This window comes from Cobetia sp. L2A1 (assembly GCF_009796845.1).
Taxonomy (GTDB): Bacteria; Pseudomonadota; Gammaproteobacteria; order Pseudomonadales; family Halomonadaceae; genus Cobetia.
Genome location: NZ_CP047025.1, coordinates 921,478 through 979,148 on the forward strand (window position 1 = coordinate 921,478; position 57,671 = coordinate 979,148).

The following is a 57,671-nucleotide window of genomic DNA, read 5'->3' on the forward strand; positions in this document are numbered from 1 at the left end:
GATCCAGAGCCGCTGACCCATGCGCAGTGGCTCGAAGCCGTCCATCCACTCGCGAGTCCAGTCACGGTCTTCCAGGATCTCGACCTCGATCTCGGGGCAGGGCTCCTGGGGCATCAACATCGCCCAGCCGGCGCGTACACGTTCACGCATGGCCTCGATACCTTCGGTGCCATCCCATAGACCAGTGAGGACAGTTTCGCTCCACAGCGGCGTGCTGCCGAGGTCTGGCTCGAACAACGGCTGATCTTTGGCGTCCTGTAGAGTGATGGCGCAGGCGCCTTCCTCAAGCAGCAGGTGCTCGAGAATTTCAGCATGATCAGGGACGATACGGGACTTGAGTTGCAGCCAGGACATGGTGGCTCCTGTGAAAAGCGGTGGGAGAAGAGTGGGGTACAGACGACAGAAGGGCGGCCGAGGCCACCCTTCTGTCGTCTACCCGCAAGCGTACTGCACTACGCGGCGCTTACGGGTATCAAGCAGGGCATGCTAGAGGCCCAGCTTCTTCTCCAGATAATGGATATTGATGCCACCTTTCTGGAAGGCAGTGTCACGTACCAGGTCTTTGTGTAGATCAATGTTGGTCTTGATACCTTCCACCAGTAGCTCATCGAGGGCAACACGCATACGCGTCAGTGCGATCTCGCGGCTTTCGCCCCAGGTGATCAGCTTGCCGATCAGGGAGTCGTAATGCGGCGGAACGGTATAGCCAGAGTACAGGTGCGAGTCCATGCGTACGCCCAGACCGCCCGGCGCATGATAGAGCTCGACCTTGCCCGGAGACGGCATGAAGGTGCGCGAGTCCTCGGCATTGATGCGGCACTCGAAGGAGTGGCCACGCAGCTTGATATCTTCCTGACGCACGGAAAGCGGCAGGCCGGAGGCAATACGTAGCTGTTCCTTGACGATATCGATACCGGTGACCATCTCGGTGACCGGATGCTCCACCTGAACACGGGTGTTCATCTCGATGAAGTAGAAGCCACCATCTTCGTACAGGAACTCAAATGTCCCTGCACCACGATAGTTGATTTCGATACAGGCATCGGTGCACGACTTGAGCACCTTGGCACGGGCGTCGTCGTCGAGCAGCGGAGCCGGTGCTTCTTCCAGTACCTTCTGATGACGGCGCTGCAGAGAGCAGTCACGGTCATACAGATGGACAGCATTACCCTGACCATCGGCCAGTACCTGAACTTCGACGTGGCGCGGGTTCTGGAGGAACTTCTCCATGTACACCGTGCCATCGCCAAAGGCAGCTGCTGCTTCGCCGATGGTGATGCTGACCGAGGACAGCAGGCTGGCCTTGGAATGCACGACGCGCATGCCGCGACCGCCGCCGCCAGCGGCAGCCTTGATGATCACCGGATAGCCGATACGCTCAGCGATGGCATAAAGCTCATCTTCGTCTTCTGACAGCGGGCCGTCAGAGCCGGGCACGGTCGGGACACCAGCCAGCTTCATGGCCTCGATGGCGGCGACCTTGTCACCCATCATGCGGATGGTTTCAGGGCGCGGGCCAATGAAGGCGAAGCCGGAGCGTTCAACCTGCTCAGCGAAGTTGGCGTTTTCTGACAGGAAGCCGTAGCCCGGGTGAATGGCGTCGGCATCCGTTACCTCGGCCGCTGCGATCAGCGCCGGGATATGCAGATAGGATTTTGCAGAGGAGGCTGGGCCGATACATACGGCTTCATCCGCCAGGCGGACGTGCATCAGGTCGCGGTCGGCCTTGGAGTGCACCGCTACCGTCTTGATGCCCAATTCCTTGCAGGCGCGAAGGATGCGAAGGGCGATCTCACCGCGGTTGGCAATCAGTACCTTGTCGAGCATGGTGACGTGTCCGTTGGTATCAGGAAATGACGATCATGGGCTGGTCGAATTCGACAGGTTCACCGTCCTCGATGAGGATCGCTTCTACAACGCCATCCTTGTCGGATTCGATCTGGTTCATCATCTTCATGGCTTCGACGATGCAGACGGTATCGCCTTTCTTGACGCTCTGGCCGACTTCAATGAAGGACTTGGAGCCCGGCGCCGGAGAGCGATAGAAGGAGCCGACCATTGGAGAGTTGACGGTATGGCCCTGCGGTGCAGCCGGAGCAGCCGGCATCTCAACGCCCGCGGCAGCCGGAGCGGCCTGCTGCTGCATCGGCTGCTGCATCATCATCGGGGCCTGCATCATTGGCTGCTGAGCAAAGCCTTGCGGATGACGGCTGATACGGACGGATTCTTCGCCTTCCTGGATCTCGATTTCGCTGATGTTCGACTCTTCGAGCAGTTCAATCAGCTTCTTGACCTTGCGGATATCCATGACATTAGTCCCGATGTAAAAGTGGCTGGAAAAGGGTGAGTACAGTCGTGCTGCATTCGGTTTTGAAAAAGCTGCGGGCGACAGTCCCGATGGCTGTCCCGATCGTCAATCTGACCGGTGAGTCTATGTGTCAGGTCAAAAGAAGACCTGATGGCAATGCGTTAGCCGCTGGCAAGATCGTTCAGGGCTGCTTCAAGCGCCATGTCATAACCATGAGCGCCAAATCCCATGATGACGCCGCGTGCCACATCGGAAAAATACGAATGATGGCGGAATGCTTCGCGAGCATGGGTATTGGATAGATGCAGCTCAATAAAGGGGATGGCAACACCAAGCAGGGCATCGCGCAGCGCTACGCTGGTATGGGTAAAAGCCGCCGGATTGATCAGAATGATGGCGGTACCGTCCTCGCGAGCAGCATGGACTCGCTCGATCAGCACATGCTCGGCATTGGACTGTAGCCAGTCCAATTGATGCCCGGCCTCGCTGGCACGAAGGCTGAGACGCACCCGGATCTCGTCCAGAGTGGTCGTGCCATACACATCAGGCTCACGGGTGCCCAGCAGATTCAGGTTGGGGCCGTTGAGTACCAGGATGTGTGCCATGAAAGTCCCTTCTGTCAGCAGATGCCGAGTCGTAAGCTCGCTGAGCTGTTAACCCTTGAGGAAAGTGCAAAGATACCGTCACTATCCGCGACGTTTACCTATTGAGCGTAGGCTGTTACCGCAGTGACGCGGATTCTGCCGAAATTCTCGAACGCTGTCCAGTTTGGCACCGAACCTGTTTTCTGCCGCTTCCCTGTTCATCTATTGAGGAACGGATGAAGCGCATGCGCACGCCACATGGGGTTGGCCTGCTTCGTGCGCACGGTAACGGGCGGCAATCACGCGTGATCTGTTGAACGTATCATTCACCACGCTGCTGGCGGAGGACCTTATCCAGATGTGGGCCTAGCTGCTCTGCATTCACTTCACCTTGGATGCGTGCGTCACGTAGCTCCTGATCATCGGCAAAGAACAGCAGGCTCGGCGGACCGAAAAGACCGAAGGACTTGAGCAGCGATTGAGTTTCATCGCCAGTACCGGTGACATCGGCGCGGATCAAGTGAAACTGGCGCAGTTGGCTGGCAACCTCAGGAAATACTTCTCGTTCCATGACCTTGCAGGAGATGCACCAGTCAGCATAGTAGTCGACAAAGACCGGCTGGCCGCGGCTGGCGGCTAGTGACAGCTCGCGATTGAGTGCATCCATATCAGTCACGGTAGTGAAATCAAGTGCCTCGCGTTTCGCGTTATCGCCAGATGATGCACCACCGGTGAAAGGTAGTAGCGGACGTAGTGGGTCTGTCGCACCACCGGCCACGCCGAGCAGGCTGATCATGCCCCAGCCAAGCGTGACAAGCCCCAGTGCCTGACGAGCACGCGCCCAACCTTGCGGCGCCGCCGAGAGTGCACCAAGCGCCACGCCGGTGCCGATGGCAAGGGCTGCCCAGCCGAGCAGCGCCAGCGGGGCAGGCAATAGACGCTCTATCAGCCATAGCGCGACGCCTAGCATCAGTAGCCCGAAGGCCTGCTTGATGCCCTCCATCCAGCGACCGGCCTTCGGTAACAGGCTAGCGCCAAAGGTTCCAACCATTATCAGTGGCACGCCCATGCCCAGCCCTAATGCAAAGAGCGCCAGCCCTCCCTTGAGTGCATCACCGCTGGCCGAGAGATAGACCAGTGCACCCGCCAAGGGAGCCGAGACACACGGCGAAACCACCAGGACTGACAATGCCCCCGCAAGAGCCAGTCCGCCGGGACCTGCCCCCATCAAGCGCGACTGCAAGCCATCGAGGCGTGAGTGCAGCCCCCCCGGTAACCGCAGGTTGAACGCGCCGAACATGGCGAGTGCGAATACGGCAAAGAGCCCGGCGAAGGGAATCAGCACTGTCGGTGACTGCAGGTGCGCTTGCAGGTTGAGGCCAGCGCCGAACAGACCCATCAAGGTGCCTGCGGCAGCATAGGTCAGTGCCATGCCCAGAGCGTAGCTTGAAGACAGCAGCAGGGCGCGCGGGCGACTCGGGCGCTGACCGACGATGATCGAGCTCAGAATGGGGATCATCGGCAGCACACAGGGAGTGAAAGTCAGCCCAAGGCCTGCGAGGAAGAACAATCCAAGCGCCGTGATGAGGCTTGCATCGATAAACAATGCGCTGAAACCTGCATCCGTGCCGGATACCGTCGTTGTTGATGCGGTTTCGCTCCTGGCCTTATCGCTGCCTATGTCGCTATCGTTGACCGCGACGGACTTGTCATCAGGCGCGTTGGCAGAGGGCGTCGGCATCAGATCAGAAAACTGGGCAGGTGCACTTTGCTCGCCTGCGTCGAGCGTTACGGTTTCCGGTGGATAGCAGAGCCCTGCATCGGCGCAGCCCTGAAAGGTCAGCGTCAGAGGGACTGGCCCATTATAGGTACCCTTGAGAGGGATGCGTATGACCATCGGGCCATGGAAGACCTGCACTTCACCCATATACGGGTCTTGCTTGAATTCACCAGGCGGCAGGTCTGCCTTACCCAGTTCAGCCTCGCTGTTGTCAGAGGAAAAGGCGAACTGATGACGATAGAGGTAATAACCATCTGCGCTAGTAAAACCGACGTAGAGCGTATTGCCTTCACGCCAGGCGCGCGGAGTAAAGGCTTCGCTGACGGGCAGGAAGTCGCTGCTGCTATCGCCACCAAAAAGCCCCGACGATGAAGACGCGCCGGAAGACGAGGAGCCATTGCCGAACAGGCCCGCATGGGCGGGTGTCGATGCACTCAGCACGGCGAAGGCCAGTAGCAGGGCGACAACAGTTGCCGCGAGTCGGCGCAGCAATGATGAGCTGAGTGGAGCGTAGCTTTCTAGAAACGGACGAAGCACAAAAGCATCCTTTTACAGTGCCGGAGGCCGCTGTGGTGGCCTGTCGCAAGATATGGAGCCAGTAGCGGGAGAGTGCCAGCGGCGAATGGCGCCTAGTGAAAGATAGCGTCGACGCCGTGTGATGTCGGTCATGATCACAGAGGATGACTTGCACCCAGATGAATATGCCTCTATGTAAACATCATCATCCTCGTGTATCTGGTTTACCTCGCAGAGTGCGACTGGCACACGCAGAGGCGCATGATAGGATAGGAAGTACGTCATGAGTACCGGCGATAGATGCATCACGGATACCCACATCTGCTTCAGGTCTTATCGCACGTCTTTTTTACTCGTATTTACACAAGGCCTTGCTACAAGGCCTTCTACAAGGAAAAACGCATGGCCCTATTCGGTAAAGGCAGCAAGAGCGGCGCAGGTCGCGACGTGCTGGAAACGCCTCAGTATGGCTGGATCTGGAAACCCCTGGTCGGCCTGTTCATCATTTACCTGCTGGTCTGCGTCGGCCTTGGCATGTATTGGAGCTCTGAGCCGGACGAGTTCAATGTTGATCAAGCCACCCGTACCGAACTGGCGCGTGTGCATGGTCTCGCCGTACCGCAAGCCAGTGTTGACGGTGAATCCGTTGCACCTGCCTTCGAAACTCTGCCGACGGGTACCGCGACGGTCGCTACGTTGATGACGCTCAATGACACTCTGCTGCACAAGCCGGGTGGTTATCTGAAGAATGACATCGCGCCGCCCGGGCTGTGGCTCGATAATATGCCCAACTGGGAATATGGCGTGCTAGTGCAGATACGCGACATGACACGTGAGCTACGCAAGGAATTCAGCCGCTCTCAGTCCCAGTCCAGTGATGACAAGGCGCTGGGCAAGGCTGAATCACTGCTGTTCATCGACGCCAATGCCTGGATGTTGCCGAAAGCCGAAAATGAGTACGCCGATGCCAATCGCCAACTGGGTGACTATCTCAAGCGTCTGAGTGATGACACGCAGAACAATGGTCAGTTCTATTCGCGTGCCGATAACCTGGCTGCGTGGCTATCTGATGTCGAGAATCGTCTTGGCTCGCTGTCACAGCGCCTCTCTGCCAGCGTTGGCAAATCTCAGCTCAATCTGAGTCTGGCCGGTGACAAGAATGCTACGTCGGCCAAGAACACGGAAACGGAAGAAGAGATCAAGACCCCGTGGCTCGAAATTGATGATGTCTTCTATCAGGCACGTGGTACCTCATGGGCGCTGATTCATCTGCTCAAGGCAGTGCGTCATGACTTCCACGGCGTACTGGAAGACAAGAACGCCGTGACCTCCATCGATCAGATCATTCGTGAGCTGGAATCTACCCAGACGGATATCGGCAGCCCGGTGATACTCAATGGTTCCGGTTTTGGCTTCTTCGCCAACCACTCTCTGGTCATGGCCAACTATATCGCCCGTGCCAACTCTGCCATCAGCGACCTGCGTAGCCTGCTGGAAAATGGCTGATCGTCAGCGGTGTTGCCCTGCGAGTTAGTCTGAATTTCCTGAGTGTCCTGCGCAGAATCAAAAAAGCCCCCGTCAATGACGGGGGCTTTTTTTACGACTGCTCGGCAACCTGCAGGCAGGTAACGACAGTCACCAGAAGGAGTTAGTCTTTCTGGTAGGCAGCAGCGGCCTTCACGATTGCAGCGCGGGCAGCATCAGCGCCGTCCCAGGAATCGATCTTGACCCACTTGCCTTTCTCGAGATCCTTGTAGTTCTCGAAGAAGTGCGCAATCTGCTGACGCAGCAGTTCCGGCAGATCAGTGACCTCATGCACGTCGTCATACAGCGAGGTCAGCTTCTGGTGCGGCACGCAGACCAGCTTGGCGTCTTCACCAGCTTCGTCGCTCATGTTCAGAATGCCGACCGGACGAGCGCGAATGACGCTGCCAGGCGCGACTGGGTAAGGAGTCACAACGAGGGCATCGAGGGCATCGCCATCGTCAGCCAGGGTGTTCGGGATATAACCGTAGTTGGCCGGATAGAACATCGGAGTGGCCATGAAACGATCCACCATGAGCGCATCGATATCCTTGTCGATCTCGTACTTGATCGGCGCGTGATTGGCCGGAATTTCGATCGCTACGTAGACGTCGTTCGGCAATTCCTTGCCAGCGGGGATCTTGTCGAAACTCATTGTCGAGTCCTTGGGTTTGCGGGTTGAAGGCCTGCGGAGCAAAATTCCGCTGAATTATACGAACTGGCAGACCATTTTGCCATTATGCCATGCCCTGCTGGCGGCTGTTGCACCATCGAGTGATGGCGTTACATGAGTAAGCAGGTAACACTTGGCCACATCTAGCGCCGTCAGGTGCGCTCAGACCGCCCTGGAAGTGATGTTGGCGTGTTACGTTCAAGAATAAAGAGTACCGAGCCAGCGAAATCGTGACAGCAGAATCGAGACAGCGGCACCTGGTTTTTAGAGACAGTTAAGGAGACCGCCTTGGCGGATGCAGAGCTTTCCCTCAGTTATGGCCAGGCCTTTGTGGCACCGGATCGCAAGCGACATCGCAGTTCGATGTCGCTTGAGATTCCCACCGAACGTGGCCCGTTGGCGGCCAAGGGCGGGTGTGCGCTGATCGCGGACACCACCAGCAAGAATGCGATTGCCAAGCAGGCGGGTGATCTTGCCGTGCGTGGCTTCCTGGCTGACTACTTTGCGACACCTGATAACTGGAGCGTCAAGTATTCTGCCACGCGGGTGCTGCGTGCCTTGAATAGTTGGTGCTATAGCCAAAGTCGCTTTGTGCGTGGCGGTAGCTACGTCACCTCGATATCGGCGGTTATCTTTCGCGGCCAGTCGGCGCATCTGTTTCATGCCGGCGATACCGTGGTATTTCGTCTGCGCGGTGGCGAGTTTGAACAGATCTCCCGGGATCATGTCACGGACCTTGGCGGCTATCGCTATCCGTCGCGTGCGCTGGGAATGGATGTCAATCTCGATATTGATTACATCGAGCTGCCTCTCAAACAGGGCGATATTTTCCTGCTGACCACTCAGGCCGTCCGTGGCACATTGCTGCCGTCGGATTTCGTTTCATTGATTCGTGCTGATGTGTCTGATCTCGATGCTGCCAGTGAGCGCCTGGCGCATGCTGCCGCCGAACGTGCCGATGAGCGTGGCTATACCGCTGATCAGTTCTGTTTCCAGTTGGTGCGTATTGACCGGTTGGCGAGTGCTGCCAATGATACGCCCGGCCGTGTCTACGGCGACTTACCGGTGCCACGCGAGCTGGAACCGGGGGATCGCCTCGATGGACTGGAAGTGCTTGAGGTGATGTCGCGTAGTGCACGAGTGCGTGTTTACAAGGTGCGTGACCTCAAGAGTCGACGCGTCATGGTGATGAAAGCGCCAAGTCCGGAGTTGTCGCTCAAGAATGCTTATCTGGAGCACTTCCTGCTGCAGCAGTGGGTGGTAGATCGAGTCAACTCGCCCTTTGTGGTCAAGGTGATGGAGCCCTCACGCCCACGGGATCATCTCTACTATCTGTTGGAACACCTGGAAGCCCGTACCTTGACCGACTGGGCGCGTCAGCATCCTCAAGCCAATCTTGGACAGCGTCTCGATATCGCGCGTCAGTTGGGAAAGGCCGTGCATGCACTCAATCGACGCGAGGTATTGCATCAGCTGATTCATCCCGACAACGTGATGATCGATCGTCACGGGAAGGTGGTACTGGTGGACTTCGGGGCGTGCCACCTGCGCGAAGGCGATGGACACGAGAGTGCCGGACCGCTGGCACGCCAGGTCGGGTTGACTGAGCACAGCGCGCCGGAATATGCGCTGGGCGCTGAGATCAGTCGACGCAGTGATCAGTACGGGCTGGCGTCGGTGATCTACTGGCTGTTGACGGGCATGCAGCCCTATTCCCAGTCGCTAGAGCAATTACGTACCCAGACTGATCTCGAATTGTTGGAATATCAGTCGGCGCGTATGCGCAATGCCGAGGTGCCACAGATGCTGGACGAGGCTTTGAAGCGTGCGTTGGATCCTCAGCGTACGTTGCGTTTCCGGCGTCTGTCGGAACTGTTGTATGCCCTGCGTCTGCCACAGCAGGACCCCGGCAAGGCGTTGACGCCTTCAGAGGCGATACGCGAGCCGGCCAATTTCTGGCAGGGCGTGGCCGGTATCCTGTTGTTGTTGCTAGTGCTGTCGTGGCTGCTCAAATAGTCGTCTAGTGCTGATGACTCATGTCTTTTTAGGCTAAGCCAGCGCAAAAAAAGCCCCGCACAGTGTCCTGTGAGGGGCTTTTGCCTGACGATGAATCGATCGATCAGATCGAGAATGGCGTCAGCTTCTTCTCGACCTTGGCCAGCGTCAGCTTGGCGACAGCCGGCAGGCCATTGACGAAGGGCGGGAAATCTTCGCCCTGAATCAACGGAGACAGATACTGACGGCAAGCTTCAGTGATGTAGAAGCCATCTTCACTGATGTAATTCAGCGGCATGAACTTCTCATGGTTGGCGATCTGCTCAAGCGGCGCCTCGATGATATCCCATGCGTAGTTGTCACCCTCGCCGAGGCGACGAATCGCCGGCATTACGGCGTTCTTGCCGGCCAGTGCCATTTCTACCGCGGCACGACCCGTGGCATACGCCTGCTCGACATCGGTCCTGGAGGCGATGTGGCGCGCCGCGCGTTGCAGGTAATCTGCGACGGCCCAGTGGTACTTGTAGCCCAGATCCTGCTTGACCATGCCGGCGAGTGTCGGCGCAACGCCGCCCAGCTGGCGGTGACCGAAGGCATCGGTGTTACCCGCATCCGCGAGGAAGGTACCGTCTTCGTAGCGCGCACCTTCCGACACCACGACCACGCAGTAACCGTACAGGTTGACGCACTCATCAACGCGTGCCATGAACCGCTTACGATGGAAGGCGACTTCCGGGAAGATGACGATATGCGGCGGCTGGGTGGCATCTTCGCCTGCCAGTGCACCGGCAGCAGCGATCCAGCCTGCGTGACGGCCCATGACTTCCAGGATGAACACCTTGGTAGAGGTGGCACACATGGAAGCGATATCGAGACCCGCTTCACGGGTGGAGGTGGCGATGTACTTGGCCACGCTGCCAAAGCCCGGCGAGTTGTCGGTGATCGGCAGATCGTTATCCACGGTCTTGGGCACGTGGATGGCCTGGATCGGGTAGCCCATCGTTTCTGACAGCTGTGACACCTTCAGGCAGGTGTCAGCACTGTCGCCGCCACCGTTGTAGAAGAAGTAACGGATGTCGTGGGCCTTGAATACCTCGATCAGACGCTCGTACTGGGTACGATGGTCTTCGATGCTCTTGAGCTTGTAGCGGCAGGAGCCGAAGGCCCCACCTGGCGTGTGGCGCAGCGCCGCGATGTTGTCGTCGCTTTCCTGGCTGACGTCAATCAGGTCTTCGGTCAGGGCGCCGATGATGCCGTTATGACCGGCGTAGAGCTTGCCGATCTTGTCACTGTTTTCACGGACGGCTTCGATCACGCCACAGGCGCTGGCGTTGATGACGGCGGTAACGCCACCGGACTGGGCGTAGAAGGCATTGTGCTTGGTCATGGGCTTCTCGTCTCTGCTTCCTTGTCATGGTCTTGATCGGGTTGGCGCCTACCGCGGCATCATATCCGAAACCCATTGTGGCTGCACGACGCTGGTGCGCTACTCACGTGTCGTTTTTCCTCGACAGTCCGTGTGCTACTCGCAGCCTGACGGGCATGCTAGGCTGCTCGGGCTTCCGGATTGGAGAAACAGATGCACCTTCACGTCATCGGTATTTGCGGTACCTTCATGGGCTCGCTGGCACTCCTTGCCCGCGCCCGTGGCCATCGTGTCACCGGCAGCGATGCCAACGTCTACCCGCCCATGAGTACTCAGCTGATCGAGGCCGGTATCACCTTGATGGAGGGCTATGCGGCGGACAATCTTTCTCCCGCGCCTGATCTCGTGGTGGTGGGCAATGCCGTGTCTCGTGGAAATCCCGAGGTCGAGGCGTTGCTCGAGTCTGGCCTTGCCTATACCTCCGGCCCGCAATGGTTGTGTGATGAGGTGCTGACGGGGCGTCCGGTGATCGCGATCGCAGGTACGCACGGCAAGACGACCACCGCGACCATGACGGCCTGGATTCTCGAGTGCGCAGGCCTTGCACCCGGCTATCTGATCGGCGGTGTCCCGCCTCAGCTGGGGGACTCGGCGCGCATCGGTGATCCGCAAGCGCCCTTCGTGGTCGAGGCGGATGAGTACGACACGGCTTTCTTCGACAAGCGCTCCAAGTTCGTCCATTACCGTCCGCGCATTGCCGTACTCAACAATCTCGAGTTCGATCACGCGGATATCTTCCCGGATCTCGCTGCCATTGAGCGCCAGTTCCATCATCTGGTACGCACCGTACCGGCGGGTGGCAAGCTGGTGGTCGCGGCGGACGCCGTTGCAGGCGCTGATGCCCTGGAGCGCGTACTGGATCAAGGTTGCTGGACCCCGGTGACGCGCTTCGGTGATGAGAACGGCATCGAGAACGCCGGTAGCGATTGGCGCTATCGCATGATCAGTGGCGACGGTAGCCATTTTGCACTGGCAGCTCCGGCGGAAGAGTCGGAACACTTCGTCGAATGTCACTGGGCAATGCGCGGACGTCACAACGTGGCCAACGCCTGCGCTGCTGTCGCGGCGGCAGTCGAGTGCGGCGTGAGTGGCGAGGTGGCGCTTGAGGCCTTGTCACGCTTTGCGCCGCCCAAGCGTCGGCAGGAGCTGCGTGGTGAGGTGGCCGGCGTCAAGGTCATCGATGATTTCGCGCATCACCCGACCGCCATCGCGACCACGCTGGAAGGCCTCGCCCCGGGTGTGGCGGCTGAAGGGCAGGGCGGCCGCCTGTGGGCAGTGATCGAGCCGCGTTCCAACACCATGAAGCTCGGCACCATGAAGGCGCGTCTGCCGGCCTCGGTGACGGCGGCGGACCGCGTCAGCTGGTTTGCACCACCGACGTTGGGCTGGTCACTGGATGAGACGGTGCGTGAATGCCGCGCGCTGGGAGTAGAGGCTGAGGTCGAGCTGGATCTGGACGTGCTGATCATGAAGCTCGCCAACGAGTCGCGTGCCGGTGACTGGATCGTGGTGATGTCCAATGGCGGTTTCGGCGGGATTCATGAGCGGCTGCTGAATGCATTGGCGGCACGGGAAGGTGAGGCATGACGGATAACGTTCAACCGACGGCTGAAACAGGGCAGGCATTTAAATCAGCCGTGACCGTGGCACTGACAGGGGCTTCTGGTGCGCAATATGGCCTGCGGCTGATCGAGTGCCTGGTCGCGGCGGGCCATGAGGTCATGGTGATGATCTCCAAGGCGGCGCATATGGTGATCGCCACCGAGACGGACGAGGAACTGCCGGCACGGCCAGCGCGGCTTGCTGAGGTACTGAGTGAGCGCTATGGCGCCAAACCCGGTCAGATTCGTTGCTTCGGACGCGAAGACTGGATGGCACCGGTCGCATCCGGCTCCGGCGCACCGAGTGCCATGGTGGTATGTCCATGCTCCACCGGCTCACTGTCCTCGATTGCCTGTGGTGCCAGCAACAACCTGATCGAGCGCGCAGCGGATGTTGCACTCAAGGAACGGCGCACCTTGATTCTGGTGCCGCGCGAAACGCCTTTCTCGGCCATTCACCTTGAGCACATGTTGACACTGACGCGCATGGGTGCAGTGATTTTGCCGGCCGCGCCGGGCTTCTACCATCGTCCACAATCCATTGACGACATGATCGACTTCATCGTCGCGCGCATTCTCAACCAGCTGGGTGTCCCACACGCACTGATGCCGCGCTGGGGCGAAGGTCATGTCGGCAGCGATTGAGCCGTGGGTCGCAGGTGTTGCCACTCAATAACAATGATGTCATCGATTCATTGGACATTAGCAGTGTGGTTAGTGAAAACAGATTAACGTGCAGGGAGTGCAGGGAATGTTGAACTGGTCATTGCTGTCGGTGTTCGTGCCGACCTTCTTTCTGGTCTCGCTGACGCCTGGCATGTGCATGACGCTGGCGATGACGCTAGGCATGACTCAGGGCGTCAAGCGTACCTTGTGGATGATGGTAGGTGAGTTGCTCGGGGTTGGGCTGGTAGCCGTGTCAGCAGTGATTGGCGTGGCCACCATCATGCTGCGCTACCCGATGGTGTTCTCGGCCTTCAAGCTGGCAGGCGGCGCGTATCTGGTGTGGCTGGGTATCCAGATGTGGCGTTCGCGCGGGCGCTTGGCGCTGGGGGTAGCAGGAGAGGCCAGTGCAGCGCCGCGTGCTTCGCGGCGTGAACTGGCCACGCAGGGCTTCGTGACAGCGATTGCCAACCCCAAGGGCTGGGCGTTCTTCATTGCGTTGTTACCGCCGTTTCTGGATGCCAGTCTGCCGCTGGCACCGCAGCTGGTCGCGTTGGTCGGCATTATCCTGACGCTGGAGTTCACGTGTCTGCTGCTCTACGCCGGGGGTGGCAGCGGACTGGCACGCTGGCTGGGGCGTGGGTCGCGCGTGCGTCTGATGAATCGTGTGGCAGGGACATTGATGATCGGTGTGGGTATCTGGCTCGCGACTGGCTGAGCAAGCGATGGCGAGGTGATGATTGGCCCATCCCGGACACAGAAAGGCCCGCCAATGGCGGGCCTTTCTGTGTCTATCAGTCTGGTCAATTGCGACGCAATGTTTCCAGCGCCGCCGCCGCCACGATGAAGCTGCCACCTACCAGTGTCATCCAGGTGGGCACTTCGCCGAGGATTAGCCAGGCCAATAGCACGCCGTAGACCGGCTGCATGCAGCCAATCATGCCGACGGTCTTGGCCTTGAGCCCGCCGAGGGCAAAGGTCATCAAGGCATGGGGCGTCGCCGTGAAGACGATGGCCAGTACCAGCATGGCGATACCGGTGCCGGGGCTTGCATCCATCATCTCGCCAGAGGCAAACGGCAAGGTGAGTACGACGACGCCGAGTGCCTGCAGGCTCATCGATAGTACCGGATTGATATGACTCAAGCGGTAGCGTACCAACAGGTTGCGTATCGCGAACAACAGTCCCGAGAATACACCCCACAGCACGCCTGCCAGATTGTCGCCTCCGCTTCCATCATTGCCGCCCGGCACCAGCAGCCAGACGCCGAGACAGACCAGTGCTGCGGCCGCAAGATCGCGTGCTTTCAGGCGCGTTCCCTCGACCCACGGCTCCAGCAGCACGATGAATATCGGATAAGTAAACAAGGCCAACATGCCGGTCGCCACCGATGACACCTGCATGGCATGGAAGTAGCTGACCCAGTGGACCGCCATCAGCAAGCCAGCCAGTCCTATCAGTGCCCAGTCCCGCCCACTCAGGCGCAGCGAAACGTTCCACTTCAGGCGTGCAATCCACAACAGGAAAAGTCCTGCGAGCAGGCTGCGCCAGGTGGTGATGTCGAGAGCCGACAAGGGCAAGCTTTTCGAGAACAGTGCCGTACCGCCTAGCAGTGCGATACCGAGATGGATTGCCATCAGGGCCTGTGGCTGGTTGGCGGGAGGAGCTGCGTGGCCGGACATGAGTATCCTCGAGAGAAAGGTCTTGTTGTCGAAAGCTGGAGTGGATGAGTCCGGACTGGCTAGAGCGGCAGCCACAGGAGGCGTGCCGCGAGCAGCAACAGGCTGCAAGCGCTCAGCAAGAGTAGCGGTGTTGGGTTACCCGACAACGCCGACGACTGGCGAGCAAAGGCTGGATAACTGATGCGCACCAAGGCACAGCCCAGCAAGCCCAGACAGGCGCCACCGAGAATATCACTGAGATAATGTACACCCAGCGTGATGCGTGACAGCCCTATCAGCGTGCAGAGCGCGATCGCTCCCCAGTAGATCCAGCGGCGGTGCGAGGAGGGTTGACGCTCGGCGATGAACGCGGCTGCCAGGCCGAAAACCGCAACGGCCCCCGCCGTGTGTGCGCTGGGAAATGACATCGAGCCTTCAAGGAAGGCGGGAGTGTCAGGTCTTGGGCGCTGGATCAGATACTTGAGCAACGTGTTGGCGCAGGCGATGCCGACCCAGCCGGCCATCAGGTGTAGCCAGATGGCATGGCGGCGTGTGATCAGTAGCCATGCGAGCCATGGGATGACCAGCATCGTCAGGCCAGTGCCATCTGCCACTCGAGACAGTACGAGGCTTGCTTGTGTCAGCAGGCCCTCCGGGAACAGGGCTGCAACGCTCTTGGCTAGCGACGCGGCGACACGGTCGATCCACCAGGGCGCTGGATGCGCCAAGGCACCGAGGCTCATGGCCGGTACGCTGATGACGGCAAACACCAGCAGGGCCATCGAAGCGAGTGGAAATTCGCCTTCGGGGTCCGGGTGACGCAACTGCCACCACAGCCGACGCCCGGAGGATGTCTTGCGGAGCCGATGGGCCAACCAGTGATATAAGCGACCTTCACGGCCGAGTTGGCGGCGCAGGAATGAGAAGGCAAAGGCGCAGAAGATCAACCCGGACGCGACTCCCACGAGCAGGCCATCAGCCCCCTCGGGAAGCGTAAATAACGACTGCCAAGTCTGGCCGAGTAGATAGCCCGGTAGCAGGTAGGCGGGTGACCATGCCAGCGCCGATAGGCCATTGACCAGAAAGAATTTCGCGGGTGGCATGTCCAGCATGCCGGCCACCAGCGGAATGATGGGACGCACTGGGCCGACGAAGCGCCCGAAGGCGATTGACCAGCTGCCATGACGATGGAAAAACTGTTGGCCGTGCTCCAGCCACTCTGGATGGCGTGAGAAAGGCCAGCGTCCGTGGAGTTGGTCACGATAGCGAATGCCCAGCCAGAAACTGATGCCGTCGCCGATAATGGCGCCCATTGCCCCCGAGATCAGCAGCAACGGTAATGGCAACGCAAGATGACCGGCCAGGGACGCCCCTGCGGTGAGTATGACTACACCAGGTACCAGTAGCCCGATGATGGCAAGGGATTCAAGCAGGGAAACAATGCCGATGATGCAGATGAGTGCGATGGGGTGATCGCTAAGGACGGCCATCAGGGTCGTGGGATCTAGCCAGTGGGTCAGTGTGGCAAGGGTGTTGCTCATTCATTGAGATCCATCAGGGCAAGCTGGGCAGCCAGCAGGCGTTGCTCGAGTTTTTGCGACGTGTCATCCGCCTTGTAAATCACCAGGCGGGCGCGGGCAATGATTGATCCGGTTTCCGGCTGAGTGGCCACGGCAAGTGCTGCGGTCAGACGCTCACGCATGATCAGTGCGCCGGCCTCACCGGTGTTGGGCAGCATCAGCCAGAAGGTGGCTTTATCGCTGCGGCATAACAAGTCCCCCAGGCGAGAGATGTTCTGCATCACTTCGCTTGCCGTGGACAGGCATTCGACGCACCTGTCCTCGCCGAATTGTTCACTGAGCATTTCCAGCTGGGGAAGATAGATCACCAGAATACTCAATGGCTGGTCCAACGCTCTGGCGCGTGCCGCTTCACTGGTCAGGCGCTCTCGTCCGGTACGGGCATTGAAGGCGTTGCACTCGGTTTCTTCACTGGCGGTCAATGTCATGAAAGCAGCTTGCAAGTTATTGATGACAAAGGGTTGGCTGGCGACCAGCAGCAAGCACAGATATCGTAGTTCTTCCCCAAAATTGTCTTCCTGCTGCCCTAGCAGCCATAACCATAACGGGGCCAGTACCAGGTTGAGCAGCATGGCGGGGGCCAGTGGGAGCAGTAACAAGGTCAGAATGCAGGGCAGTCCAAGCCATAGCGACAGCCCCGGATAAGCGCCTGGTGCTTCCAGTGCCAGCATCAGATAGCTGGCAATCAGCGTGAGGTAGGACGGCAGTGGCTTCTCGTCATCGAGGATATTGAGCCCGGCAGCCATGCCCATCAATAACGCCGCGAGCACTGGCGTCAGAATATGGTCGAAATCCCCGACCAGATAGCGCCACAGGGCGTAGGTGGCCATCACCAGCGTTGCCAGCATCATGATCAGTGTCTTGCGGTTGGCTAGCTGGCGGCGATCGCGTGCGCGAGTGAGGGCAGTGCGAAATGGCATCAGTTGTCAGCCTCCAGATTCGAGGCGACATCTTGCGGCTCAGCGCGATAGGGCAGAGGAGGCAAGTGCGTGATCACCTCACGTTCTTGAGCTAGATTCGCGCTGATGCGGGTCAGATCGAGAGCATTGATATCAGCGTTGTTCAAGGGCTGAATACGTGCGCGTACCTGCATGGCAAGGTGCTCAATCAACTGGCGCCGTCTTAGGCTGGCCATACGTTCAGCGCGCGTTACCAACAGCACTGCCGAGCAGTTGCAGTCGAGTATGTAGCGGGTCTCATGCGCCATCGCTGCACTGTCCAGCGTATTCATCAGTCGTCGCCGGGCGAGACGACCGGGCGTGACGGGTGACAGTAATATCAGCTCGATATGGACACCCTCGCGATCGGCACGGGTAATTTCTCGCGGCAGATCACGCATCAACTGGTATTGTGACCAGATAGCCCTGTTTGGGTCTCGGCGACCGCGGCGCTCAAGTTGATGCCAGACATGGCGCTGACGCCGGCCGCCGATGGCCCCCAGTGCCATCAGGGTCGCAGCGATGCCGATGCCGAGGCTCAGCCAATCATTGCCCAGCGGCTTCAGGGCTAGCCATGTCGTGACAAGACCGATAGCAGCGCAGGTCGGGGCTAGCCAGCGTGGCCGTGGGTACAACAGTAGTACGGGAAAGCCCCATAGCCACATCAGGTGCTGTTCTGGTGCTAGTAGTACCAGCGTGGACATGATGAGCGCGATGCTGAGCATCACCAGTACTCTGAACCAGCTGATCGCGAATAGCTCGTGGGCAAGAGAGACGATCAGTAACAGCGTTCCTCCCACGGCAAGCAGCAGTGCGGTGACCGTCAGGCCGAGGCTGATCTGTCGGGCTGCTTCCAGCAGCAGCAACACAGAGCCGAGCAGGCAGACGAGCTGACTGATACGGACTTTGAACTTGATCTCCATGGTGTCTTATATTGGCACCTTTCCCGTGGATGGTATGTGGGCGGCCGTTTTCCTTGGCCGGAGGGTATTTCACTAGCTAGAGTACCCATCAGCGAGTATCCATCAGGTATCTCATGCGTTGCTGGTCATACCGCACGGCGTAAACGTATAGGCCATTGTGTGCAGACCAGTGGGCAGCATACCCCAAACGGTGAGTTTCCAAAGCGCCTGCGATCATCAGGGCACTTTCGACTCATTCTCACGCCGGATGATGAGACCCCAGCGGCCAATGGTCGTGGACAACCCATACAAGCGAGACAAGGCACATGAGCGAGCAGGGCAAGCACGACACCACGGATGTCGTGGCTTACATGAACCGTCTAGGGCTCGAGGCACGCACGGCAAGCGTCGTGATGCGCCGTGTCGATAGTGGCATCAAGAATCGCGCCCTGCAGGCCATGGCGCGGTTGATTGATGAGCGTCGTGACGCACTGATCGAGGCCAATGGCGAAGATTTGGCCCGAGCACGAGCCAATGGCCTGTCAGAGGCAATGGTCGATCGCCTTGCGCTGACGCCACCCCGGATCGATGCCATGATCGAAGGGCTGGAGCAGGTCACTGCGCTGCCAGACCCGGTGGGTGAAATTGATGGGCTGCGCTATCGTCCCAGTGGTATTCAGGTCGGCCATATGCGCGTGCCGTTGGGCGTGATTGGTATCATCTATGAGTCGCGCCCTAATGTGACCATCGAAGCGGCCAGTCTGTGTCTCAAGTCCGGTAATGCGTGCATCCTGCGGGGTGGCTCAGAGGCCGCGGCCAGTAACCGTGCGCTGGCTGACATCATCAGCGACGCGCTGGTAATGGCCGGTCTGCCGCCCACGGCAGTCCAGATTGTCGCGACCACGGACCGCGCTGCTGTCGGCCAGCTGATCACGATGTCCGAATTTGTTGACGTCATCATTCCGCGGGGGGGCAAGAGCCTGATTGCGCGTATTTCACGTGATGCGCGTGTCCCGGTCATCAAGCACCTCGACGGTATCTGTCACGTCTATGTCGATGCCACGGCTGATCTCGACATGGCCGTCAACATCGCCGAGAACGCCAAGACGCATCGCTATGGCACCTGCAATACCATGGAAACGCTACTGATCGATGCTCCCGTGGCGGCTGAGGTCTTGCCGCGCATCGCTGAGCGACTGGCCGCGCACGACGTCGAAATGCGCGGCTGTGAGCGCACCTGTGCGCTGTTGCCGCAGGCGGTGGCAGCCAGTGCCGAGGATTGGGATACCGAATACCTCGCGCCGATTCTGGCCATTCGCATCGTCGATGGGATTGACGATGCGATGGCGCATATCGAGCGGCACAGTTCCGCACATACTGAAGCGATCATTACCCAGAATTACTCGCTGGCGCGTCGTTTCATGGCGGAAGTCGACTCAAGTTCAGTGATCGTCAATGCCTCTACTCGCTTCGCCGATGGCTTTGAATATGGGTTGGGTGCCGAGATCGGCATCTCCACCGACAAGCTGCACGCGCGTGGGCCGGTAGGGCTGGAAGGGCTGACGACACGCAAGTATGTGGTGTTTGGCGACGGGCAGATTCGTCAGTGAATCATGACGACAGCTCACCTGCTGACCAGCAGACTCCTCGGGCGCTGGATGATAGCCAGCGCCCGCTGAACGTTGATGGCGGTGCTCACGAGCGTGAATCAGCGCATGACACCAGCATCTCGGCACGCGATGACACGCAGATGGAGGCCGTGTGCGAGACAGATCGCAGCTTTGAAGGTTGTCTGGGGCCGGTGCCGCGGGTGGCTATGCTGGGCGGGACCTTTGATCCTATCCATCATGGCCATCTGCGTAGCGCCATCGAGCTGCGTGAGGCGCTCGGGCTGGACCATGTGCGGCTAATCCCGTGCCATCAACCCCCTCATCGAGAGGCCCCTGGCGTCAGTAGCGAAGAGCGGCTGGCAATGCTGGAGGTCGCGATTGCGGGTGAACCGGGACTCAAGGCGGATGATCGTGAGCTATTTCGCGATGGCCCGTCCTATAGTGCCGATACTCTCGCGAGCCTGCGTGCCGAATATGGTCCACAGGCCCGCCTGGTGATGGCGATTGGCCATGATGCCTTTTTGAAGTTGGGCGAATGGCACGCCGCAGAACGCCTTTTTGATGATGCTCATGTGGTGGTGATCGAACGGCCAGATCACGATGCGCCCTTGCCGCCGGCACTGGAAGCCTTGATCGCCGGACGTGAGGTGGAATCTGTACAGGCGTTGATGGCCACTCCGGGCGGGCAGTTGCTACGGTTATCACTGCCGACACGCATGGCCATCAGTGCGACCTTCGTGCGTGAACGGCTGGCATTGGGGGATAGCGTGCGTTATTTACTGCCGGAATCAGTGATCAATCACATTGAAGCACATGATCTATATCGACCTCAGTCGGAATGAATCTACCGTTTATCTGCATGAAATAGCGTTATCACACGCCTTCAGAGCCAGGCTTTGACGAGTAGATTGACGATGCCCATAGGCGCGCGCAGTCCCAGCGGGTAGAATGCGCCCCCTGCCGAACAAACTCCCGAGGAATCATGCAGACCGAAGCTCTTAAAAACCTGGTTATCGACGCCCTTGAAGACCTCAAGGCTCAGGAAATCAGCGAGATCAATGTCTCAAAGCTGACCAGCGTCACTGACATCATGGTCATTGCGACCGGTACGTCCAGCCGTCACATCGCTGCACTGGCCAATAATGTGCAAGTCAAGGTCAAGGAAGCAGGCGTCAAGCCGCTTGGCTGCGAAGGCGACAATGGTTCCGACTGGGTTCTACTGGATCTGGGCGATGTCGTCCTTCACGTCATGCTGCCGGAAACCCGCGCACTGTATGACCTTGAACGCCTGTGGAGCGATCTGCCCCGCGAGACGCGTGAAGAGTATGAACAGCGCAGCTAATGCCTGTGTTTGGCTGTCTTGCCGAGAGCGAAGGCTTCGGGCAAGACAGAAAAGTGCCAAAGGCGGACGCATGCCTGTCAACGGCATTGCCGGATGATATGACAACGCATGGGGCGGGACATGAAGATCCGAGTATTGGCAGTTGGGCAGAAGATGCCCGATTGGGTGGAGAAGGGTAGCCGGGAATATCTCAAGCGCATGCCACGAGATTTTTCGCTTGAGTTCATCGAGCTGGCACCTGGTAATCGCGGCAAGAACGCGGACATCGCCCGTGCCATGGCCAGTGAAGGCGACCGGATGCTGGAAAAACTCAAGGGAAATGAACATGTTGTTGCCCTTGATGTCCTAGGTAAGGCCTGGAGCACACAGCAACTTGCCCGTCATGCAGATGACTGGCGGCTGGGTGGGCGCGATGTGGCCATTTTGATAGGTGGCCCTGATGGGCTCGATCCACGTTTGTTGGCACGTGCCGATCAGCGCTGGTCACTCTCGGCATTGACCCTGCCGCATCCGCTAGTGCGTATTGTGCTGGCGGAACAGCTCTACCGTGCCTGGACGTTATTGGTCGGGCATCCTTATCACCGGTAAGCGCCAGCCGCTTGCGACAAGACACGAGTTGCGAGACCCGCCATGCGCCAACGCCGGGCGACGATCAAGAATCCCCAACAGGAAGTGCGGATCTTTCGCCTTCGCAGCGTCGTGGCTGCCAGTCTGATTTTAGTGCTGGCCTGCTGCTTGCTGGCGCGGCTGTTCTTTCTGCAGGTCGTTGAACACGATATCTACACCACGCGTTCGGACAAGAACCGCGTGCGTGTTGAGCCCTTGCCGCCCACTCGCGGCTTGATATACGACCGCAATGGTCGTTTGCTCGCTGAAAACCGTCCCAATTACAACCTGACCATCGTGCGTGAGCGCGCCGGCGATCTAGAGTCGTCGCTTGAGCGATTGGTGGAGATTCTCGATCTTCCACCCGATGAGGTTGAAGATTTCAAGGAGCGCTCGCGCCAGCGTCAGCGCCCCTACCAACCTGCCTTGTTGATGAGCGAATTGAGCCAGGAGCAGATTGCTCGTCTTGCGGTCAATCGCTACCGGCTGCCCGGCGTCGAAGTCGAGGCTCAATTACTGCGTTATTACCCCGATGCCATTCCGATGTCGCATACCCTTGGATACGTTGGACGTATCAACCAGTCCGAGCTCAAGGCACTCGACAAGGGTAACTATTCAGGCACTCACTTCATCGGCAAGACAGGCATCGAACGCTTCTATGAAGAGGCGCTTCACGGCCAGGCGGGGCTACGCAAGGTGGAAACCAATGCGCGTGGTCGCGTGTTGCGTGAGCTATCGCGTGTCGATCCGGAGCCCGGCAAGGACCTGACCCTTACTATTGATCGTGGCTTGCAGGATCTCGCCTATCGTCTTCTCAAGGGCCGCCGCGGTGCCATCGTGGCGATTGAGCCCGAGACTGGCGAAATTCTCGCCATGGCCTCGGTGCCGGGTTTCAATTCCAATGAGTTCGTGACCGGTATCAGCGTCAAGAGCTATCGCGCGCTGCAAAATGATCTCGATCTGCCGCTGTTCAATCGCGCCATTCGTGGTCAGTACCCACCTGCATCCACTGTAAAGCCCTTCATGTCACTGGCTGCGCTCGACAATGGAGCCATTACGACCAACACCACCTTCTTCGACCCTGGCTATTTCCAGCTGCCCAATGACAGTCACAAGTACCGCAACTGGCTGCGCTGGGGGCATGGTCGCGTCAATATGCAGCGTGGTATCGCCGTGTCCAACGACACCTTTTTCTACAACGTTGCCTATCGACTGGGTATCGATCGCATCAGCGAGTACATGCACAAGTTCGGCTTTGGCGAGCAGACCGCTCTGGATGTACAGGGTGCATTACCGGGCCTGATGCCTTCCAAGGAATGGAAGCGCAATCGCTACAACAAGCCGTGGTATCCCGGTGAGACCATCTCCATCGGTATTGGTCAGGGCTATTGGCTGACGACACCGCTGCAACTGGCATCGGCGGAAGCGACGCTGGCCAATCGTGGCAAACAGGTGCAGCCACATCTGGCCAAGCGGATTGGCGATGATGCCGTGCTGTTGCCCAAGAGTGATCAGAAGCCGCCAATCGTGCTGGATAACTCCGATTGGTGGGACGACGTCATTTCTGCCCTCGAGGATGTGGTCAGTGGTCGTGAAGGGACTGCGCGCAAATATGTCGGTCCGGGACTCAAGTACCGTATGGCGGGCAAGTCGGGAACGGCGCAGGTCTTTACTCTCGGTCAGGACCAGAAGTACAACGGCAAGGAACTGGCGGAGCGCCTGCGTGATCACGCGTTATTTGCCGCATTCGCCCCCGTGGAGAACCCTCGGATAGCAGTGTCGGTGGTGATCGAGAATGGTCAGGGGGGGAGCTCCGTGGCGGGGCCGATGGCGCGTGCGATGACCGATTACTGGCTGCTACCCAGGATTGATCCTGCAGCACGCGAGGCGGCACAGACGTTGTCGGCTGCCATACTCGCAGAGACTGCAGCACTTGCCGCGGCACTGGCGTCGCCAGAACAGGATGGAAAATCCGGCACGGGCCCAACAGGAGTCAATGATGCCGACTGATTATCAGCGCTCAATGCGCAGCGTAGGGGGCAATCTCAACACTCGCCGCCGGACCAACTTTTGGGAGCGCATCCACCTGGACCCTTGGCTGCTGCTGCTGCTGTTGGCCGTGCTCGGCTGTGGGTTGATCGTGCTTTACAGTGCCAGTGGTCAGGATCTCGACTTCACGCTACGTCAGGCGTCGCGTCAGGCACTGGCGCTGACCATCATGATCGGGCTTGCACAGCTGGCTCCCGGGACGTTATATCGCTGGGCGCCGGTCGCCTATGGCGCAGGCTTCCTGATGCTGGTGGCGGTAGAGGTGCTGGGGGATGTCGGCATGGGTGCGCAGCGTTGGCTGGTCATCCCTGGTCTCGTGCGTTTTCAGCCTTCCGAACTGATGAAATTGGCCATGCCGATGATGGTGGCATGTTGGCTGGGCCAGCGGCCGTTGCCGCCGCGCTGGCGAGATCTTGCTGTCTGTGCCGTGATCATCGTGGCCCCGGTGCTGTTGATCGCGCGTCAGCCTGACCTGGGTACCTCGCTACTGGTCGCCGCGGCCGGTGTGTTCGTCATCCTGCTGGCAGGACTGTCATGGAAGCTGATTGCCTTCTTTGGTGCCCTGGTGGCCTCCGCCATGCCACTATTGTGGATGGTGATGCATGATTATCAGCGTCGCCGAGTGCTGACCTTTCTGAATCCCGAGTCTGATCCGCTGGGCTCTGGCTGGAACATCATTCAGTCCAAGACAGCGATCGGCTCCGGTGGCATCTTTGGCAAGGGCTATACACTGGGCACCCAGTCACAGCTCGAATTTCTGCCGGAGCGACACACCGACTTTATTGTGGCGGTCATCGGAGAAGAGCTGGGGCTGCTGGGCATGAGCTTCTTCCTCGCGCTGTACGTGTTGATCGTGCTGCGGGGGCTGGTGATGGCGAACAATGGTCAGGACAGTTTTGCGCGTTTGACGGGGGGGGCGATCATCCTGACCTTCTTCGTATACGTTTTTGTTAATATCGGCATGGTGTCAGGCATTCTGCCGGTAGTGGGCGTTCCGCTGCCCTTGGTCAGTTATGGTGGGACCTCCAGCGTGACCTTGCTGGCTGGCTTCGGTATTCTCATGAGCATTCATACTCACCGGCGCCTGCTGTCGCGTTGATGCGACGTAATGCAGTGGCTGTGTGGCAAGGACATTCGCGGGCACGGGCTCGCAGACAGGCAAGGAGAGAGTCGATGACGGTGAATAATGCGCGTGGGCGACGTCTGAAGAGCTGGGGCGCAGCCCTGGTAATTGCAGCGCCGCTGCTCGGTATGGCCGGGACAGCCACTGCTGCACCGGACGGTTTCGCGCCGGCGACTCATCCGGAGACTGCCAAGCTGGTGGATGAGCTGGTTGCCAAGGGGTTGGATCGCAGCCGTGTGACAGAGCTGATGAATCAGGCTGATTACAGTCAGAAAGTGCTGGATGCGATGTCCAAGCCTGCCGAAGGCCATCTGCGTTGGGACCAGTATCGTGCCATCTTCATGAAAGAGTCGCGCATTGAAGCCGGTGAACGCTTCATCGCCGAACACCGTGAGACCTTCGACCGTGCCCAGGCCGAGTATGGCGTGCCGCCGGAAGTCATCGCCGCCATCATTGGTGTCGAGACCTTCTTCGGCAAGCATACCGGCACGCATCGCGTCATCGATTCGCTGTCTACTCTGGCCTTCGATCACCCGCGTCGCGGCACCTTTTTCCGTGGCGAGCTATCAGCCTTCCTGCAGTTGACGCTGGAGCAGGGCATTGATCCGCTCTCCATCAAGGGCTCCTATGCGGGCGCGATGGGCTATCCGCAGTTCATCCCGACCAGCTATCAGGCCTATGCCGTTGATTTCGATGGTGATGGCGTGCGTGATCTGTGGCACAACCCGGTGGATGCCATCGGCAGTGTCGGCAACTACTTCGCGCGACACGGCTGGAAAGCCGGTGCGCCACTGGTCAGCGCAGCAGACGGTCCGGGCACTCCGCCCTCGTCGGTCACGTTCAACAAGACCAACAAGCCTTACATGAGCGTTTCCGCGCTTGAGGCTGCCGGTGTTCAGGTGACAGGCAACGTGGCGGGTAACACGCAGGTCATTCCGCTCGCGCTGGACCTCAAGCAGGGTTATCGCTACGCAGTGGGCTATGACAACTTCTACGTCATTACCCGCTACAACCACAGCCATCTGTATGCCATGGCCGTGACTGAGCTGTCTCAGGCCATCAAACGCCGTCTCGAGGGCGGGGGTGCTGGATGAGTTGGTCACGCGCGCTACCACTCGCGCTTGTACTCGCACTGCTGGCCGGTTGTGCCAGCAGTGGGAGCACACAAGTCGGTGATGGTGCCTCGGCCAGCACCGGCAAGAAGGCAGGCAAGAATGGTCGCTATCACATGGACTCCGATGCCTATCCTGAAGATGCGCCGGATGTCTCTACCGTGGAGGATGCTGTACCGCAGGTAGAGCCTTACACTCGCAGCGGTAATCGCAGTGAGTATGAGGTGTGGGGCAAGTCCTATCATGTGATGGAGGACCCGCGGGGGTACGTCGCGGAAGGCACTGCCTCCTGGTACGGCAAGAAATTTCATGGCTATGCCACCGCTAGCGGTGAGATCTATGACATGTACACCATGACGGCAGCGCACAAGGCGTTTCCATTGCCGACCTATGCACGTATCACGAATCTGGACAATGGCAAGCAGGTCATCGTCAAGGTCAATGATCGTGGGCCCTTCCATGATGACCGGCTGATCGATCTGTCCTATAGCGCCGCGTGGCGACTCGACATGCTAGGGCATGGTACTGGTCATGTTCGCGTCGAGGCGCTGGACGCCGCGACATGGCAGCCGGGTGCGAGCCCGACGAAAGGCACTGCTGAGTCAGAGCGTTTGTTGGCACGTAGTCAGTCCGTTCGTCGTGAGCAGGGCATTGCCGGACTTGAAGAAATGTACGCAACTGGCGGTTCTGCTTCGGCAGGGACGTCAGGGACGGGCACTGCTGCCAAGCCCGTGATAGCCTCTGCGTCGCGTAATTCAGACACAGCGGCACCCGCTAAATCTGCTACTTCCGGTAGTGTGGGCGAGGCTAGCTACCTACAGGTCGCAGCAGTAAGTGATCAGAGCAAGGCTGACAGCATTCGTCAGCGTATCGGCACCGTGCTTGATAACCCTGTCCGTGTGCTGGGAGATGGCAGTCTGTACAAGGTGCAAGTCGGCCCGTTGGAGGACAATGTCCGCATCGAGTCGCTCAAGTCGGCGCTTGCCAGTGCCGGTTTTGCTGGCGCCTTTAGCGTCAAGGCATCGCGTTAAGGCCAATAGGCCGCTTCAATTAATCATGTATTCCGCGATGGAATGCAACATGGCCGAGGCTTGCGCCTCGGCTAACGCATGAGTGTCAAAGAGATTCCAACATGTCCCTGAAATCCAGACTTCTTCCACTTCGGCGTCGGCTCGCCACGCTGATGGCGGCCAGCGGTATTGCACTGGTAGCCAGTATTACCGCCAGTCCGGCCCATGCCATCGACACCGATACTCTGATTCCGGCTGCACCGCAGTTGGCAGCGTCGTCCTGGATCCTGATGGATGCCAACTCCGGTCGCATTCTGGTCGAGCACAATTCCGACCAGCGTCTGCCGCCGGCCAGTCTGACCAAGATGATGACGGCTTATCTGGTTGAGACCGAGATTGATGATGGCAAGCTGAGCCCGGATGAAAATGTGCGTATCAGCGTCAACGCCTGGAAGACAGGTGGCTCGCGCATGTTCATTCGCGAGGGGACCAGTGTCTCCGTCGATGACTTGCTGCACGGTGTCATCATCCAGTCAGGCAACGATGCCAGTGTCGCGCTGGCGGAGCGTATTGGTGGCAGTGAAGGCTCCTTTGCTGACCTGATGAATCAGCACGCCAAACGCTTGGGCATGAAAAACACCCACTACATGAACGCTACCGGTCTGCCGCATGCGGAGCATTATTCCACTGCGCATGATTTGGCGATTCTGGCGCGTAGCATCATCGAGGATTACCCGGATCACTATCAGATCTACTCCCAGAAGTACTTCACCTGGAACGGCATCAAGCAGCCTAACCGCAACAAGCTGCTGTGGCGTGACAAGGATGTCGATGGCCTGAAGACCGGTCACACTGAAGAAGCGGGCTACTGCCTGGTGGCCTCAGCCAAGAAAGATGAGACCCGTCTGATCAGTGTCGTGATGGGCACCAGCTCCGAAGAAGCCCGTGCTCAGGAATCGCAGAAGCTTTTGACCTACGGCTTCCGCTATTTTGAAAGCAAGAAGCTCTACGACAAGGGCGCGGTGCTCAACCAGGCGCGCGTCTGGGGCGGCGACAAGGATCAGGTACGTCTTGGCATGGCCAAGGATGTCTATCTGACCGTGCCGAGCGGCCAGTCCGACAAGCTGACGGCACGTCTTGATGTGAGCGAAACCATCAAGGCACCGGTTCAGGCAGGTGAGCAGTACGGTACCCTCCAGATCAAATTGGATGACAAGGTACTGGCGGAAGAGCCACTGGTCGCGCTCGAGCCAGTCGAGCAGGGCGGGTTGTTCAAGCGTCTGTGGGATGCACTGATGCTGTTCTTCCACGGCTTGTTCAATTGATCTGAATATCTCGACTGTGCCAGTCGTGCGGCTGTGATCATCAGGCCCACGGTGACCAGAAAGGGCGATCCGGCTGACGGATCGCCCTTTGTTGAGTAGAATGGTCGGAAATAGATTCACATGAAGGGCTATATCCATGGCCAAGACGCCAGAAGTGGGTGGGCAGACGCCTCCCAAGATCGAATATCCCTGTGATTTCCCTCTCAAGATTGTCGGCACCGCTGCCGAAGATCTCGTCGAAGTGGTCTGCAATATCCTCGAAGTGCATGCACCGGGCTTTGATGCCTCGTGCCTGACCTGGCAGGACAGCAAGAACGGTAATTACCGCAGTGTACGTGTGGTGATCATCGCCACCAGCACTGAACAACTGGATGCATTGCACCGTGATCTCAAGGCTACCGGCCGTATCCACATGGTGTTGTGACGTTCACGTGACACGCCTGTTCTCACCATCTTGCGTCTTCAGTACAGGAGCGCATGCATGAACACGATTCACGTCTATCATCTTGGCCTCATGTCATACGGCGAAGTGTGGTCGGCCATGCGCCATTTCACCGACACGCGTGACACTGATGCACCGGATGAGTTGTGGGTGGTGGAGCATCCTGCAGTGTTTACCCAAGGTCAGGCTGGTAAGCCGGAGCATCTGTTGATGCCGGGCGATATTCCAGTGGTACAGACTGACCGCGGTGGGCAGGTGACCTTTCACGGGCCTGGCCAGCTGGTGCTTTACCCACTGCTCAACGTCAAGCGCAGTGCTATTGGAGTCCGTCAGCTGGTGACCGCGTTGGAAGAGACTGTCGTTGCGGCGCTCGCGGAGCATGATATCGAGGCCTACCCACGCCCTGATGCACCGGGCGTTTATGTGAAGAAGTCGGCGCAGCGTGGCGATGATCCGCGTCGATCGATGGAAGAGGCCAAGGTTGCTTCACTGGGGCTGCGTATTCGTCGTGGTTGCAGCTTCCACGGTGTGGCAATCAATCTGGACATGGACCTCGCGCCTTTCGGGCGCATCAATCCCTGCGGCTATGCCGGCATGGCGATGACCCAGCTTCGCGACCTGACTCGCAAGCCGGTAGATCTTGCCGTCGAGCGTGACCGCCTGGTGCGTTGCCTGGGCGCAAGCCTGGGTGACGTGACCCTGACTCCGGTGAGCGGGCTACCCGCGGCACTGGCTGACATTTCTCGAACAGCAGGACAGAACTGATGACCGAGACCACCGCTACCCCGAAGCCCGCCCCATCCGCTGCTCCTGCTCGCAAGGAGCGTGGCGTAAAGCTGCGTGGCGCCGAGAAGGTTGCCCGTATACCGATCAAGGTGATTCCCACCGACACTCTGCCCAAGAAGCCGGATTGGCTTCGTGTGCGGATGCCGGCTTCACCGGAAATTACACGCATCAAGCAGACCCTGCGCAAGCATGGCCTGCACACGGTGTGTGAAGAAGCCTCCTGCCCGAACCTGGGTGAGTGCTTCAGTGGTGGCACCGCGACCTTCATGATCATGGGTGACATCTGTACGCGTCGTTGCCCGTTCTGCGATGTGGCGCACGGTCGCCCGAATATCCTGAATGCCGATGAGCCGCGCGAACTGGCGGAAGCCATCGCCGAGATGCGCCTGAATTATGTCGTGGTGACCTCGGTTGACCGTGATGATCTGCGTGATGGCGGTGCCAACCACATCGCCGAGTGCATCAGCGAGATTCGCGAGAAGTGTACTGGTACCGAGATTGAAGTCCTGGTGCCGGACTTCCGTGGTCGCATGCAGGTTGCGTTGGACGTGCTCGAGAAGACGCCGCCCGATGTCTTCAATCACAACCTGGAAACCGTACCGAGCCTGTATCGTCGCGTGCGTCCGGGGGCTGACTACCAGTGGTCGCTTGATCTCCTCAAGGGTTACAAGGAGCGTCGCCCGGAAGTGAAGACCAAGTCCGGTTTGATGCTGGGTGTGGGCGAGACTGATGAGCAGGTGCTCGAAGTACTGCAGGACCTGCGCGACCACGGTGTCGACATGCTGACCATGGGCCAGTACATGCAGCCGTCGCGTAACCACCTGCCGATTGATCGTTGGGTGCACCCTGATACCTTCGATTGGCTTGGTCAGAAAGCTCGTGAGATGGGCTTCTTGCACGTCGCGTCTGGACCGCTGGTGCGTTCTTCCTATCATGCCGATAAGCAGGCACATGGTGTGGAAGTGAAGTAAGACGGCGTTACACCTGCGTCGTGAAGACTGTGATAAACACGAAAACCGCCTTGGAGATTGTCTCCAGGGCGGTTTTTTCAGGTCTGTAGATCAGACATTCGAACCATGGCAGCGGCTTTGAGGATCGCTACGGTTCGAAAGGGACTAGTCGGTAGCGATAGGTAGACACGCCACGCTATGGCCCGGCATCGGCTCCATGGGGGCGCTGAAGTGTGCATTCAGCTCTGGCAGCAGCTCGCGTACGAAGCGCAGGAAGAGCTCGGTGACCGGCGTTGGATAGCGATCCTTGGGATAGACGGTGCACCACGAACGGCGTAGCGGGAAACCCGGTAACGCCGGGGAGGCCAACAAGCCTGAGGCCAGCTCCAGCTGGACGGCGAGGCGCGGCAGAATCGCGACGCCGAGATGTGCCATCACGCCTTGCTTGATAGCCTCGTTGGAACCCAGTTCCAGGGTGTGACGCAGCGAAACACGTTCACGGGCGGCAAATTCCTCGAAGGCGGTGCGGGTGCCAGACCCTGGCTCGCGCATCAGCATGTAATACTGTGTCAGATCTTCCAGCGTGATGCCCTTTTCCGTCAGTAACGGATGCCCCGGCCAGACGATGGGAATCAGTTCATTGTCCAGAATCGGCATGAAGGCCAGATTGGCGTCGTCCGGCACCATGCCCATGATCACCAGATCATCGCGGCGTTCTGCGAGGCGTTCGAGTGCCTGGCCGCGATTGCAGACCTTGAGACGCACCGACACTTCCGGGTAGCGGGCACGAAAACGCGCCAGAATATGTGGCACGACATATTGTGCGGTAGACACAGCGGCTAGATTCAGCTCGCCACGGATCGTGCCGGCGATCTCCGACAGCTCCATTTGCAGGCTCGATATCTCACCGAAAATCGTCTGCACGGAGCTCGCGAGAGCGTTGGCCGCAGGCAAGATATGCAGTGTTTTGCCAGCATATTTGAACAGCGACTGTTCAAGTGCCTGTTCCAATTGGCGGATCTGAGCACTGACTGCCGGTTGTGTCAGGCCGAGTTGCTCGGCAGCACGTGAGTAGGACTGCTGACGATAGACTGCCTGAAACACTTGCAACTGCCTGAAAGTTAGGCGATTTAACAGATTCGGACGCGACATGACACACCCAGTCATAAGGTTTTACTTATAGATTGGCAAAAAAATATCAACTTTTCTATTGGTCTCTCGCTGGGTAGCGTGGAAAGTCTGATAACAAGACCACAGCGTTACGGCAGGGAGAGTCACCATGTTTCGCAAGTTGCTGATTGCCAACCGAGGGGAGATCGCAGTGCGCATTGTACGCGCCTGTGCAGAGATGGACATCCGCTCTGTCGCGGTCTACACCGAACCCGACCGTTTCTCATTGCACGTCAAGCGCGCGGATGAGGCGCATTTCATTGGTGAAGACCCATTGGCTGGCTATCTGGACGCCCGTCGATTGGTGGATCTGGCGCGTGAGACTGGCTGTGATGCCATCCATCCGGGCTACGGTTTCCTGTCCGAGAATGCCGAGTTTGCGCGTATTTGCGAGACGGCTGGGATTGCCTTCGTCGGCCCGACCAGCGATGTGATCGCCCGGATGGGCGACAAGACCGAAGCACGTGCGGCGATGAAAGCGGCAGGCGTGCCGGTAACACCAGGCTCTGCGGGTAATCTGGCTGACGTGGAAGAGGCGCTATCAGTGGCAGAGCATATCGGTTATCCCGTGATGCTCAAGGCGACCTCTGGCGGCGGTGGCCGTGGTATTCGGCGTTGCGATGATGCGCATCAGCTGGGACAGGCATGGGGGCGTGTCATCTCCGAGGCCACCAAGGCCTTCGGTAGCGCTGCGGTCTTCCTTGAGCGCTGTGTGGTTGATCCGCTGCATATCGAAGTGCAGATCCTGGCGGATAATCATGAAAATGTGATTCATCTGTTCGAACGCGACTGTTCCATTCAGCGGCGTAACCAGAAGCTGATCGAGATTGCCCCCAGCCCGCAGCTGACGCCAGAGCAGCGCGCCTACGTAGGTGAGATGGCTGTCCGCGCTGCGCGCGCCGTGGGCTATCGCAATGCAGGCACGGTGGAGTTTCTGGTCAAGGGCAATGAAATCTACTTCATGGAGATGAACACTCGCGTGCAGGTGGAACACACCATCAGTGAGGCCATCACCGGGGTAGATATCGTTCGTGAGCAGATTCGTATCGCCTGGGGGCACAAGTTGTCCTTCCGTCAGGAAGATATTCGTCATCATGGCTATGCGATTCAGTTCCGCATCAATGCGGAAGACCCCAAGAATGACTTCTTGCCCAGTTTTGGTCGTATCACTCGCTATTACGCGCCGGGTGGCCCTGGTGTACGTACTGATACTGCGATCTATACCGGCTATACCATCCCGCCGTATTTCGATTCCATGTGCCTCAAGCTGATCGTGTGGGGGCTGACGTGGGAAGAGGTCATCAATCGCGGTTCTCGCGCGCTCAATGACATGCGCCTGCAGGGGATCAAGACCACGGCGCCTTACTACCAGGAAATACTCAAGCACCCGGACTTCCGCAATGCGCATTTTGATACTGGCTTTGTCGCCGCGCATCCGGAGCTGACCCAGTACTCGGTCAAGCGCTTGCCTGAGCAGACAGCATTGGCGATAGCGGCGGCAATTGCCGCGCATGCCGGGCTGTAGCCAGGCGCATATGAGCCAAGACCTGAATGAGCAGGCGCCGACTCCCCCCTGAGCTGCTCTTCACGTTCATACACTGACAATTAAAAGGATTGCTGAGATGACTGATACTTCTTCTGACGCCGCTTCCCCTGCTGACACCGTCAAAGTCACCGAAGTCGTACTGCGCGATGGTCACCAGTCTCTGATCGCAACGCGCATGCGTACCGAAGACATGCTGCCGATTGCCGCGCGTCTTGATCAAGCCGGTTTCCACAGCCTTGAAGTATGGGGCGGTGCAACCTTTGACGCCTGCGTGCGCTTCTTGAAGGAAGATCCGTGGGCGCGTCTGTCGGCTCTCAAGGAGGCGATGCCCAATACGCCGCTGCAGATGCTGCTGCGAGGCCAGAACCTGCTCGGCTATCGTCACTATGCCGATGATGTGGTGGAGGCCTTTGTTGAGCGTGCAGCGGCCGGTGGTATCGATATCTTCCGTGTGTTCGATGCCCTGAATGACCTGCGTAACATGGAAACCGCCATGCGCGCCGTCAAGAAAGCGGGCAAGCATGCTCAGGGCACTATCTGCTACACCGTCAGCCCGGTGCATACGCTAGAGATGTTTGTTGAGCAGGCACGCAAGCTGGTCGAGATGGGAGCTGACTCCATCGTCATCAAGGACATGGCAGGTCTGTTGACGCCCTACGCGACCTTTGATCTGGTCAGTGCATTGGTGGCTGCCGTCAACGTGCCTATCCACCTTCACAGTCACGCCACCGCGGGGTTGGCACCTCAATGTCAGATCAAGGCGGTAGAGGCCGGCTGTCGCCATATCGACACCTGCATCTCGGCCTTTGCGGGCGGTACCAGTCATCCGGCGACGGAATCCTTCGTTGCCTCGCTGCGCGGCACGCCTTGGGATACCGGGCTTGAACTTGAGGCACTGCGTGAGATCGGTGATTACTTCCGTGAAGTGCGCACCAAGTACTCTGCCTTCGAGAGTGAGTTTACCCGTGAGGATGTCTCGGTCCAGATCAGTCAGATCCCGGGCGGCATGATGTCGAACCTGGCCAGTCAGCTGAAAGAGCAGAATGCGTTGGATCGCATTCGTGAAGTCTTCGATGAGATTCCGCGCGTGCGTGCTGACCTCGGCTACCCGCCGCTGGTCACGCCTACCTCACAGATCGTCGGCACTCAAGCAGTACTCAACGTGCTGACGGGTGAGCGTTACAAGAGCATCACCAATGAAGTGAAGCGCTATCTACAAGGGGGCTATGGTCAGGCGCCGGCAGCCGTCAATGAAGAGATACGCTCACGTGCCATCGGTACTGCACCGGTGGAAACCGGTCGTCCTGCAGACCTGTTATCTCCCGAGATGGCGCGTCTGACCGAAGAGTTGGGGGCGCTGGCCGAGTCTCCCGAAGACGTGCTGACCTTTGCCATGTTCCCCGAGTTGGGGCGTGACTTCCTGACGGAGCGCCGTGATGGCACCCTCACACCGGAAATCGTGCCCCAGGGCGAAGCTGAGCGTCCGGTCTCTTCTGGTGTGCCGACCGAATTCGTGATTGACGTGCATGGCGAATCCTACGCAGTGCAGATCACCGGTGTCGGAGGGGCCAAGGGCAGTAAGCGTCATATCTATCTGACGCTTGATGGCATGCCGGAAGAGGTCGTGTTCGAGGCCAAGGATGATTATGTGGCTGCAGGGCAAGGCAGTGGCCGTGCGAGTGCCTCAGCTCCAGGCCATGTCACGACCGCCATGCCGGGGAATATCGTCGAGGTTCTGGTGGCGGTCGGGGACAGTGTCACCGCAGGTCAGGCAGTGCTGATCACTGAAGCCATGAAGATGGAAACCGAGATCGCGGCACGTGTCGATGGTACGGTAAATGCCATCCATGTCACTCGTGGTGACCGAGTGACACCAGGCGAGGTGTTGATCGAGATCGCCTGATTTTCTCTTTTTCGTCTGAGCTCTAGTCCTCGGGGATCGGCTTGTAAAACGATGGTGTCGCCTCCATCTGCCAGTCATCTGTCCATCCAGCACCACCTGACACTTGGCGTGTCAGGCGGTGTCTTGCCAAGGAAGCTTTCCATGACGACACATTTCGAAGATGTCGCCGGTCTTAGCCCACAGATCGACCCTGCGACGCGTGGCTTTGTGTTCAATCAGACCATGCTGCGTATCAAGGAGCCCGAGCGTAGCCTGGACTTCTATACTCGCGTGCTCGGCATGCGGCTAGTGCGCAAGCTCGACTTCCCGGAGATGCAGTTCAGCCTCTATTTCCTTGCCTATCTTGATGAGCAGCAGGCAGGAGAAGTGCCGAGCGATGATCTCAAGCGTACGACCTATACCTTCGGTCGCGAGGCGATGCTCGAACTGACCCATAATTGGGGCACGGAGAACGATGCTGACTTCGCCTATCACGATGGCAATGCTCAGCCGCAGGGCTTTGGTCACATTGGCATCAGCGTGCCGGATGTCCATGCTGCAAGTGAGCGTTTTGAAGCACTGGGCATCGAGTTCGTCAAACGACCCGATGATGGCAAGATGAAGGGGCTCGCCTTCATCAAGGACCCTGATGGTTATTGGATCGAGGTGCTGCGAGCCGATACCTTCGAGCGTCAGGCTAACGGCGAGCGCTAACGGCTATCCTGCATGCTGTCGTCATCGATATCCTCATCAGTATCTGCCCGCCACTCCAGGAGTGGCGGGCTTTTTTGTGCCATTTCAGCAGTGCTTGATAGCGCTTGAATGTCTGTGGCGTCGGTGTGGTCTCAGGTGTCATTCACTGGCAGCTTCGCTAATGTAGTGTTTATGGCCTCCGGCTGTGCCGGCTAATCACATAGGTGAAAAGGAAAACAACATGCAAAGCGAAAATCAGCCCGTAGCACAAGGTCTTGTCGGTAAGGTTGCCGTGATCAGCGGTGCCTCACGGGGGATCGGGGCGGCCATTGCCGTGCGCCTGGCCACGGAGGGGGCTCAGGTGGTCGTCAACTACCGCAGCGATGTCGAGGGTGCGCAACAGGTGGTGTCTGAGATCGAATCCTTGGGAGGCCAGGCCAGCATGGTGCAGGCCGATGTTGGCATCAGTGCTGATGCCAGTCGACTGTTTCAGATCGCGAGCGAGACGTATGGGGGCGTGGATATCCTGGTCAACAATGCTGGAATGAGCATTTACAAGACAGTGGCGGAGTTCACCGATGAGGATTTCGCCAGCTTGATGCAGGCCAATCTGACAGGTTCGTTCAATCTGATGCGTGAGGCTGCGCTGCACCTGCGTGATGATGGTCGGGTGGTCAATATCTCGACGTCAGTCACGCGGCAGATGTTTGCGACCTACGGACCCTACGCGGCTTCAAAAGCCGCGGTAGACCAGTTGACTCGTGTGCTGGCCAAGGAAGTGGGAGCACGTGGTATTACCGTCAATGCGGTGGCTCCTGGCCCGACAGATACTGGGCTGTTCCGTGCTGGAAAAAGTGAGGAAACCATCGCGAGGCTTGAGGGCATGGCAGCGCTGGGGCGGATTGCTAGCCCACAGGACGTGGCACGGGTAGCGGCGTGGTTGGTAAGTAACGATGCTGGCTGGGTGACGGGGCAGATTATCGGGGCGAATGGTGGCTTCGCCTAAGGTTCTCATTTACGGCTATGCTGTGGACAAGACGGATTTCCATCAGTCGTTATCATGAGGGGCAGGGATGAAGGTGACTGCTAGCGAAACTCAGGAAAATACAGTGCATGAGAGTGCGGTCACTACCGCGTTACGTGTGGGGTATCCGGGACACTTGGGGGGCTATTCTCGAGAGTGTGCATCCAAGCTATATGCTGGTGATGCCTGCTTGAGCGCCTATGCCGGGATTGATGAAGTCGTCAGGGCATTGGCAGAGGGTGAGGTCGATGCCGCCGTGGTGCCATGGTCGCGCGGCCATCAGCAGCCAGTGAGAGCCACACACGAGGCCTTGGCTGCATGGCCGGGCATTCGTGTCGAACGGCGGCTGTTCCGTGCGATCAGTCTCAGTCTGCTTGGCCCGCCGGAACTGACGCCCAGCAAGGTACAGCGCATCGTGGCCCGCGAGGCGCTATTTGACGAATGCAATGCATGGCTTGAGCAGAATTTGCCATACGTGGAGCGAGTCGACTGCCTGCACATGGCAGATGCTCTCGACATGGCAGAAAGCCGCAACGATACACTTGCCATTGCACCTCCTTCGTTGGCCAGGCGGCCGGGGTTGGTCTGCCTCGCGCCACGGATTGAAGATGATCCCGGGCGAGTCTCCCAATTCGCGGTACTCAAGCGAGATCAGAGTTACGTGCGGGGGCAGGGCACGGCCGAAGAGCAGCACACTATTCAGAACCGCTGTGTGTCAGGTGATGCTGAACGGTTGTGACATGACAGTCGCGATATTTCGGCAGTGACATTCGCTATGCTGAAGGCCACCTCTTGCCAAGGTTCTTCCACGATGTCGCCATCCGATTTCTCATCCCCGTCGTCTGTCGGCCTCACGGTTGGCTCGCCGACCGTGAGGCCTGTTGCAGTTCAGCTGTCATTTCCCGCAGCTCCCGCTGTCTTGTCCTCACCGGCTGAGCTGGATGCTCGTCTACCAGTGAGGCCAACGGTGGTGCCGCTCGCACTGAATGAGGCCGGCCTGATTCTCGTTGATGAGATCAATGGTTTCTGCCAGGTCGGTGGTGGTGCTCTGGCACCACAAGCCCCCAATGCTCAAGTGTCCAACATGATAACGCTCAGCGATGAGCTGGCGCGTTGTTTCAGCGCGAGTGCACGGCCGCTGATGGCGTTCATTGACTCTCATTCACCGGGAGTGCCAGAACCGCCTTACCCAGTGCACTGTGAGCAGGGGAGTGGTGAGGATGTGCTGGTGGATGAATTGACATGGCTAGCTGATGACCCGCATGTGACCCTGATTCACAAGGATTGCATCAACGGTTATATCGGTGCCATCCACCCCCACACTCAGGCCAATTCTCTGAATGATTGGGTAGTGCAGCATCGTCTCACGACGCTGGTAATCGTGGGCATCTGCACGGATATCTGCGTAATGGATCTGGTGTTGACGCTTTTATCGGCGCGTAATCACGGCGTGCTGGGAGCCGTGCGCGATATTGTGGTGTTGGAGCCCGGATGTGCCACCTATGATCTTCCTGCTGAGCAAGTGGCGCGACTGGGGTTGCCGGAAACGGCAACTCATCCTCAGTCTGATACTCATCATATCGGGTTGTATTGTATGGCGGCACGCGGCGCGATCATTGCCAGTCAGCTTGATATTTCGGTAAAGACGCTCGGCGAAGAGACGGGTGAATGACGCTGAAATAGAGCGAAATGTAGTTTGATTACAACATTTGGTGTTTTGGAACGTTAAAGGATAAGCCATAAAAAACGCCGTCAGCGCAAAATAGAGCGCTGACGGCGTTTTGAGGAGTGCCTTGCGACACTGTGGCTTGCGACACTATGGCTGGCGCAATGTATCCGGTGAGGCGATCAGGCGCGAGTGCTGATCCAGTCGTTTGCGTCCGGGACTGCGACCTCGACGACCTGCGATATGAGGGACGAGTTGAACATGAAGTCGGCGCTCGCCGCATTGCATGCTACTGGCACGTTCCATAAGGCGGCCAGACGCAGCAAGGCTTTGACGTCTGGATCATGTGGCATCGGCGCGAACGGGTCCCACAAGAAGATCAATAGGTCCAGATTGCCTTCTGCGATACGTGCGCCAATCTGCTGATCGCCGCCGAGAGGGCCACTCATCAGGCCTTCGACTTCAAGCCCGAGCTCCTTGCTGATACGCCGTGCGGTGGTGCCGGTACCCAACAACTGGTGACGGGACAACTCGTCGCGCCAGCGATTGGCCCAATCCAGCATTTCATCCTTCTTGCCATCGTGGGCGACCAGCGCAATACGCTTGCGTGCCGGAAGGGTACGCCGTGCCTGGCGTTTGGGTCGTTGCTCGCTCATGCCGCATTGCCTCCAGAGGGCGAGGCGCCAGCCCCGCCGGTGATCAAATGCTTCAGTCGATGGTGCCGCCGACGGTGACGATCTTCATGGTGTTGGTGCCGCCATGTGCATTCATCTGGTCGCCACGTGTGAGGATAACCAGATCGCCACGCGTGGCAATACCACGGGCCTCGAGTTCAGCAATGGCGCGACGATTGATTTCCGGAGCCGGTAGTTCGCTTGAGTCGAAGGGCAGGGACACCACGCCACGGTAAAGTGCCATGCGGCGCTGAGTCTTCTGATCTTGTGCCAGCCCGACGATCGGCAGGCCAGAGCGAATGCGGGAGGCGATCAGTGGCGTATAGCCGGACTCGGTCATGCACACGATGGCGACGACACCCGTCAGGTGGTTGGCAGCGTACATGGCGGACAGCGCGATGGTTTCGTCAGTCTTGCTGAAACCTTCGTGGATGCGGTGCTGAGATTCCTGTGCAGAGCGCTCACGCTCGGCGCCCAGGCAGACACGGTGCATGGTCTCGATCGTCTCGACCGGGAAATCCCCCGCGGCGGTTTCCGCCGACAGCATCACTGCATCGGTGCCATCCAGCACGGCATTGGCAACGTCGAAGACTTCTGCGCGCGTCGGCAGCGGTGCGCTGATCATGGATTCCATCATCTGCGTGGCAGTGATGACCACACGGTTCAGGCTGCGTGCGCGGCGAATCATGCGCTTCTGTACGCCGATCAACTGGGCATCGCCAATTTCGACGCCTAGATCACCACGCGCCACCATCACACCTTCGCTGGCGAGAATGATACCGTCGAGTACGGCATCATCAGCCACGGCTTCAGCACGCTCAACCTTGGCGATCAGGCCGATATCACGGCCTTCTTCACCCAATAGCTCGCGTGCCAGCTGCATGTCAGCGCCGCTGCGCGGGAAGGAAACGGCTAGATAATCCACGCCGATGTCGATAGCGGTCTTGAGGTCGGCCTTGTCTTTCTCGGTCAGTGCTTCTGCGGAAAGACCCCCGCCCTGCTTGTTGATGCCCTTGTTATTGGACAGTTTGCCACCCACCTTGACGGTGGTATGGATTTCGTTGTTCTTGAGTTCAACGACTTCAAGCACGACGCGGCCATCGTCGAGCAGCAGGACATCGCCTGCAACCACATCATCGGCCAGCTGCTGGTAGTCGCAACCCACGCGCTCGACGGTACCTTCATCACGGCCCAAGCCGATGTCGAGAACGAAGGGCTGACCTTCGCTCAGGATCACGGCGGTGTCCTTGAAGCGGGCGATGCGAATCTTCGGCCCCTGCAAGTCACCCAGTACTGCGACGCTACGTCCTTGTGCGGCGGCGGCCTGACGGACAGCCTCCGCCCGCATGCGATGATCTTCCGAGCTACCGTGGGAGAAATTGAGGCGTACCACATCCACTCCGGCACGAATCATCGCGTCGAGAACACCCGGCTTGTCACTGGCCGGACCTAGCGTGGCAACAATCTTGGTGCGGCGGATCGGGCCGTTGAACGCGTGCGGCATGAAATCATACTCCTTGAACACTTGGCGTGATGGGTGAGACAGATTGTGTTGTCATTTTACTACATTGAAGGCTGAAAGGGAGCCTGTCGAGTGCAGTACATCGTTGCGGCATATTTTGTGACAGATATCTTGCTGATACCTGCCGTCGATCATTGTGCAACGTGACATCGCAATGGAAGGTGAGGTTTCATTCCTGCGCCGCGCCGAATACGCTACGTTGATCAGGCGTCATGCCTCTGCTGTGCTGAGAGAGGCCATACTGACGTTATCGCTATCCATGGTGCGACTTCTCAATGGCTCCTTATATAGTGGCAGCAAGTCAGTGACAGCAAAAAGTACACGCTGGGCGGCATATGGCATAAAGGGCTTGGCGGTAAGTTGACATTGCAAATATCGATCCTGTAGGTAGTCCTGATGCCATCAAGGGCCTCCTGTTGATAGGAACCGTAACGCCTACTGTAGATATCCAGACACTCCGCCAGTCTCAACATTGCTGGTCAGCGCTGAAACGCTGGGGTAGGGTAGGCGCATTTTTCGGCTGGGATAAAACCCAGTGCGACGATTCATTCGCCGGTGCACTCAGTGCCGGCCAGGAGATGCGAGCAACCATGGGCAAGTCACTGGTGATCGTCGAGTCGCCCGCCAAGGCCAAGACCATCAATAAGTATCTCGGCAATGATTTCATAGTGAAATCGAGTGTCGGGCACATCCGCGATCTGCCCACCAGCGGTAGCGGTAAACAGGCAACTGATCCCAAGGAGCGTGCCCGTCAGGCTGCGGAGACACGCAAGATGTCGCCGGAGGTCAAGGCCGCTCATAAAGAGAAGAAAGCCAAGACCCAGTTGATCCGGCGCATGGGGGTTGATCCGGAGAATGGCTGGGAGGCGCATTATGAGATTCTGCCTGGCAAGGAAAAGGTAGTCTCGGAGCTGACGCGTCTGGCCGAGAAAGCCGACACCATCTATCTCGCAACGGATCTTGACCGCGAAGGTGAGGCGATTGCCTGGCACCTGCGCGAGACCATCGGTGGCGACGAGACGCGTTATAAGCGCGTGGTGTTCAACGAGATCACCAAGAAGGCGATCACGGCGGCCTTTGATGAGCCCGGCGAGCTGAAGATGGACCGTGTCCATGCACAGCAGGCGCGGCGCTATCTGGATCGTGTGGTGGGCTTCATGGTCTCGCCGCTGCTGTGGGCCAAGGTGGCACGCGGCCTGTCTGCCGGTCGCGTGCAGTCCGTGGCAGTCCGCCTGATCGTTGAGCGTGAACGCGAGATTCGTGCCTTCATTCCGGAAGAGTTCTGGGATGTCCACACTAAGCTTGCCGCCGCGAGTGGTGAAGCGATTCGTTTCGAGCTGGCGCGTCAGGACGGCAAGGCCTTCCGTCCGACCAGCGAGAAGGACACGCTTGAGCGTATTGCGGCGCTGCGCACTGCTGCCTTGGCTATCTCCAATCGCGAAGACAAGCCGACACGTTCCAAGCCGAATGCACCATTCATTACCTCGACCCTGCAGCAGGCGGCCAGCGGTCGTCTCGGCTTCTCGGTCAAGAAAACCATGATGATGGCGCAGCGCCTGTATGAAGCTGGCTACATCACCTACATGCGTACTGACTCGACAAATCTGTCGGCGGATGCAGTGGCGACGGCTCGCGATTTCATCAGCGAAGAATATGGCAGCAACTACCTGCCGGAAGCGGCCAATGTCTATTCCAGCAAGGAAGGTGCCCAGGAAGCCCACGAAGCGATTCGTCCTTCTGAGGTGGCTAATCGTGCGACTGATCTCGTGGGAATGGAGCGCGATGCCGAACGGCTCTATGAGCTGATCTGGCGTCAATTCGTGGCCTGTCAGATGTTGCCGGCCGAGTACCTGTCCTCGACACTGACCATAGAAGTCGACGGTTACGAGTTGCGTGCCAAGGGGCGTGTGCTCAAGTTTGACGGTTACACTCGCGTCATGAAGCCGATGGGCAAGAAGGAAGAGGATCAGTCGCTGCCCGATCTCGCGATCGGTGAGAAGCTCGAGCTGGTCGAGCTGGACCCTCAGCAACACTTCACCAAGCCGTCGGCGCGTTATACCGAAGCCAGCCTGGTCAAGGAGCTCGAAAAGCGAGGCATCGGCCGTCCGTCGACTTATGCTGCCATCATTTCGACCATTCAGGATCGTGGCTATGCAGCGCTGGAAAATCGTCGCTTCTACGCCGAGAAGCTGGGTGACATTGTCACTGATCGCCTCAGCGAATCCTTCAAGGACCTGATGGACTTCGGCTTCACCGCTCGGATGGAAGATCATCTGGACGAGGTGGCCAAGGGCACACGCAACTGGCGTGAACTGCTCGATGCCTTCTATGCCGAGTTCAAGGCCGAGTTGGACCATGCCCAGTCAGAAGAAGGCATGCGCCCGAATCAGCCGGTACCGACGAATATTACCTGCCCGACCTGTGAACGCGAGATGCAGATCCGTACCGCGTCTACCGGTGTCTTCCTGGGGTGCTCAGGCTATAACCTGCCACCGAAGGAGCGCTGCAAGACCACCATTGACCTGTTGCCCGGCGATGAGGCTGTTGCTGCTGATGCCGGTGAAGATGCCGAGACTGACGCGCTACGTGCCAAGCGTCGCTGCCCGATCTGTGCGACAGCGATGGATAGCTACCTGATCGACGAACATCGCAAGCTGCACGTCTGCGGTAACAGTCCGGACTGCGTGGGGCATGAGGTCGAGGAAGGGCACTTCCGCATCAAGGGCTACGATGGCCCGGTGATCGAGTGCGACAAGTGCGGCGCTGATATGCAGCTCAAGACTGGCCGTTTCGGCAAGTACTTTGGCTGTACCAACGAGGCCTGCAAGAACACCCGCAAGCTACTCAAGTCGGGTGAGGTCGCGCCACCCAAGATGGACCCGATTCCGATGCCGGAACTTGCCTGCGTCAAGGTCGAAGACCACTATGTGCTGCGTGATGGCGCCAGTGGCTTGTTCCTGGCTGCCAGCCAGTTCCCGAAAAATCGTGAGACGCGTCCGCCATTGGTGATGGAGCTCAAGGCGCATGCCGACGAGCTTCCGGAGAAATATCACTTCATCCTCAAGGCGCCGGAGAAAGATCCGGATGGTCGTCCGGCGCAGATTCGTTTCTCGCGCAAGGTCAAGGCGCAGTACGTCATGAGTGATGAGGAAGGCAAGGCGACTGGCTGGAAAGCGACCTTCGAGAATGGTCGCTGGGTCGTTGAGGACAAGCGCAAGGGAGTCAAGGCCTGATGAGTCATCGCGCCCGCACCAACCAACTGCTGTATCAGGCTGAGCTGTTGCTGGCGCAGTCAGCAGTGTCGGTGGGAGACGAGCATGATATGGCGCGTCGCATGGCAGGTGAGGAAGGGGCGCTGGCGCTGTTGGAGCTGGCACTGTCTTCGCTACTTGATGAGATTGCCGTTGTGGCGCGTTGGCCGCAGAGCAGCTGGCGCGAGCGTTTGTCATCTCCGCCGGCACCGGTCGCTGAAGTTGAGCAGCTGCGTATCTTGCTTGAGCGGCCCGATAGCTGGTTGAGTCAGCTGGTGGGTGATATTGACCGCCTGCAAGGTGAGGCAGGCGCTGCTCGCCGAGAAGAAAGTCGTATTCGTGGCGATGGCTTGATTATCGCGGCTGCGGCCAATGCGTCATTGGTTGAGCGTCTCACTGAAGCGCTGGTGGCATTCAAGGCCATATTGCCAGGATTGCGCGAGTCGAGCGTTGAGTGGTAGTGATGCCGATAATGAATGTTGCTGGCAGCACATGGCTCGGTAGTACATGACCCGGCAGTCAATGGCTCGGCCGTGAACGCCTTGGTATCCGCGGCAAGCGTGTCTGTCGCGTGGCATTCAGATGACGCTTCGGTGCTGTGGGTGCTAGACTGCTTTCATTGTGGCAAGCCCCGCATCCTCATCAGTACGACCATGGCTCTGGCCATGGTCGTACTCTTTTCTACGCTGCGTGAGGCCTGCCCACCGTCAAGCTGACGATCACAACCACGCCGGCATCTTATGTGATGCTGCGCAGGAGGAATGACGTGTCCGATCCCGCCGTACTTGAAATTGTGCAAATGGAAGATGGTGAAGTGATTCTGCGCGCAGCCGAAAGTGAAGGCGAGCCGTTGCTCAGCATTCGCATCTCGGATGAGGCCGCTGATCTACTGCGTGACAACCGCTTTGAAGTCGCTCGTGAGATGATTGACCATGCCATCACGCGTACGCGCCTGTGGGATGGTGAGGAAGATGAGAATGAGCAGTCAGAAGGCCTGGTGCACTAACGTACCTCGCGCTCATCTGGATCATCGTTGATTACCTCACAAGCGCAGACACAAAAAACCCGCCACCTGGCGGGTTTTTTGTGTCTGAAAGCAAGTAAATGCATCGAGAGGCGTGTCAGTGCAGGCCGCCATCGCGGATGACACCGACACCAAGGCCTTCGATTTCCAGGCTTTCGCTGCGCAGGTCGACCTTGATGGGGGCGAAGTCAGCATTTTCGGCCTCGAGCCACACATAGTGGCCTTCGCGACGGAAGCGTTTGACGGTCACTTCATCGCCGAGGCGCGCGACGACGATCTGGCCATCGCGCACATTGGTGGTGCGATGCACTGCCAGTAAGTCGCCCTCCAGAATGCCGACATCCTTCATGGAGACACCGCGTACACGCAGCAGATAATCGGCGGCCGGTGAGAAGTAGTCACTGGGTAGCGGGCAATGGCGGTCGATATGCTCACTGGCGAGTATCGGACTGCCTGCCGCAACCTCACCAATGACAGGCAAGCCCGGGTTGCCATATTCTCCAGCGTCGGCCATTGATGGCACGCGAATGCCGCGTGAGGTGCCTGGCACCATCTCGATGGCACCTTTGCGCTTCAAGGCACGTAGATGCTCCTCGGCAGCATTGGGGGAGCGAAAGCCCAGCGCTTGGGCGATTTCGGCACGCGTCGGCGGATAGCCGGAGGATTTGATGGTCTTGATGATGAAATCAAAGACGTCCTGTTGGCGCGGAGTAAGCGGCTGGGTCATGGGCATTGCCTTTGGCCTGGGCGGCATCTTGAGCTGACGGCACGGGGTGTGCATCCATACAACTGTCATTGTATCCAGTCATGGCGGTCATGCAAGGTGTCTTGCGGGGTGTTCAGTGCTTTCGGAGATTATTCATGGCAGTGGAGATGTGCTTTTAACACCTGTTTTCAAGCCCCTTTCGCCATGTCTGATGTGCTGTGTCAGTAAGCGTGACATTCCTGCAAGGCCCTTGAGTGGTGAGGTTTTAGCCTCTCGGACTGAATATCAGCGAGTACTGAATCATTGGCTGTTTGAAACACGAAGAATTGTCAGTGGTAGCATGGCAAGCTAGAATCGTTGTGTTTCAAACGAATGTTCGTTAGTGGCGAGTGCAGCGATATTTTTCCTGCTCCTTGCCATCCCCTTGCGAATCGGTCGTTTGCAGCATGTCATGAGAGAGTCGGCACGAAAGGACATCAGTGTCTGCGTGGCTTACGGCTCCAGTATTTCATCACGATCACCTGATAAGGCTTCCGTCCATGGCCCAGACCGACACTGTCACCCGTATTCTCAATACTGCAGAGGTATTGTTTGCCGAGCGCGGGTTTGCTGAAACCTCTCTGCGCAACATCACCAGCAAGGCCAAGGTCAATCTGGCGGCGGTCAACTATCACTTCGGTTCCAAGAAGTCGCTGATTCAGGCGGTCTTTGCGCGCTATCTTGATCCCTTCAGCGAACGTTTCCATGCTGCTCTTGATAGTGTCGAGCAGGAGTATGCTGGTCGCCAGATTCCACTTGAGGTGTTGCTGGAAGTCATGGCGAACACTGTGCTTGAGGTGCCAGCAGAGCGTAATAGCCTACGTACCTTCATGCGGCTGCTCGGGTTGGCTTATACCCAGGGGCAAGGCCACATGCGTCGCTATATTCGTGAGCACTACGGCACCGTCTTCAGCCGCTTTGCGGAGCTTTTGAAGCTCGCCACGCCTGAATTGCCGGACAACGAGCGTTTCTGGCGCCTGCACTTCATGCTTGGCAGTGTCATCTTCACCTTCTCGGGACTTGATGCGCTTCGCGACATCGAGGAGGCCGAGTATGGCCACCACACCTCGGTGCGTGAACTGATCCAGCACATGCGGCCAATGGTCGTTGCGGCAATGGCGGCACCTCTGCCAGCATGTCTGCCAGCCCCGATGGCCGCTGACGTTGAGCCTCATGACGTTGTGAGTCAAACGGCGAATCAGGCGGCCAGCTGATGGCCTGCTGGATCAGGGTCGATCTACGGCGTCAATGGCTCGAAATTCGTCGCGATGCTCCGATAGGGGATCGTACTTTTCCGCCGACAGAAGCGACAGATGCTGCGCTGATCTTTGCCTGCACGATCTCCAGTGGTCTGAATGGCATTGGCGAGGTGGAGGGCAGTGGATGCACGCCCACCGGATGGCACGTCATACGTGCTGCCATTGGGGCGACCAATCCGGAGGGTGCGGTCTATCGCGGCCGTCGTTACACCGGAGAGATTTTCTCGCCCGAATTGGCCGCCGCGTATCCAACTCGTGATTGGATCCTGACGCGCATTCTGTGGCTCAGCGGTCGTGAATCCGGAATCAATCGTGGCTGGAATGCTTCGGGTGAGCGAGTCGATAGTCTGCGACGCTATATCTACTTCCACGGTACCCCCGCCTCGGAGCCGATGGGTATCGCCGCTTCGCATGGCTGCATACGCCTGCGTGACCCTGATCTACTCCGTCTCTTTCAGCATGCTATACCCGGTACGCCGGTGCTACTGCACGCCTGACGATGCTGCTCTGCGCTACGTATCATGGTGTCACTGTTGATCTCATCGCGTCGTTGCACACTGTGGCGAAGCAGGGCGGCTGATGACGTGCATGTTTGCCAGAGAGAGACGCGTCTGTCTCCGACTGTTCGAGCTGCTCTCAGTCGGCTAGAATTGCGCCTTTCCTCGGCCTGTAGCCTGTCTTTTCCACCGATCAATGGCTGCTGTGCCCCGTAAAGACATGAAATTCTGTGTGCCAACGTTGTGCCTTTGGCGAGGCATGGCTGGCTGCAGTCCATGGACAGGAACAGGAAGGATGTCATGACACAGCCACTAGGCTCCGTGATGGTCGATGTTGCGGGACCGACACTCGCCCGCGACGAACGTGAACTACTGGCACGCCCCGCTGTTGGTGGCGTCATCCTGTTTGCGCGTAACTGTGTGTCCCCTGATCAGGTGCTGGATCTCTGCCGCGAGATTCGCAGTGTGAATGCACATCTATTGATTGCCATCGATCAAGAAGGTGGCCGTGTGCAGCGTCTGCGTGAAGGTGTCACTCGTCTGCCGGCGATGCGCACGCTTGCGAAGTGTTGCCTTGGGCATGATTGTGCCGGCTGTGAAGGCGACGTTCAGGCCGCAGGGCTAGGTCTGGCGCGTGACGCCGGCTGGTTGCTGGGGATGGAAATGGCCGCCATTGGCTGTGATGTTACCTTCGCGCCGGTACTCGATATCGATGTGGCGGGATCCACCATCATTGGGGACCGCAGCTTCGGGACAACGCCGGAGGATGTGATTGCGGTCGCAGGTGCCTTCATCGAAGGGCTTCATGATGCTGGCATGGCTGCGATAGGCAAGCATTACCCCGGTCACGGTGGCATCGCCACAGATACTCACCGGGAGCGAGTGATTGATCCGCGCCCCTTCCGAGTGCTTCGTGAGCATGACCTCAAGCCTTTTGCCGCACTTGCCGATCGGCTCGGCGGTGTGATGCCAGCGCATGTGATCTATCCCGATTTTGACGCGCGACCGGCAGGGTTTTCACCTAGCTGGTTGGGTCTGTTGCGTGAAGAATTTGGCTTCAAGGGCGCTATCTTTTCGGATGATCTGGGCATGGCTGCTGCTGTCTCAGAAGGCGCACCGGCTGAGCGCGCCCGCATGGCACTGGATGCTGGTTGCGACATGGCGCTGGTCTGCAATGATCACGTTGCTGCACGCGCAGTGCTCGATAGTCTCGATGATGATGAGCAACGCAATAGTGGCAAGCGTCAGGCGCGTCTACGTTATGGCCGTGCCCGTCCGACCCTTGAAGGGTTGGCCGGATTGTCCCGCTGGCGCCGAACGCATGCGCGCCTTGAAGCATTGGCGGCCAGTCAGGCCAATGAACAGGCGGCAATGCCCTCCGGCACACAGACGTCTTGAGAGTGATCTTGAGTGCATGTGTGGGTGAGAAAGAGGTCAGCATGACCCTACGGCAATGTGTCTAGGGTGCTGAGTAGATGTCAGGCAAGGAATCAACATGGCGAAAAAATCTGCCACACAGGCCGCCACAGATAAGCTGGCTGCCCCCGCTGAAGACATGATTCACGACTGGCTCGACCCGTTGCGCAGCTGGGTCGAGCAGACGTTCGGTTTGCCATTATGGGGCATCAATCTGGTGCTGGTGCTGGCAGCTGTCCTGGTACTGCATCTGCTCGAGCGTGTCGTGCTGACGCGCGTAGCTGCGCATGCCAAGAAGAGCTGTAATCTCTGGGATGATGCACTGGTACATGGCCTGCGCCATTCGCTGTCGTTGTGGCTCTACTGCATGGGAATGCTGGTCGCATTGAGTATCATCGCCACACAGTTCACGTTGGGTGGGGTTGAGCACTATCTGAAGCCGACGCGTCATGTAGTAACACTATTGGCGCTGGCCTGGGCCTCTATTCGCATGATCAAGCGCTTTGAGGCGCTGCGGACCATGCCGCCACCCGGCACTGACGTCAATGCAATGGATGCCACTACGGCATCCGCCATCAGTAAGCTGCTACGTGCCATGGTGGTCGTTCTGGTCGGGCTCGCCATCTTGCAAAACCTTGGCGTTTCCTTGTCCGGGGTTCTGGCGTTCGGGGGTGTGGGCGGTATTGCGGTCGGCTTCGCTGCACGTGATCTACTGGCCAACGTCTTCGGTGCCTTCATGATTCATCTTGACCGTCCGTTCAAGGTCGGAGACTGGGTACGTTCACCTGATCGTGAGATCGAAGGCACTGTCGAGGATATCGGCTGGCGGATTACGCGTATCCGTACGTTCGATATGCGCCCGCTGTACGTCCCCAATGCCATCTTTGCTAGTATCTCGGTAGAAAATCCGTCGCGCATGTATAACCGCCGCATCTTCGAGACGATTGGCCTGCGCTATGAAGATGCCGCTCAGATCGCCCCCATCATGGTGGCAATTCGCGAGATGCTGGGAGGCCACGACGAGGTAGATCAGACCCGCACCCAGATCGTCAATTTCACGCGCTATGGCGAACATTCGCTGGATTTCTTCATCTATCTCTTCACCCGAACGACTGATTGGGTGAAATTCCACGACATCAAGCAGGATGTACTCTTGCGTGTGCATGACATCATCCATGACCACGATGCCCGTGTTGCACTACCCGGACAGCGTCTGCACTTTGCTGATGCATTGACGCTGGATGGGCTTGGCGAAATGGCCGGTAACGCATCGGCTAGCAGTGAGCAGACCCGTCAGCACGCTCGCCAACAACATGACGAACGCGATGCCGAGGCGACTGCTGCCACGGCATCATCAGATACGCAGGCGCGTACCTCCCAGCGTCGCGCTGCTTCATCCTCCGCTGCTACATCCTCTGCTACGCCCGTCCGGCGTGGTGATGAGGCCAGTGATACCCAGGAAACTCCCGATGCTGACTCCGACGCCTGACACCCTGAGCGCTCTGCATGCTGAAATGCGTGACGTGATGGACAACGCTGACTGCCTGATCCCGCAGGCAGATCTTGAAGTGGCACTGGACCGGATGGCTGTTGAGCTGACGCTCAGCCTTGGCGACCGAATGCCGATCTTCTATTGCGTGATGAATGGCGGCCTGATTACCGCTGGACAGCTGTTGACTCGTCTCGGCTTCCCGCTGGAAGTCGATTACCTGCACGCCACTCGCTATCGTGGTGCCATGCGGGGTGGCGAGCTGTTCTGGCGCGTCAATCCTGAGCTGCCGATGGCGGGGCGTGATGTCGTGATCGTCGATGACATTCTCGACGAGGGTGGCACACTGGCGGCTATCATCGAGTATTGCCGCGAGGCGGGAGCGCGTAGCGTGTCCAGCTGTGTGTTGGTCGACAAGAAGCACGATCGCAAAGCCTATCCGGGCTTCAAGGCTGATTTCTGTGGCTTGGATGTCGAAGACCGTTTCCTGTTCGGCTTTGGCATGGACTACAAGGGCTACTGGCGTAACGCGCCGGGGATCTACGCGCCCAAGGGGCTCTGATACCGCTAGCGCAGTCCTTGAGATAGCGTGACCGGTGTAGTGAGTCGGTCACGCAGCAACGCCCGCCCGGGACACTGTGGCGGGCGTTGTCGTTTTTCGCGTGATGCAGGTGCCAGTCTCGTGTATGAGTAGATAGTGCTTGTCGTTTATTGCTTGAGCAGAGTAGCGTTCGCCCAAGGCCGATGATGGGCTGTTGTGGTCATGGCAGAGCAGCGGCATGAGGATGACAAGGGAGCGTGAGAATGCTGGCAATCATTGGTGGGACCGGCTTCGGAAGCTGGCAAGGCATGGATGTGCTCAAGCGTGGTGGGCAGGAAACTCCGTTGGGTGCCGCATCATGCGGTGTGGTGGAAGGGCGGCTCAATGGGCAATCGCTACTGTTTCTGGCGCGCCATGGCCAACCCCACAAGGTGCCGCCGCATCGCATCAACTATCGCGCCAACCTGTGGGCTTTGAAACAGGCTGGTGCCACACATATTGTGGGTGTGAATTGCGTATCAGGTATCGACCCCGGTCTTGCTCCCGGTACGCTGGTCGTGCCAGATCAGTTGATCGACTACACCACTGGCCGTGATGGCACCTTCTTTGATGGTCGCTTCAAGCCATTTCGGCATGTCGAGTTCGCCTGGCCCTACCATCGTATTTGGCGGGAGGAGCTGCATTTGGCCGCCAGTACGGCCGATGTGCTTCTTCACATCGGTGGCGTGCTGGGGGTCGTGCAAGGGCCGCGATTGGAGACGGCTGCCGAAATTCGCCTGATGGCCCGCGACGGTAATACGCTGGTGGGGATGACGGGCATGCCGGAAGCCATTCTGGCCCGTGAGCTTGAAATGGAATATGCCAGTCTGTGCCTGGTGATCAGTCATGCTGCTGGTGTCGGCGAGGAGGAGCCGACTCGCGCCGGTACCGAGTCTGTCATCGAGGCAGGCATGCCGCGTATTCAGATGCTGCTGGCAGCGCTGCATCAGCGACATGTCGCTCGCCAGCCCTAGTGGCAACTGCGCCTGGCATCAAGCTCTAGTGCGAGATGATGGCTAGTCCAAAACGTGGGATTGGCATAAAAACGGCCTGCATCAATCGATGCAGGCCGTTTTTATGCGGGGTGTCGCACTATGTCGTTTTCAAAGGCGGTTCATGCAATACGCGCCTTGGCATTGAGTAGGTCGAGCAGTGTCTCACAGAAGCTGAAGCGTGCCTCTGTCTCCTCCATCTCCGCCACAAAGCGCAGGGTACCAGCGCCCTCCAGCTTGTAGACATCCGACTGACGCTGAATGAGGTTGACCAGAGTCAGCGGATCAACCGGCGTCTCAGCACCGAAGATGATGCGTCCACGGCCTGCACCGGCCTCCAGCTTGGTGATGCCCAGCGCCTGGGCGCGTTGGCGTAGGCGGGTCTGCCGGAACAGGGTCTTGACCGGCTCTGGCAGCAGCCCGAATCGGTCAACCATCTCCACCTGTAACTCTCGCAATCCACCGGCGTCCTCGGCGTTACTGATGCGCTTGTACATCATCAGACGCTGTTGGACATCATGTAGGTAGTCGGCTGGAATCAGTGCTGGCAGATTGAGGCTGACTTCGACGCCGTCGTCTAGTGGCGCTTCGATGTTGGGTGTCTTGCCTGCCTTGATAGCCTTGACCGCACGATCAAGCATTTCCATGTAGAGCGAGTAGCCGATGGTTTCCATCTGACCAGACTGCTCATCACCCAGCAGTTCGCCCGCGCCACGAATCTCCATGTCGTGTGAGGCCAGTGTGAAGCCTGCGCCAAGATCCTCCGCCTCGCTGATGGCTTCCAGACGCTTGACGGCATCACGCGTTATCGACTTGGGGTGTGGTGTCAGCAGGTAAGCGTAAGCCTGGTGATGCGAGCGACCGACACGTCCCCGTAGCTGATGCAGCTGGGCGAGGCCGAACTTGTCAGCACGCTCGATCAAGATGGTATTGGCACTCGGCACGTCAATACCGGTTTCGATGATGGTCGAGCACACCAATACGTTGAAGCGCTTGTGGTAGAAGTCCGACATGCGGCGCTCAAGGCTTCGCTCGGGTAGCTGGCCGTGGGCGACGCCGATGCTGGCCTCGGGCACTAACTCGGCAAGGCGAGCCGCGGTCTCTTCGATTGTCTTGACCTCATTATGCAGGAAGTAGACCTGACCGCCGCGCAGCAGCTCCCGCAGTATCGCTTCCTTGACGACACCATCATTTCGCTGCTGCACGAAGGTCTTGACTGACAGTCGGCGCGCAGGCGGCGTGGCAATGATGGACAGGTCGCGAATGCCGCTCATCGCCATGTTCAGCGTGCGCGGAATCGGCGTGGCAGTCAGGGTAAGGATATCCACTTCGGAGCGCAGGCTCTTGAGACGCTCCTTCTGCGAGACCCCGAAACGGTGCTCCTCATCGATCACGAGCAGTCCCATGTGCGGAAGCTGGAGCGATTTGGACAGCAGCTTGTGCGTGCCGATCACGATATCGGCCTGACCATTCTTGATACGCTCGATCGACGCTTCCTGCCCTTTGCCGCTGGTGAAGCGCGACAGCAGTGCGATCTCCACGGCGGTATCGGCGAAGCGATCACGGAAGTTGTCATAGTGTTGCTGAGCCAGCAGCGTCGTTGGTACCAGTACGATGACCTGGCGCCCGGAATTGACGGCGAGGAAGGCCGCTCGCATCGCGACCTCGGTTTTGCCGAAGCCGACATCACCACATACCACACGATCCATCGGTTGCGGAGAGCACATGTCCTGGATGACGGCGCTGATGGTCTGGGCCTGATCCGGTGTTTCCTCGAACGGGAAGCTGGCGGCGAAGCGTGCGTAATCCTCGGCGGGGAAGTCACAGGCATGGCCGACACGTGCTTCACGGCGCGCGTAGACATCCAGCAGCTCGGCTGCGGTATCACGAATCTTCTCGGCCGCCTTGCGCTTGGCCTTCTCCCATTGCTCCGACCCTAGTCGATGCAGCGGGGCCAACTCATCGCTGGCACCCGAGTAGCGTGAGATCAGATGCAGACTGTCGACCGGTACATAGAGCTTCGCGCCATCAGCATAGGCAAGCGCCAGGAATTCGGCTTCCTGGCCACCCGTATCGATGGTCTCAAGTCCTAAGTAGCGCCCTACGCCGTGCGTATGATGGACAACCGGTGCGCCATTGCGCAGCTCCGATAGATGGCGCACGGCCAGCTCATTATCGTCGGTGGCACGCGCCTGGCGGCGACTCTGGCGAACCACTTCGCCGTAGAGTTCCGTCTCGGTAATCACCACCAGCCCTTTGCTGGCGACGCCGGCTTCTTCCTGGGCAGTGCTGGTGATCCAGGCACCCTTGTTCAGTCCGCCGACGACAAGGCCTACGGCTGCGCTGCTATCGAGGAAGGTGTCGAAATTCGCGAAATCATCCAGCGTGCGCAGGCCGAAGCCACGGAGCAGAGGGGAGAGTTGCTCTTCCACCACCTCGCGACGGCCCTGGGTCTCAGCCACGAACAGCACGCGTTGGGCTTCATCGCCGCTCAATCGCTGCGTCAGGAAGCTGGCGAGCGCTTTGGTTGGGTCCGTGCTGCGCGCATCAATAGCGAGTGTCGGCAGTGGCAGATGGCCAAATTCGATAGCATGTTCACGGCTGTCGCGTAACAACTCGATGCGTTCATATTGCTTGATCAGCCCGAACAATTCGTTGACCGGCACGAAGGCGCGATGCGGTGGCAATAGCGGCCGCGTCGGGTCTACACCGAGATTGGCATGGCGTGTAGTGATGGCATCCCAGTGATGTTCGGCCGCTTCGCGTACGCCGGGCAGCATGGCGATGCGTAATGTGTCACCGAGATGGTCGAACAGCGTCGCGGTCTCATCAAAGAACAGCGGCAGGTACTGCTCCAGGCCTGGTGAGGGGATGCCCTTGATCGCGTCGTTATAGAGGATGCACTGACGAGGATCGACATCAAATAGCGTCTCGAAGCCCTCGCGGAAGCAGGCAATCGCCCCGCGCGTCAGCGGATATTCGTGCGCAGGGAGAATCTCGATCGATTCCACCTTGTCGCCACTGCGCTGAGTGTCGGGGTCGAAGGCGCGCAGGGTGTCGATCTCGTCATCGAACAGATCAATACGCAGCGGTTGCTTGCTGCCCATCGGGAACAGGTCAATCAATGCGCCACGCAGTGCGTACTCGCCGGGCTCATAGACTGTCTCGACGGCACGATAACCGGCACGCGAAAGACGGGTGCGGAAGTCTTCGCGATTCAAGGTGTCACCACGGCTCAGACTGAAGACCTGCCCCGCGATGTAATCCACTGGCGCCAGGCGCTGCATCAGGGTATTGATCGGCACCGGCACGATGGCGCGTCGGCTGATTTGCAGCATGCGCAAGGTGCGCAGGCGCTCAGAGACGATGTCCTGATGTGGAGAAAAACTGTCGTAGGGCAGCGTTTCCCAGTCCGGGAAGGGTAGTAGGCGTTCAGGATGGCGCGTGTAGAAGCGCAGGTCAGCCTCAAGGCGTTGAGCGCTGGCGGTATCAGGCGTGATCACCATCAACGGGGCATCATCAGCATCAGCCAGACGCGCCAATGCCAATGCAGCGGCGCTGCCGCCGTCCAGTGTCCAGTAAGTGGTTTCGCGGCTAGGGCGCGGTAACGGGGGCGTCAGCGGAGTCTCGAACATGGGCTCTGGTGTCTTGTGTCCTGGGGCTTGGGCGCTCGTGACCGGGCGACGATGAGAGCGACGGCAGGTGCGAGGATGACGACGCGGCCGTCGAGGGCATGCCTGATCATAGCAAGTCAGTCGTGTTGATGGGGGCGGACAGGGCGCTTTTACAGTTCTGCGCCGCCATGTGCATGCAGACGCTGCCTCTAGAGAGATTTTTCAGGGGCCAATGGTCGGCACGAATGTGTTGTCTTCTTGGCTATGGGGTAAACGGTCTTGTAGTCAAATCGTTGATTCTGTAGCACTACTACCCCCAGTGCGACCATCCTTGCATTGTCCCTCTTCACTGCGTTGCGCATACTCACCTGGCCTTGTCCGGCGTGGCAAGTTCACTTGTCGCGTCCGTTTTTTCAGATCGCCGTCAGAGGAAAGCCTCCGTGAGCCAAGAGAATCTCGAAGCCTGTTTCAAGCAGTGGCAAGACAATGAAGCCCTCGCCGAGCAGATGATCCCGTTGTTGGGGGATCTCTACCGTCGCTTCAATGTCGTGCCCTCCATCTACGGGCGCTCGCTGATCAACCGTTCCATGGTGCGTATCCTCAAGAATCACCGTTGGGTTCGCAAGGCGGAAGGCGTTGAGCTGTCAGTGGAAGATACCTTCCCGTTGGTGCGCGCGATGATTGAGCTGAATCTTGGCCCTGCACACGTCGATATCGGCAAGCTGGCGGTCGCGTTCAAGCGCTCCGGCGAGACCGATATCGCGGCTTTCCTGACGCGTGAACTGGCCGAGATTGTCGATGGCTACGTGGCAGGCGGCATGGGCGGTGAGCCGAAGGATGTCGTGCTGTACGGCTTCGGTCGTATCGGTCGTCTGTTGGCGCGCATCATGATCGAGAAGGCCGGCGGCGGTAATCTGCTGCGGTTGCGTGCCATCGTGGTGCGTGGCGACGGCGATGATCTGGAAAAGCGTGCCAGCCTGCTGCGTCGTGACTCCGTGCACGGGCCTTTCGAGGGTAGCATCACCGTCGATCAGGAGAATTCAGCACTGATCGTCAACGGCAACTACATCAAGGTCATTTACGCCAGCTCACCGGCCGAGATCGACTACACCGCGCATGGCATCGATAACGCCATCGTGGTGGACAACACCGGCAAATGGCGTGATGAGGCGGGTCTTGGTCAGCATCTGGAATGCAAAGGCGTCGCCAAGGTGCTGCTGACGGCGCCGGGCAAGGGCGATCTCAAGAATATCGTCTACGGAGTCAATCACGACGACATCAAGGACAGCGATCGCATCATTTCTGCGGCATCCTGTACCACCAATGCCATCGTGCCCTTGTTGAAGGTGCTGAATGATGAATACGGCGTTGTCCAAGGGCACGTTGAAACGGTGCATTCCTACACCAATGATCAGAACCTGATCGACAACTTCCACAGTGGTGATCGCCGTGGTCGCGCTGCAGCGCTGAACATGGTGCTGACTGAGACAGGCGCTGCCAAGGCTGTTGCCAAGGCGCTGCCAGAACTCGAAGGCAAGCTGACCGGTAATGCCATTCGCGTACCGACGCCGAACGTTTCCATGGCGATCCTCAACCTCACGCTGAACACCGCGAGCGATGCTGAGCGCATGAATGACTTTCTGCGCACCGCCTCACTGCACTCCTCGCTGCAAAAGCAGATCGACTATGTCGATTCCTGTGAGGTCGTGTCCTCTGATTTCGTCGGTAACCGTCATTCCGGCATCGTCGATGGTCAGGCGACGATCGTTACCGACAAGCAGGCCGTCGTGTACGTCTGGTATGACAATGAGTTCGGTTACAGCTGCCAGGTAGTGCGTATCCTGCAGCACATGTCCAACGTGCGTTTCAGCTATTTCCCGACGCGCTGATCTTGAAGTATAGGGGCAACGCCTGAATTGAAGGCGCCCTGTAGACTGAGTTGAAGGCCAGGTGGAAAGCTGCAGTTGAAGGCTGAATTCGAGACAAGACGCGAGTGGTTGGACTTATGTGTGAACGAGTCTGTCGTGCATTTTCTCAACAGGAATCGTCGGCCACCGCAACAGCTTCGAAACGGTCGACAATAAAGCCTTGAAATGGTCTTCAACATAATGCCCTCGCCAT

49 protein-coding genes (1 of these 49 running past the window's edge) are annotated in these 57,671 nt (G+C 58.6%); 33 read left to right on the forward strand and 16 right to left on the reverse strand.

The genetic code is table 11. The features are described from left to right. The 5 genes from prmA to dsbD all read right to left on the reverse strand — a co-directional run. Positions 1-354 carry the start of a 50S ribosomal protein L11 methyltransferase gene (prmA, locus tag GQR90_RS03990; protein ID WP_158772981.1) on the reverse strand. It extends 561 nt beyond the left edge of the window, so 354 of the gene's 915 nt are visible here — the first part of the coding sequence; the start codon lies at positions 352-354; its stop codon lies off the left edge, out of view. Between the two features lie 132 nt (positions 355-486). Further along, on the reverse strand, positions 487-1,827 hold the full coding sequence (gene accC / locus GQR90_RS03995) for an acetyl-CoA carboxylase biotin carboxylase subunit (protein ID WP_158772982.1): 1,341 nt from the start codon (positions 1,825-1,827) through the stop codon (positions 487-489). A gap of 19 nt (positions 1,828-1,846) precedes the next feature. After that, positions 1,847-2,308 (reverse strand): acetyl-CoA carboxylase biotin carboxyl carrier protein, encoded by a 462-nt coding sequence (gene accB, locus GQR90_RS04000; protein WP_158772983.1) that lies wholly within the window; start codon positions 2,306-2,308, stop codon positions 1,847-1,849. 161 nt (positions 2,309-2,469) lie between these two features. After that, complete coding sequence (gene aroQ / locus GQR90_RS04005; RefSeq protein WP_158772984.1) at positions 2,470-2,913, reverse strand: type II 3-dehydroquinate dehydratase; 444 nt, start codon at positions 2,911-2,913, stop codon at positions 2,470-2,472. A gap of 301 nt (positions 2,914-3,214) precedes the next feature. After that, complete coding sequence (gene dsbD / locus GQR90_RS04010) at positions 3,215-5,209, reverse strand: protein-disulfide reductase DsbD (RefSeq protein WP_233266422.1); 1,995 nt, start codon at positions 5,207-5,209, stop codon at positions 3,215-3,217. 381 nt (positions 5,210-5,590) lie between these two features. On the opposite strand from dsbD, the gene GQR90_RS04015 reads away from it, so the two are divergent. After that, positions 5,591-6,694 (forward strand): DUF2333 family protein, encoded by a 1,104-nt coding sequence (locus tag GQR90_RS04015; protein WP_158772985.1) that lies wholly within the window; start codon positions 5,591-5,593, stop codon positions 6,692-6,694. 142 nt (positions 6,695-6,836) lie between these two features. On the opposite strand, the gene ppa is transcribed toward GQR90_RS04015, so the two are convergent. After that, on the reverse strand, positions 6,837-7,367 hold the full coding sequence (gene ppa / locus GQR90_RS04020) for an inorganic diphosphatase (protein ID WP_158772986.1): 531 nt from the start codon (positions 7,365-7,367) through the stop codon (positions 6,837-6,839). A 306-nt stretch (positions 7,368-7,673) separates the two neighbouring features. On the opposite strand from ppa, the gene GQR90_RS04025 reads away from it, so the two are divergent. Beyond that, positions 7,674-9,401, forward strand: coding sequence for a bifunctional protein-serine/threonine kinase/phosphatase (locus GQR90_RS04025; RefSeq protein ID WP_158772987.1), 1,728 nt, complete (start codon positions 7,674-7,676; stop codon positions 9,399-9,401). 103 nt (positions 9,402-9,504) lie between these two features. Here the strand turns inward: GQR90_RS04025 and GQR90_RS04030 are convergent, their stop codons facing one another. Further along, a complete protein-coding gene (locus tag GQR90_RS04030; RefSeq protein ID WP_158772988.1) occupies positions 9,505-10,767 on the reverse strand; it encodes a 6-phosphofructokinase in 1,263 nt (420 codons plus the stop codon). A 192-nt stretch (positions 10,768-10,959) separates the two neighbouring features. On the opposite strand from GQR90_RS04030, the gene mpl reads away from it, so the two are divergent. The 3 genes from mpl to GQR90_RS04045 all read left to right on the forward strand — a co-directional run bounded on the left by mpl (position 10,960) and on the right by GQR90_RS04045 (position 13,788). Next, complete coding sequence (mpl, locus tag GQR90_RS04035; RefSeq protein ID WP_158772989.1) at positions 10,960-12,393, forward strand: UDP-N-acetylmuramate:L-alanyl-gamma-D-glutamyl-meso-diaminopimelate ligase; 1,434 nt, start codon at positions 10,960-10,962, stop codon at positions 12,391-12,393. Further along, positions 12,390-13,052 (forward strand): flavin prenyltransferase UbiX, encoded by a 663-nt coding sequence (locus GQR90_RS04040; RefSeq protein ID WP_158772990.1) that lies wholly within the window; start codon positions 12,390-12,392, stop codon positions 13,050-13,052. Before mpl ends, GQR90_RS04040 begins: the two co-directional genes overlap by 4 nt. 106 nt (positions 13,053-13,158) lie before the next feature. Continuing rightward, positions 13,159-13,788: a LysE family translocator gene (locus GQR90_RS04045; protein WP_199269470.1), complete on the forward strand. Its 630-nt coding sequence runs from the start codon at positions 13,159-13,161 to the stop codon at positions 13,786-13,788. A gap of 85 nt (positions 13,789-13,873) precedes the next feature. Here GQR90_RS04045 and GQR90_RS04050 read toward each other — a convergent pair whose 3' ends face one another. From GQR90_RS04050 to GQR90_RS04065, 4 genes are read right to left on the reverse strand one after another with little or no spacing between them, the layout of a single operon-like run. Continuing rightward, a complete protein-coding gene (locus tag GQR90_RS04050; protein WP_158772991.1) occupies positions 13,874-14,752 on the reverse strand; it encodes a DMT family transporter in 879 nt (292 codons plus the stop codon). Between the two features lie 59 nt (positions 14,753-14,811). After that, on the reverse strand, positions 14,812-16,272 hold the full coding sequence (locus GQR90_RS04055; RefSeq protein WP_158772992.1) for a bifunctional DedA family/phosphatase PAP2 family protein: 1,461 nt from the start codon (positions 16,270-16,272) through the stop codon (positions 14,812-14,814). Continuing rightward, the gene (locus GQR90_RS04060) at positions 16,269-17,231 is read right to left on the reverse strand and encodes a diguanylate cyclase domain-containing protein (protein ID WP_158772993.1); all 963 of its coding nucleotides are present in this window, start codon (positions 17,229-17,231) and stop codon (positions 16,269-16,271) included. Before GQR90_RS04060 ends, GQR90_RS04055 begins: the two co-directional genes overlap by 4 nt. After that, the gene (locus GQR90_RS04065) at positions 17,231-18,172 is read right to left on the reverse strand and encodes a hypothetical protein (protein WP_158772994.1); all 942 of its coding nucleotides are present in this window, start codon (positions 18,170-18,172) and stop codon (positions 17,231-17,233) included. Before GQR90_RS04065 ends, GQR90_RS04060 begins: the two co-directional genes overlap by 1 nt. A gap of 305 nt (positions 18,173-18,477) precedes the next feature. On the opposite strand from GQR90_RS04065, the gene GQR90_RS04070 reads away from it, so the two are divergent. From GQR90_RS04070 to lipA, 12 genes are all read left to right on the forward strand, one after another. Beyond that, a complete protein-coding gene (locus tag GQR90_RS04070) occupies positions 18,478-19,761 on the forward strand; it encodes a glutamate-5-semialdehyde dehydrogenase (RefSeq protein ID WP_158772995.1) in 1,284 nt (427 codons plus the stop codon). Then, positions 19,758-20,603: a nicotinate-nucleotide adenylyltransferase gene (gene nadD, locus GQR90_RS04075; RefSeq protein WP_442778536.1), complete on the forward strand. Its 846-nt coding sequence runs from the start codon at positions 19,758-19,760 to the stop codon at positions 20,601-20,603. Before GQR90_RS04070 ends, nadD begins: the two co-directional genes overlap by 4 nt. 140 nt (positions 20,604-20,743) lie before the next feature. After that, positions 20,744-21,103, forward strand: coding sequence for a ribosome silencing factor (rsfS, locus tag GQR90_RS04080; RefSeq protein ID WP_024950796.1), 360 nt, complete (start codon positions 20,744-20,746; stop codon positions 21,101-21,103). Positions 21,104-21,223: 120 nt separating this feature from the next. Continuing rightward, positions 21,224-21,691, forward strand: a complete 468-nt coding sequence (gene rlmH, locus GQR90_RS04085; RefSeq protein WP_158772996.1) for a 23S rRNA (pseudouridine(1915)-N(3))-methyltransferase RlmH — start codon at positions 21,224-21,226, stop codon at positions 21,689-21,691. Between the two features lie 42 nt (positions 21,692-21,733). After that, on the forward strand, positions 21,734-23,719 hold the full coding sequence (gene mrdA / locus GQR90_RS04090; protein WP_158772997.1) for a penicillin-binding protein 2: 1,986 nt from the start codon (positions 21,734-21,736) through the stop codon (positions 23,717-23,719). Further along, entirely contained in the window at positions 23,706-24,857 is a 1,152-nt protein-coding gene (gene rodA, locus GQR90_RS04095) for a rod shape-determining protein RodA (RefSeq protein ID WP_158772998.1), read from the forward strand. The genes mrdA and rodA overlap by 14 nt, the downstream gene beginning before the upstream one ends. 74 nt (positions 24,858-24,931) lie before the next feature. After that, positions 24,932-25,975 carry a lytic murein transglycosylase B gene (gene mltB / locus GQR90_RS04100; protein ID WP_158772999.1) on the forward strand — a complete coding sequence of 348 codons (1,044 nt, stop codon included), beginning with the start codon at positions 24,932-24,934 and terminating at the stop codon, positions 25,973-25,975. Then, positions 25,972-27,024, forward strand: coding sequence for a septal ring lytic transglycosylase RlpA family protein (locus tag GQR90_RS04105; protein ID WP_158773000.1), 1,053 nt, complete (start codon positions 25,972-25,974; stop codon positions 27,022-27,024). Before mltB ends, GQR90_RS04105 begins: the two co-directional genes overlap by 4 nt. A gap of 101 nt (positions 27,025-27,125) precedes the next feature. Continuing rightward, positions 27,126-28,328, forward strand: coding sequence for a D-alanyl-D-alanine carboxypeptidase family protein (locus GQR90_RS04110; protein WP_158773001.1), 1,203 nt, complete (start codon positions 27,126-27,128; stop codon positions 28,326-28,328). 136 nt (positions 28,329-28,464) lie between these two features. Continuing rightward, on the forward strand, positions 28,465-28,752 hold the full coding sequence (locus tag GQR90_RS04115; RefSeq protein WP_158773002.1) for an HP0495 family protein: 288 nt from the start codon (positions 28,465-28,467) through the stop codon (positions 28,750-28,752). 57 nt (positions 28,753-28,809) lie between these two features. Then, positions 28,810-29,535, forward strand: coding sequence for a lipoyl(octanoyl) transferase LipB (lipB, locus tag GQR90_RS04120; protein WP_158773003.1), 726 nt, complete (start codon positions 28,810-28,812; stop codon positions 29,533-29,535). Next, on the forward strand, positions 29,535-30,527 hold the full coding sequence (gene lipA, locus GQR90_RS04125; RefSeq protein ID WP_158773004.1) for a lipoyl synthase: 993 nt from the start codon (positions 29,535-29,537) through the stop codon (positions 30,525-30,527). The genes lipB and lipA overlap by 1 nt, the downstream gene beginning before the upstream one ends. A gap of 144 nt (positions 30,528-30,671) precedes the next feature. Here the strand turns inward: lipA and GQR90_RS04130 are convergent, their stop codons facing one another. After that, complete coding sequence (locus GQR90_RS04130) at positions 30,672-31,658, reverse strand: LysR family transcriptional regulator (RefSeq protein ID WP_158773005.1); 987 nt, start codon at positions 31,656-31,658, stop codon at positions 30,672-30,674. 127 nt (positions 31,659-31,785) lie between these two features. Between GQR90_RS04130 and GQR90_RS04135 the strand changes: the two genes are divergently transcribed. The 6 genes from GQR90_RS04135 (at position 31,786) to GQR90_RS04160 (ending at position 38,493) form a co-directional block, all read left to right on the forward strand. Next, positions 31,786-33,201 (forward strand): acetyl-CoA carboxylase biotin carboxylase subunit, encoded by a 1,416-nt coding sequence (locus GQR90_RS04135; RefSeq protein ID WP_158773006.1) that lies wholly within the window; start codon positions 31,786-31,788, stop codon positions 33,199-33,201. A 97-nt stretch (positions 33,202-33,298) separates the two neighbouring features. Next, positions 33,299-35,125, forward strand: a complete 1,827-nt coding sequence (oadA, locus tag GQR90_RS04140) for a sodium-extruding oxaloacetate decarboxylase subunit alpha (protein WP_158773007.1) — start codon at positions 33,299-33,301, stop codon at positions 35,123-35,125. A 141-nt stretch (positions 35,126-35,266) separates the two neighbouring features. Further along, on the forward strand, positions 35,267-35,818 hold the full coding sequence (gene gloA, locus GQR90_RS04145; RefSeq protein ID WP_158773008.1) for a lactoylglutathione lyase: 552 nt from the start codon (positions 35,267-35,269) through the stop codon (positions 35,816-35,818). Positions 35,819-36,038: 220 nt separating this feature from the next. Then, complete coding sequence (locus GQR90_RS04150) at positions 36,039-36,803, forward strand: SDR family oxidoreductase (protein ID WP_158773009.1); 765 nt, start codon at positions 36,039-36,041, stop codon at positions 36,801-36,803. A 67-nt stretch (positions 36,804-36,870) separates the two neighbouring features. Next, positions 36,871-37,560: a prephenate dehydratase domain-containing protein gene (locus tag GQR90_RS04155; RefSeq protein ID WP_158773010.1), complete on the forward strand. Its 690-nt coding sequence runs from the start codon at positions 36,871-36,873 to the stop codon at positions 37,558-37,560. Positions 37,561-37,632: 72 nt separating this feature from the next. After that, positions 37,633-38,493, forward strand: a complete 861-nt coding sequence (locus tag GQR90_RS04160; RefSeq protein WP_158773011.1) for an isochorismatase family protein — start codon at positions 37,633-37,635, stop codon at positions 38,491-38,493. Between the two features lie 176 nt (positions 38,494-38,669). Here the strand turns inward: GQR90_RS04160 and GQR90_RS04165 are convergent, their stop codons facing one another. Both GQR90_RS04165 and pyk read right to left on the reverse strand, forming a co-directional pair. Continuing rightward, positions 38,670-39,143 carry a methylglyoxal synthase gene (locus GQR90_RS04165; protein WP_158773012.1) on the reverse strand — a complete coding sequence of 158 codons (474 nt, stop codon included), beginning with the start codon at positions 39,141-39,143 and terminating at the stop codon, positions 38,670-38,672. Between the two features lie 52 nt (positions 39,144-39,195). Continuing rightward, positions 39,196-40,665: a pyruvate kinase gene (gene pyk / locus GQR90_RS04170; protein WP_158773013.1), complete on the reverse strand. Its 1,470-nt coding sequence runs from the start codon at positions 40,663-40,665 to the stop codon at positions 39,196-39,198. A gap of 608 nt (positions 40,666-41,273) precedes the next feature. Here pyk and topA point away from each other — a divergent pair. The 3 genes from topA to GQR90_RS04185 all read left to right on the forward strand — a co-directional run bounded on the left by topA (position 41,274) and on the right by GQR90_RS04185 (position 44,940). Continuing rightward, positions 41,274-43,916 carry a type I DNA topoisomerase gene (gene topA / locus GQR90_RS04175; RefSeq protein WP_158773014.1) on the forward strand — a complete coding sequence of 881 codons (2,643 nt, stop codon included), beginning with the start codon at positions 41,274-41,276 and terminating at the stop codon, positions 43,914-43,916. Continuing rightward, entirely contained in the window at positions 43,916-44,395 is a 480-nt protein-coding gene (locus tag GQR90_RS04180; protein ID WP_158773015.1) for a DUF6586 family protein, read from the forward strand. The genes topA and GQR90_RS04180 overlap by 1 nt, the downstream gene beginning before the upstream one ends. 305 nt (positions 44,396-44,700) lie before the next feature. Then, positions 44,701-44,940 carry a hypothetical protein gene (locus GQR90_RS04185; protein ID WP_158773016.1) on the forward strand — a complete coding sequence of 80 codons (240 nt, stop codon included), beginning with the start codon at positions 44,701-44,703 and terminating at the stop codon, positions 44,938-44,940. A 115-nt stretch (positions 44,941-45,055) separates the two neighbouring features. On the opposite strand, the gene lexA is transcribed toward GQR90_RS04185, so the two are convergent. After that, on the reverse strand, positions 45,056-45,685 hold the full coding sequence (lexA, locus tag GQR90_RS04190; protein ID WP_158773017.1) for a transcriptional repressor LexA: 630 nt from the start codon (positions 45,683-45,685) through the stop codon (positions 45,056-45,058). Between the two features lie 518 nt (positions 45,686-46,203). Here lexA and GQR90_RS04195 point away from each other — a divergent pair. The 6 genes from GQR90_RS04195 (at position 46,204) to GQR90_RS04220 (ending at position 51,918) form a co-directional block, all read left to right on the forward strand. Next, positions 46,204-46,917 carry a TetR/AcrR family transcriptional regulator gene (locus tag GQR90_RS04195; RefSeq protein ID WP_158773018.1) on the forward strand — a complete coding sequence of 238 codons (714 nt, stop codon included), beginning with the start codon at positions 46,204-46,206 and terminating at the stop codon, positions 46,915-46,917. Beyond that, positions 46,917-47,459 carry a L,D-transpeptidase gene (locus GQR90_RS04200; protein WP_158773019.1) on the forward strand — a complete coding sequence of 181 codons (543 nt, stop codon included), beginning with the start codon at positions 46,917-46,919 and terminating at the stop codon, positions 47,457-47,459. The genes GQR90_RS04195 and GQR90_RS04200 overlap by 1 nt, the downstream gene beginning before the upstream one ends. A 300-nt stretch (positions 47,460-47,759) precedes the next feature. Further along, on the forward strand, positions 47,760-48,857 hold the full coding sequence (nagZ, locus tag GQR90_RS04205) for a beta-N-acetylhexosaminidase (protein ID WP_158773020.1): 1,098 nt from the start codon (positions 47,760-47,762) through the stop codon (positions 48,855-48,857). Between the two features lie 97 nt (positions 48,858-48,954). After that, on the forward strand, positions 48,955-50,364 hold the full coding sequence (locus GQR90_RS04210; protein ID WP_233266423.1) for a mechanosensitive ion channel family protein: 1,410 nt from the start codon (positions 48,955-48,957) through the stop codon (positions 50,362-50,364). After that, positions 50,345-50,926, forward strand: coding sequence for a hypoxanthine-guanine phosphoribosyltransferase (locus tag GQR90_RS04215; RefSeq protein ID WP_233266424.1), 582 nt, complete (start codon positions 50,345-50,347; stop codon positions 50,924-50,926). Before GQR90_RS04210 ends, GQR90_RS04215 begins: the two co-directional genes overlap by 20 nt. A gap of 242 nt (positions 50,927-51,168) precedes the next feature. Then, positions 51,169-51,918, forward strand: coding sequence for an S-methyl-5'-thioinosine phosphorylase (locus GQR90_RS04220; protein ID WP_199269471.1), 750 nt, complete (start codon positions 51,169-51,171; stop codon positions 51,916-51,918). Positions 51,919-52,058: 140 nt separating this feature from the next. Here the strand turns inward: GQR90_RS04220 and mfd are convergent, their stop codons facing one another. Further along, a complete protein-coding gene (gene mfd, locus GQR90_RS04225; RefSeq protein ID WP_158773022.1) occupies positions 52,059-55,571 on the reverse strand; it encodes a transcription-repair coupling factor in 3,513 nt (1,170 codons plus the stop codon). Positions 55,572-55,990: 419 nt separating this feature from the next. Between mfd and GQR90_RS04230 the strand changes: the two genes are divergently transcribed. Next, positions 55,991-57,439, forward strand: a complete 1,449-nt coding sequence (locus GQR90_RS04230; protein WP_158773023.1) for a glyceraldehyde-3-phosphate dehydrogenase — start codon at positions 55,991-55,993, stop codon at positions 57,437-57,439. Positions 57,440-57,671 lie beyond the last annotated feature (232 nt).

Bases quoted from the DNA above. Each gene is read 5' to 3' on its own strand.
- accC (WP_158772982.1), bottom strand. From the start codon at position 1,827: ATGCTCGACAAGGTACTGATTGCCAACCGCGGTGAGATCGCCCTTCGC.
- accB (WP_158772983.1), bottom strand. From the start codon at position 2,308: ATGGATATCCGCAAGGTCAAGAAGCTGATTGAACTGCTCGAAGAGTCG.
- aroQ (WP_158772984.1), bottom strand. From the start codon at position 2,913: ATGGCACACATCCTGGTACTCAACGGCCCCAACCTGAATCTGCTGGGC.
- GQR90_RS04015 (WP_158772985.1), top strand. From the start codon at position 5,591: ATGGCCCTATTCGGTAAAGGCAGCAAGAGCGGCGCAGGTCGCGACGTG.
- ppa (WP_158772986.1), bottom strand. From the start codon at position 7,367: ATGAGTTTCGACAAGATCCCCGCTGGCAAGGAATTGCCGAACGACGTC.
- GQR90_RS04030 (WP_158772988.1), bottom strand. From the start codon at position 10,767: ATGACCAAGCACAATGCCTTCTACGCCCAGTCCGGTGGCGTTACCGCC.
- mpl (WP_158772989.1), top strand. From the start codon at position 10,960: ATGCACCTTCACGTCATCGGTATTTGCGGTACCTTCATGGGCTCGCTG.
- GQR90_RS04040 (WP_158772990.1), top strand. From the start codon at position 12,390: ATGACGGATAACGTTCAACCGACGGCTGAAACAGGGCAGGCATTTAAA.
- GQR90_RS04045 (WP_199269470.1), top strand. From the start codon at position 13,159: ATGTTGAACTGGTCATTGCTGTCGGTGTTCGTGCCGACCTTCTTTCTG.
- GQR90_RS04050 (WP_158772991.1), bottom strand. From the start codon at position 14,752: ATGTCCGGCCACGCAGCTCCTCCCGCCAACCAGCCACAGGCCCTGATG.
- GQR90_RS04055 (WP_158772992.1), bottom strand. From the start codon at position 16,272: ATGAGCAACACCCTTGCCACACTGACCCACTGGCTAGATCCCACGACC.
- GQR90_RS04060 (WP_158772993.1), bottom strand. From the start codon at position 17,231: ATGCCATTTCGCACTGCCCTCACTCGCGCACGCGATCGCCGCCAGCTA.
- GQR90_RS04065 (WP_158772994.1), bottom strand. From the start codon at position 18,172: ATGGAGATCAAGTTCAAAGTCCGTATCAGTCAGCTCGTCTGCCTGCTC.
- GQR90_RS04070 (WP_158772995.1), top strand. From the start codon at position 18,478: ATGAGCGAGCAGGGCAAGCACGACACCACGGATGTCGTGGCTTACATG.
- rsfS (WP_024950796.1), top strand. From the start codon at position 20,744: ATGCAGACCGAAGCTCTTAAAAACCTGGTTATCGACGCCCTTGAAGAC.
- rlmH (WP_158772996.1), top strand. From the start codon at position 21,224: ATGAAGATCCGAGTATTGGCAGTTGGGCAGAAGATGCCCGATTGGGTG.
- mrdA (WP_158772997.1), top strand. From the start codon at position 21,734: ATGCGCCAACGCCGGGCGACGATCAAGAATCCCCAACAGGAAGTGCGG.
- rodA (WP_158772998.1), top strand. From the start codon at position 23,706: ATGATGCCGACTGATTATCAGCGCTCAATGCGCAGCGTAGGGGGCAAT.
- mltB (WP_158772999.1), top strand. From the start codon at position 24,932: ATGACGGTGAATAATGCGCGTGGGCGACGTCTGAAGAGCTGGGGCGCA.
- GQR90_RS04105 (WP_158773000.1), top strand. From the start codon at position 25,972: ATGAGTTGGTCACGCGCGCTACCACTCGCGCTTGTACTCGCACTGCTG.
- GQR90_RS04110 (WP_158773001.1), top strand. From the start codon at position 27,126: ATGTCCCTGAAATCCAGACTTCTTCCACTTCGGCGTCGGCTCGCCACG.
- GQR90_RS04115 (WP_158773002.1), top strand. From the start codon at position 28,465: ATGGCCAAGACGCCAGAAGTGGGTGGGCAGACGCCTCCCAAGATCGAA.
- lipB (WP_158773003.1), top strand. From the start codon at position 28,810: ATGAACACGATTCACGTCTATCATCTTGGCCTCATGTCATACGGCGAA.
- lipA (WP_158773004.1), top strand. From the start codon at position 29,535: ATGACCGAGACCACCGCTACCCCGAAGCCCGCCCCATCCGCTGCTCCT.
- GQR90_RS04130 (WP_158773005.1), bottom strand. From the start codon at position 31,658: ATGTCGCGTCCGAATCTGTTAAATCGCCTAACTTTCAGGCAGTTGCAA.
- GQR90_RS04135 (WP_158773006.1), top strand. From the start codon at position 31,786: ATGTTTCGCAAGTTGCTGATTGCCAACCGAGGGGAGATCGCAGTGCGC.
- oadA (WP_158773007.1), top strand. From the start codon at position 33,299: ATGACTGATACTTCTTCTGACGCCGCTTCCCCTGCTGACACCGTCAAA.
- gloA (WP_158773008.1), top strand. From the start codon at position 35,267: ATGACGACACATTTCGAAGATGTCGCCGGTCTTAGCCCACAGATCGAC.
- GQR90_RS04150 (WP_158773009.1), top strand. From the start codon at position 36,039: ATGCAAAGCGAAAATCAGCCCGTAGCACAAGGTCTTGTCGGTAAGGTT.
- GQR90_RS04155 (WP_158773010.1), top strand. From the start codon at position 36,871: ATGAAGGTGACTGCTAGCGAAACTCAGGAAAATACAGTGCATGAGAGT.
- GQR90_RS04160 (WP_158773011.1), top strand. From the start codon at position 37,633: ATGTCGCCATCCGATTTCTCATCCCCGTCGTCTGTCGGCCTCACGGTT.
- GQR90_RS04165 (WP_158773012.1), bottom strand. From the start codon at position 39,143: ATGAGCGAGCAACGACCCAAACGCCAGGCACGGCGTACCCTTCCGGCA.
- pyk (WP_158773013.1), bottom strand. From the start codon at position 40,665: ATGCCGCACGCGTTCAACGGCCCGATCCGCCGCACCAAGATTGTTGCC.
- topA (WP_158773014.1), top strand. From the start codon at position 41,274: ATGGGCAAGTCACTGGTGATCGTCGAGTCGCCCGCCAAGGCCAAGACC.
- GQR90_RS04180 (WP_158773015.1), top strand. From the start codon at position 43,916: ATGAGTCATCGCGCCCGCACCAACCAACTGCTGTATCAGGCTGAGCTG.
- lexA (WP_158773017.1), bottom strand. From the start codon at position 45,685: ATGACCCAGCCGCTTACTCCGCGCCAACAGGACGTCTTTGATTTCATC.
- GQR90_RS04195 (WP_158773018.1), top strand. From the start codon at position 46,204: ATGGCCCAGACCGACACTGTCACCCGTATTCTCAATACTGCAGAGGTA.
- GQR90_RS04200 (WP_158773019.1), top strand. From the start codon at position 46,917: ATGGCCTGCTGGATCAGGGTCGATCTACGGCGTCAATGGCTCGAAATT.
- nagZ (WP_158773020.1), top strand. From the start codon at position 47,760: ATGACACAGCCACTAGGCTCCGTGATGGTCGATGTTGCGGGACCGACA.
- GQR90_RS04210 (WP_233266423.1), top strand. From the start codon at position 48,955: ATGGCGAAAAAATCTGCCACACAGGCCGCCACAGATAAGCTGGCTGCC.
- GQR90_RS04215 (WP_233266424.1), top strand. From the start codon at position 50,345: ATGCTGACTCCGACGCCTGACACCCTGAGCGCTCTGCATGCTGAAATG.
- GQR90_RS04220 (WP_199269471.1), top strand. From the start codon at position 51,169: ATGCTGGCAATCATTGGTGGGACCGGCTTCGGAAGCTGGCAAGGCATG.
- mfd (WP_158773022.1), bottom strand. From the start codon at position 55,571: ATGTTCGAGACTCCGCTGACGCCCCCGTTACCGCGCCCTAGCCGCGAA.